This window comes from Pseudomonas sp. RGM2987, from assembly GCF_022952855.1.
GTDB lineage: Bacteria > Pseudomonadota > Gammaproteobacteria > Pseudomonadales > Pseudomonadaceae > Aquipseudomonas.
The window spans coordinates 1-56539 of record NZ_JALJDX010000194.1 but is presented as its reverse complement, the minus strand read 5'-3'; the positions used below and the strand labels follow the sequence as shown (position 1 = coordinate 56539).

Sequence of the window (56539 nt, the reverse complement as noted above, 5' to 3'; positions counted from 1 at the left end):
TGAAAATAAGTCTTGGGGTCGGCAATGATTCCCTGTGGGAGCGAGCCTGCTCGCGATGGCGGTAGCAGGGGCTAGCGCAGAAAGGCCTGTCGGTACTCGCCAGGCGTTGCGCTCAACGCCTGGCGAAATCGATGGGTAAAGTGGCTGGCGCTGGCAAAGCCACATGCCAGTGCCACCTCGCCCAGCGGCTGCGAAGTGCCACGCAACAAGTGCCGCGCACGTGCCAGGCGTCTTGCCAGGACATATTGATGAGGCGGCAGCCCGAAGCTTTCGCGGAACATCCGCGCGAAGTGATATTCGGACAGCGCGCACAAGGCGGCCAATTGCCCGAGGCTGATGGCGTCGGCGAGGTGGCTGTCGATGTAGTCCACCAGCAAGCGCCGCTGGTGTGCGGCCAGGCCGCCCTTGAGACGAAGCCCTTGGCGCTGGCCGACCTGACTGAGCAGCGCGTGGCTGAGCAAGTCGTGGGCCAGGCTGGTGGTGAGCAGGCGTTCACCGGGCTCGCTCCAGTTCAGCGCGATCAACTGGCGAAAGCGCTGTGCCTGTTGTGGATCGTCAAGAAAGGTTGCCTCGCGTAGTTGCACCTGGCGAGGCTCGCGATCCAGCAGGGTGACGCAACCGAGGGCGAATTGCTCCGGGCTGAAATACAAGTGGGCGAGGCGAATGTCACCGTTGATGACCCAGGCCGATTCATGCCCGGCCGGCAGGACGCAGAGCTTGCCGGGCGCGCCCGTGGTCTCGGGCCGCTCGCGACGAAACGTGCCGGTGCCGCCGGCGATGTAGCAGGACAGGGTATGGTGACTCGGCGCCTCGTAGTCCTGGGCGTCGTGATGATTGCTCCACAAAGCGGCCGCCATGCCATCGCCAAGCTCGGCGCTGTGCTCCAGCCGAGCATTGGGCGAACTGTTGAGGGCTTGAAAGACTTGCAGGGTTTGCAATGTAGGCATGATCGGTTCTCTCCGGCTCCAATCCTACTCTGTCACCCGGTTCGCGCCAGCCTGCCCATCGAGAAAACCGCAAGTTTACGCAAGCGCTACGCAGGCAACGGCGGGACACTGGACCTCAATGTCAGGAGCCGTCGTCATGAATCTCTCGTTGTACCTGCTTACCGTGCTCATCTGGGGCACCACCTGGATCGCGCTGAAACTGCAACTGGGCGTGGTCGCGATCCCGGTGTCGATTGTCTATCGCTTCGGCCTCGCGGCGCTGATTCTGTTTGTGCTGCTTCTGCTCAGCCGGCGCCTGCAGGTGATGAACCGCCGCGGCCATCTGATATGCGTCGCCCAGGGCTTGTGCCTGTTCTGCATCAACTTCATGTGTTTTCTGACCGCCAGTCAGTGGATTCCCAGCGGGCTGGTGGCCGTGGTGTTTTCCACCGCCACTCTGTGGAATGCCCTGAATGCCCGGTTTTTTTTCGGCCAACGGATAGCGCGCAATGTGCTGTTGGGTGGCGCCTTGGGGCTGCTGGGGCTGGCGCTGCTGTTCTGGCCGGAACTGGCCGGCCACAGTGCAAGTCCGCAAACCCTGCTCGGGTTGATGCTGGCGCTGCTGGGCACCCTGTGCTTTTCGGCGGGCAACATGCTTTCGAGTCTGCAACAGAAAGCCGGTCTCAAGCCGTTGACCACCAACGCCTGGGGCATGGCCTATGGCGCGACGATGCTAGCGATATGGTGTGCGTTCAACGGGATCCCGTTCGATATGGAATGGACCGCACGTTACATCGGTTCGCTGTTGTACCTGGTGATACCGGGTTCGGTCATCGGCTTTACCGCCTACCTGACGTTGGTAGGGCGCATGGGGCCGGAGCGGGCCGCGTATTGCACAGTCCTGTTCCCGGTAGTGGCGCTGAACGTCTCGGCATTTGTCGAGGGTTACCAGTGGACGGCACCGGCGTTGGCAGGGCTGGTACTGGTGATGCTGGGTAACGTGCTGGTGTTTCGCAAACCCCGGCCCTTGGTAGCGAAGGTTGTTCTGGGCGCGCGCTGATCCAAAGCCTGGGGTCGAATAACAATCCCGTGGCGAGGGAGCTTGCTCCCGCTGGGCTGCGCAGCAGACCCAAAAAACAGGGCCGCTTTGCGCTCCAGCGGGAGCAAGCTCCCTCGCCACGGGTTTGGTACCAAGCCTGGCGCGCGATTTATTCCCAGGCTTGCGGGTTTACCAGGTTCTGCGGGCGCTCGCCCAGCAGTGCGCTGCGCAGGTTATCCACAGCAAGATCGGCCATGGCGGTGCGGGTTTCGTGGGTGGCCGAGCCGATGTGGGGCAGGGTGACCGCGTTTTTCAGCTGGAATAATGGCGATTCGGCCAGTGGTTCCTTCTCATAGACATCCAGCCCGGCGCCGCGAATGCGGTTGTTCTGCAAGGCTTCGATCAGCGCCGGTTCGTCCACCACCGGGCCACGGGAGATGTTGACCAGGATAGCGCTGGGTTTCATCAGGGCCAGTTCACGCTGGCCGATCAGGTGATGGGTTTTCTCGCTCAGCGGCACGACCAGGCAGACAAAATCCGCTTCGGCCAGCAGTTGATCCAGCTCGCGAAATTGCGCGCCCAACTGGTTTTCCAGCTCGGTCTTGCGGCTGTTGCCGCTGTAGAGGATCGGCATGTTGAAACCCAGCCGGCCACGACGGGCGATGGCTGCGCCGATATTGCCCATGCCGACGATGCCCAGGGTCTTGCCATGCACATCGCTGCCAAACAGCTGCGGGCCGACGGTCGCCTGCCACTGCCCGGCCTTGGTCCAGGCGTCCAGTTCGGCGACGCGTCGGGCACTGCTCATCAGCAGGGCGAAGGCCAGGTCGGCGGTGCTCTCGGTGAGCACGTCAGGCGTGTTGGTGAGCAGGATCCGGCGTTCATTGAAATACGCCAGGTCGTAATTGTCGTAACCCACCGAGATGCTCGACACCACTTGCAGGTTCGCGGCGCCTTGCAACTGCTCGCGTCCCAGCTTGCGACCGACCCCGATCAGCCCGTGGGCGTGGGGCAGGGCTTCGTTGAACTGCGCGTTGATGTCGCCGTTCGCCGGGTTCGGAACGATCACCTCGAAGTCCTGTTGCAGGCGCTCGACGACCCGGGGCGTGATACGGCTGAAGGCAAGTACGGTTTTTTTCATCGTGCAAGGCTCGTCTGGCAGAGAATACCAAGCACGCTAACATTCCTGGCAAGGGTTAGGCGAGAGGGGATGTATCAATAGAGGGCAGCAGAGTAGCGTGGGAGCGGGCTTGCTCGCGAAAGAGGTCTTATTTCAAAGCTGGAGGCAGGCAGGTCCTGCGCCTTCGCGAGCAAGCCCGCTCCCACAAGGAATCGTGTCGACCGCCGATCATGGCGCTTGGGAGCTAGGCTGCTCGCAGGGAAATAAAGGCATAGTCGAGCGGTGTATCAGTGACGACCCGTGCCCCTCTGTTTATCACCTGCTGCGCCACGTCATCACCGGATACGTGGAACTGCCATTCGCTGGCTTGTTGCTCCAGCGGCTGCAACCGCACTTGGTCGAGGGCCATGGCGAACGCCGTCATGTCCGGCAGGTACGCCGTGAAACCGTCGCCCTTCAGCGCGGTGGCGCGAATGCCCAGCGCTGCGCAGACCCGGTCCTTGAGCACGATGTCGTCTCGATCGGCCTGGCGCGAGCGTTCGATCAGCGTCGCCAGTTCCTTGTCGACCAACTGACCGCCGACAATCAATTGCGGGCCGGTTTCCCAGGACTCCGGCGGGCAGTCCTTGGCGGCGGGATTGAGCGGGATGTGCGGGTTGATTTCCATCGGATAGATGCGACACACCAAGGGCCGGCGCTCGTAGATGCGGCACAGGTTTTCTTCATCCAGATTGCGGCAGCGACCGGCATTGTAGGCCGCGAAGGTAATTGCCACGCGCGCCTCGGCAGCCCCGCTGCGCACCAGTACCGAACGACGTTCGGCATGTTCGCGTTGCGTCGCCGCCAGGCCGAGGCCGTCAGGCAGGAAGGCTTCCACCAGGACTATGACCTGGCCGCCATCTGCCGACCACATGCGGGCTTCGTCGAGGGTCAAGGGTACGTGATGATCGGAGCAGCACTTGCCGCATCCTACGCAGGAAAACGTTGTATTCATTTAGCGCCCGGTCGCAAATTGGCTGAATAACGGCGACAGAAAGTCGCCGTTAAAACCGGACGAAGCAAGTTATGCGCCATTGGGGCGCATTTTTGTACAGCAGCCGGCTACGGCTGGACCCGGATCAGTGGCCCTGCTCGGCAACAGCCTTGGCCGCCGTGATCAGGCATTTGGTCAGCTCCGGCGAGGAAAACTTGGTGAGCACGCCGTTGGCGCCGGCCAGCCGGGCCTTTTCGCTGTTCATCGCGCTATCCAGCGAGGTGTGCAGCAGTACATAGAGGTGGGCGAAGTCCGGCGTCTCGCGCAGGGTCCGGGTCAGCGCGTAACCGTCCATCTCCGACATTTCGATGTCAGAAACGATCAGGTTGATCTGCTCGGCCGTGCCTTGCAGGTCCAGCAGGCATTCGATGGCTTCCTTGGCGCTGCGGGCGGTGTGGCATTGCAGGCCCAGGTTGCGCAGGGTGTACACCGATTGCTGCAGCGCGACCTGGCTGTCATCGACCACCAGGATCCGCGCATTGCCCAGCACTTCGGCGTCTTCCATGCTCAGCTCGGTGGGTGCGGTTTCGATCTGTGCGGGCGAGATGCCGTGGATGACTTTTTCGATGTCCAATACCTGCACCAGGGTGCCGTCCACCGAGGTCACTCCGGTGATGAACGCGCGCGTGCCGCCGGAGCCGTAAGGTGGCGGCTTGATGTCGGTGGTCAGGCAATGCACGATCTTGCTCACTGCCTGTACATGCAAGCCCTGCTTGGAGCGGCTGACGTCAGTGACGATCAGGCAGCCGCCGTCCGGATCTTCCAGGGGGCGCTCGCCGATGGCGCGGCTCAGGTCGATTACTGATAACGAAGTCCCGCGCAGCGTGGCGATGCCTTTGACGTGCGGATGAGACTCCGGCAGCTTGGTCAATGGCGGACAGGGGATGATTTCACTGACTTTGAGCAGGTTGATTGCCATCAGCTTGCCGCTGCGCAAGGTAAACAGCAGAAGCGAAAGTGAATCTGCGCGGGCTTTGTTGGAAGACATAAAAACCTTCTGTGGAAAAGGTGGGGCGAGCTTGAAGATCGCCAAAACAGCTTGTGATATTGGGTTATCGACTTGTCCGGGGCAGGCTTTAGGACGAATGCTGTCGATGGCATGGATTGCCGGGGTAGTTATCTGATGACCACCAAGCTGTTGTGGCGAGGGAGCTTGCTCCCGCTCGGCCGCGCAGCGGTCGCCAGAATTCGCAATCGCGCCACGGCTGATGGGAGCGCTGCGCACTTCAGCGGGAGCAAGCTCCCTCGCCACAAGAGCCAGGCGCGATTACTTGAGTCCCAACCGTTTCGCCATGCGCCCCAGGTTCGCCCGGTCCAGCCCCAGTTCCCGGGCGGCGCTGGCCCAGTTGTGCTGGTGACGCTCCAGGCACGCGCTGATCAGCCTGCGCTGGAAATTTTCCACGGCTTCGCGCAGGTCACCCGTGGCGTCCGGTATCACCGGGGGAGGGCTGGCGGATACCGGCGTGGTGTCCTCCTCAAGAGGCTGGGGCAAATCCAGGTCTTGGGCGCTGAGACTGAGGATTTTCGGGCGCACCGGGCAATTGCCCAAGGCTTTCAGGGCGCTGCGGCCGATCAGGTGCTCCAGTTCCCGCACGTTGCCCGGCCAATCGTAGGCCAGCAATGCAGCCTGGGCGTCGCTGGTCAGGCGTAGGCTGCCCAGGCCCATGCGCGAACGGTTCTGTTCGAGGAAGAAGCCACTGAGCAGCAACACATCCCGTCCCCGATCGCGCAGGGCGGGTACTTGCAACGGATAAACGCTCAACCGATGGTAGAAGTCAGCCCGATAGCGGCCGTTGCGCACCTCTTCGGCGAGGTCACGGTTGGTGGCCGCGATCAGACGCACGTCCACCCGATGCTCCTTGTCGGAGCCCAAGCGCTGCAATTGTCCGCTTTGAAGCACGCGCAGCAGCTTGGCCTGAACGGTCAGGGACAATTCACCGACTTCATCGAGGAACAGCGTGCCGCCGTCGGCCAGTTCGAACTTACCGCGTCGGTCATTCGTGGCGCCCGTGAAGGCACCCCGTACGTGGCCGAAGAGTTCGCTTTCCACCAGCGTGTCTGGCAGGGCAGCGCAATTGAGGCTGATGAGCGGCTGTCCGGCGCGTTTCGAGGCGGCGTGAATCGCCTGGGCGACCAATTCCTTGCCGACTCCGGTTTCGCCGGTGATCAACACCGTCAGGTCGCTACCGCCCACCAGCTTTATTTCTTCCACCAGACGCTTGTGGGCCTTGCTCTGGCCGACCATGTCGCGCTGCTGCTGACCGCTGGCCTGGCGATAGACCTCGGCACGACGGTGCTCGTCCTCGGCTTTCAGCGCGAGGCGCTCGATGCGTTCGGCGGCGCTGACTGTTGCGGCGGCGAGACTGGCGAAGGCTTGCAGGGCACCAAGGTCGATGGGTTCGAAGCGTTCCGGGTCCAGCGAATCAAGTGTCAGCAGACCCCAGGGTCGCTCATCGACGAACAAGGGGCAGCCCATGCAATCGTGGACTTTCAGATGTTCGTCGAGGCCATCGACCAGGCCGTCGTACGGATCGGGCAGGTCACTGTCGGCGGCGAAGCGCGTCGGCTGCGGGTTGGCCAGCAAGGCTTCGAAGCGTGGGTGCTCGCTGACCTGAAAGCGTCGGCCCAAGGTGTCGGTGCTCAAGCCATCCACCGCGAGCGGCACCAGGCAGTCGCCGTCCAGGCGCAACAGCGCCGCAGCGTCGCAGGGCAGCAGGGCGCGCAAGGCGCCGAGCAGCCGGCGATAACGCTCGCCTTCAGGCAGCTCGCGGGACAGATCGGCCACCAGCGGTAATAGGGAGGTGAGCAGGGAGGTTGCGGTCATAATGACTCCATGTAGTCGTAATGACTATAAGGTGGGTCGTGTCGAAATGACCAATCTATTTTTAACCTATTGATATTTAAATAAAAAATAAATGGCACGGAAACTGATAGGCATTAGGTATCCGTTAACACGCCAGGAGTTGCCTTTATGCTGAGTCGAGAAGACCGCGCCATTATCCGTTCCACCGTGCCATTGCTTGAAAGCGGCGGTGAAGCGCTGATCACTCACTTCTATCGCATGATGCTGTCGGAGTATCCCCAGGTTCGCCCGCTGTTCAACCAGGCTCACCAGGCCAGCGGCGATCAGCCCCGCGCCTTGGCCAACGGTGTATTGATGTACGCCCGGCACATCGACCAGCTCGACCAGTTGGGCGACCTGGTGGCGAAAATCGTCAACAAGCATGTCGCGTTGCAGATCCAGCCACAACATTACCCAATCGTTGGCGCCTGCCTGTTGCGAGCGATCGCCGAGGTGCTGGGGGAAGAAATTGCCACCCCTGAAGTGATTTCCGCGTGGGGCGCGGCTTATAACCAGCTGGCCGATATCCTCATCGGTGCCGAAGCCGGCCTATATGACCAGAAGGCCGCAGCGCCGGGCGGCTGGCGGGGCGAGCGTGAGTTCATCCTCACGGCCAAGGTGCGCGAAAGCGCCGAGATCACCTCGTTCTACTTCGAGCCGGCGGATCAAGGCCCGATCCTGCAGGCCGAGCCCGGCCAGTACATCGGCATGAAATTGATGCTGGACGGTGAGGAAGTGCGTCGCAACTATTCCTTGTCGGCCCTGGCGGATAACGGTCAATACCGCATCAGTGTCAAGCGCGAGCCGGGTGGGCGTGTGTCCAACTACCTGCATCATCATTTCCAGATCGGCAGCAGCCTCCAGTTGTTCCCGCCCTCCGGAGACTTTTACCTGACGGCCAGCGACAAGCCGCTGGTGCTGATCAGCGGCGGCGTCGGCATCACCCCGACCTTGGCGATGCTGCAAGCGGCGCTGCAAACCGAGCGGCCGGTGCATTTCATCCACTGTGCACGCAACGGGCGCGTTCATGCCTTCCGTGACTGGATCGACGACCTGGCCCAGCGACATCCGCAGCTCAAGCGTTTCTACAGCTACGACGAAGATGACGGGGTGAGCCCGGCGGCGGACAACGTGGGGCTGTTGAGCCAGGAGCAGTTGGCGCAATGGCTGCCCGAGCAACGCGACCTGGATGCCTACTTTCTTGGGCCGAAGGGTTTCATGGGAGCTGTGAAGAGCCACCTTAAAGCCCTGGGTGTACCGGAGCGGCAGAGTCGCTACGAATTCTTCGGCCCGGCGGCGGCGCTGGAATAAAGGTTGCGGCGAGCCTGGGTGAGCGGGGCGCCTTCATCGCGAGCGGGCTCGCTCCCACAGGGGATTTATGGTGATGCTAGTTTCCCAGCCAACCAGGAACCCTGTGGGAGCGAGCCCTGCTCGCGATGACAGCGGCATGCTCACCACACATGTCCCTACCCGAATTAATCCGCACTTAACCCTTCCCTTGTCTATTGCCTTCAAAGTTGCCGGCGTCCGCTCGTTCATTGTCATGGTCAGCGTGTAGACTTCGACCATCCGAGCGCGCGCCCGCATCGCAAGGCTGCGCGTCGATCATGTCTATAAAGGGAAACGCAATGAGTGAGCAAATGTCGCGGTTAGGTCGTGAGCGGCGCTATCTGGTGCTGCTGGGGCTGATCTGCCTGGCGCTGATCGGTGGGGCGCTGTACATGCAAGTGGTCCTCGGTGAAGCACCGTGCCCGCTTTGCATATTGCAGCGCTATGCATTGTTGCTGATCGCCCTGTTCGCCTTCATCGGGGCGGCCATGCGCACCCGTCGCAGCCTGACGATTTTCGAGGGGCTGGTGGTGCTCTGCGCGTTGGCCGGTGCCGGCGTGGCGGGGCATCACGTGTACACCCAATTCTTCCCGGCGGTCAGCTGCGGCATCGATGTGTTGCAGCCGATTGTCGATGACCTGCCGCTGGCGAAGATCTTTCCGCTGGGGTTCCAGGTGGACGGTTTTTGCTCCACGCCTTATCCGCCGATCCTGGGTTTGTCCCTGGCGCAGTGGGCACTGGTAGCCTTCGTGCTGACGGTCGTGCTGGTCCCGTTGCTGGTGTCGCGCAACCGCAAATCGCTTCGCTGAATCAGCTTGATGAAACGCCCTGGTTTCCTCGTTCGGAACCGGGGCGTTTTGCATTTCAGCCCCGAGCCGGTTTGGCCTTGATCCGGCGCAAGAATGGCCTGCGACAGTGTGCGACATGTTGTCACACATCTTGGCGCCTACAGCGTTTCTGACGTCGAATAAACACTTCTTCCTGTAACAAAAAATCGACTGTTTTTCCTTAAAAGCCAGCCGGCGCAGCAGACACTTTTAACAGCGAAGCGCTGGGGCGCCAACCCCCCGGAAAACGGGGGGCTTCCCGGAAAACTCTGCTTGATTGATCGACCCAGGCTGTCTGAATCGGGCGTAGTAGGCCTACGTTTTCTGGGGTTCTTGTTGAGAATTATTTTCGATAACATGCTGGCCTGTTGCAGTTTGCCGGGGGGATTATTGCCCTTTCGGATACAAATTATTTCGGGATAAGACATGGTCTACAGCGTCTCAGCTCACTACAATCGCCCGCACCGAATATCCGACCCGGCTCAGGCTTGAGCACGAGAGGTGGTCGAAGGGCGCCAGCGCCCCATGCGATCCCAGGTGTCGGTGCCTTCCAACTACCCGCACCAAACGGAATTGGGCTTGAACTAGGCCTTTGACCTACGAATAAGAACTCACTGCTGGCCCAGGATGTGTCGAACAGTGTCTGACGTTTGACGGGCAGCCCTTATTCAATCCAAGAAATGCCAACCCTTGGCAGGGTGAAGTGTTGGCGATCAAAACCCAACTGCATTGCGCAAGCTGCTTTAGAGGTCGTGAGATGAGTAAAAACAGGTACCCCCGATTACTAGGCTTGTTGCCGCTGCTCGGCACGTTGCTGCTGGGAGGCTGCAACATGACCTTGCTCGATCCCAAGGGCCAGGTTGGCCTGGATGAACGAAACCTGATCATCACCGCCACGCTGCTGATGTTGTTGGTCGTCGTGCCGGTTATCGTCATGACCTTCCTGTTCGCCTGGAAGTATCGCGCAACCAATACCCAGGCCACCTACACGCCGAAATGGTCGCATTCGACCAAGATCGAAGTGGCGGTGTGGACCATTCCGGTCCTGATCATCATTGCCCTGGGTTATGTCACCTATAAATCGACCCACGCGCTGGACCCTTACAAACCGCTGGAATCGGACGTCAAGCCGATCACCATCGAAGTGGTCGCCCTGGACTGGAAGTGGCTGTTCATCTATCCGGAACAAGGCATTGCCACGGTCAACAAGATCGTGTTCCCAGCGCATACACCGATCAACTTCAAGATCACTTCGGACGCCGTGATGAACTCGTTCTTCATCCCTGCTCTGGGCGGCCAGATCTACGCGATGGCGGGCATGCAGACCAAGCTGCATCTGATCGCCAACCAGAACGCTGAAATGGACGGTATTTCCGCCAACTACAGCGGCGCGGGTTTCACCGGTATGAAATTCAAAGCGATCGCAACGACCCAGGAAGATTTCGACGCCTGGGTCGGTGAAGTCAAAAAGGCACCTAAACAGCTTGAACAAGCTGAATACGCAGCCCTTGCCAAGCCGAGCCAGAACAACCCAGTCGAACTCTATTCCTCGGTCACGCCGAACCTGTTTCAGATCATCGTCGACAAGTACGAAGGCATGAAACCGGGCAAGCCAATGCACCACGAGAAGAAAGAGCACGAAGTGGCCGCGATGGAAGGGATGGACATGAGTTCGCATTCAGCTGCCGGGGCAGAGGAGTAAACGATGTTTGGTAAACTAAGTTGGGAAGCGATCCCGTTCCACGAGCCGATTGTCATGGTGACCCTTGCCATCATCGCACTCGGTGGCCTGGCGCTGTTCGCAGGTATCACGTACTTCAAGAAGTGGACCTACCTGTGGACCGAGTGGCTGACCTCGGTCGACCACAAGAAAATCGGCGTGATGTACATCATCGTCGCCATGGTCATGCTGCTGCGCGGTTTCGCCGATGCCATCATGATGCGCACCCAACTGGCCATGGCCACCGAGGGTTCGCCTGGCTACCTGCCGCCTGAACACTATGACCAGATCTTCACCGCCCACGGTGTGATCATGATCATCTTCATGGCGATGCCGTTCTTCACCGGCCTGATGAACCTTGCCGTGCCGCTGCAGATCGGTGCCCGTGACGTGGCCTTCCCGTTCCTGAACTCCCTGAGTTTCTGGCTGCTGGTGTCCGGCGTGGTGCTGATCAACCTGTCCCTGGGCGTTGGTGAGTTCGCCAAGACCGGCTGGGTTGCCTATCCGCCGCTGTCGGGCCTGCAATACAGTCCGGGCGTGGGGATGGATTACTATATCTGGGCGCTACAGCTATCCGGATTGGGGACGACGCTGACGGGGGTCAACTTCCTGGCCACCGTGGTAAAAATGCGTACCCCGGGCATGAAGCTGATGGACATGCCGATCTTCACCTGGACCTGCACCTGGGCCAACGTCCTGATCGTCGCTTCCTTCCCGATCCTGACCGCTACCCTGGCACTGCTGACGCTTGACCGTTACATGGATTTCCACATTTTCACCAATGAGCTGGGTGGAAATCCGATGATGTACGTCAACCTGTTCTGGGCCTGGGGTCACCCTGAGGTGTACATCCTGATCCTGCCGGCGTTCGGTATTTTCTCCGAAGTCATCTCGACCTTCACCGGCAAGAAACTGTTTGGCCACCACTCGATGATCTACGCTTCCGGCGCGATCTCGGTACTGGGCTTCATGGTCTGGCTGCACCACTTCTTCACCATGGGTTCGGGTGCCAGTGTCAACGCCTTCTTCGGCCTGGCGACGATGCTGATTTCCATCCCGACCGGGGTGAAGCTGTTCAACTGGCTGTTCACCATCTACCAGGGCCGCCTGCGCTTCACCAGTCAGGTGATGTGGACCCTGGGCTTCATGGTGACCTTCGCCATCGGCGGCATGACCGGCGTACTGCTGGCCATCCCGGGTGCGGACTTCGTGCTGCACAACAGCCTGTTCGTGATCGCGCACTTCCACAACGTGATCATCGGCGGCGCGGTATTCGGCTACATCGCAGGCTTCGCGTTCTACTTCCCGAAAGCGTTCGGCTTCAAGCTGCACGAGGGTTGGGGCAAGGCCGCGTTCTGGTTCTGGATCACTGGCTTCTTCGTCGCGTTCATGCCGCTCTATGCACTGGGCTTCATGGGCATGACCCGTCGCCTGAACGCCACCACCAACCCTGAGTGGGTGCCGTACCTGTACGTCGCCATGTTCGGTGCGGTGATGATCGCCGTCGGTATCGCCTGCCAGCTGATCCAGCTGTACGTCAGCGTACGTGACCGCAACAAGCCGGAAAACATGTGCGAACACGGTGACCCGTGGAATGCCCATACCCTGGAGTGGTCGACTTCTTCGCCGCCGCCGTTCTACAACTTTGCCGTGCTGCCGAAGGCAGATGTGATCGACCCGTTCACCGAAGCCAAGGAAAACGGTACCGCGTACCAGGCTCCGGCCAAGTACGAGCCGATCCACATGCCGAACAACACTGCGACCGGTGTGGTCATGGGCGCGCTGCTGACGGTGTTCGGTTTCGCCATGATCTGGCACATCTGGTGGCTGGCGATCGCCAGTCTGGTCGGCACCGTGGCGTATTTCGTGATCCATGCCGCCCGTGACGATCAGGGCTACATGGTGCCGGTGGATGTCATCGAGCGCATCGAAGCCGAGCAGCACAAACGTCTGGTCGCGGCCGGGAAGATCCCAGCCACCGCCACCCGTGTTGAAACCTCGTTGGAACAGGCTTAAACCATGTCGAACTTAGTGACCAATGTTGGACACGCCCATGGTCATGACCATGGGCACGATGACCATCACCACGACTCGGGCGAGATGACCGTATTCGGTTTCTGGCTCTACCTGATGACCGACTGCATTCTGTTTGCGTCGATCTTCGCGGCCTACGCGGTGCTGGTAAACAACGTCGCCGGTGGCCCGTCGGGCCACGACATCTTCGAGCTGCCGTACGTACTGGGCGAAACCGCCTTGCTGCTGTTCAGCTCGATCACCTACGGCTTCGCCATGCTGGCGTTGTTCAAGGGCAAGAAGAACCAGGTCCTGGGCTGGCTGGCCATGACCTTCCTGTTCGGTGCCGGCTTCATCGGCATGGAGATCAACGAGTTCCACATGTTGATCTCCGAAGGCTACGGTCCTAACCGCAGCGGCTTCCTGTCCGGGTTCTTCACCCTGGTCGGTACCCACGGTCTGCACGTGACCAGCGGCCTGATCTGGATGGCGATCATGATGTACCAGGTCCAGAAAAACGGCCTGACCGCCACCAACAAGACGCGCCTGAGCTGCCTGAGCCTGTTCTGGCACTTCCTGGACGTGGTGTGGATCTGCGTATTCACCGTTGTTTATCTGATGGGGACCCTGTAAATGGCTAACGCTCATTCCCATGATGGCCACGACGCCGGCCACGGCAGCGTCAAGTCCTACGCCATCGGTTTCATCCTGTCGGTAATCCTGACAGTCATCCCGTTCGGCCTGGTGATGTACCCGACGCTGCCAAAGAGCCTGACCCTGTGGATCATCCTGATCTTCGCCGTGGTCCAGGTCCTGGTCCACCTGGTGTACTTCCTGCACCTGGACCGCTCGGCCGCACAGCGTAACAACGTGGTCGCGTTTGTCTTTGCCGCGATCGTGATCGTCCTGTTGGTCGGCCTGTCGTTGTGGATCATGTTCAGCATCCACACCAACATGATGGCGCACTGAGGAAAGTCCGGATGTCCTTAAAGCACTTTATCCAAATCACCAAGCCGGGGATCATTTTCGGTAACGTGCTTTCTGTGGCAGGCGGATTTTTCCTGGCCTCGAAAGGGCATGTCGATCTGGCCATCTTCCTGGCGGCGATGATCGGCACGTCCCTGGTGGTAGCGTCCGGTTGCGTGTTCAACAACTGCATCGACCGTGACATCGACATCAAGATGGAACGCACCAAAAATCGTGCCCTGGTCCAGGGCCTGATCCCGGTGCAGCTGGCCCTGGCGTTCGCCACGGTGCTGGGTGTCGCTGGCGTCGCGTTGTTGTACCGGGTGGCTAATCCGCTGGCGGCGTTGTTCGCGGTCATCGGTTTCGTCATCTACGTCGGCCTCTACAGCCTGTACCTCAAGCGCAAGTCGGTCCATGGCACGCTGGTGGGCAGTCTGTCGGGGGCGATGCCGCCGGTGATCGGTTACGTCGCGGTCAGCAACAGCTTCGACATGGCCGCGCTGACGCTGCTGGTGATGTTCAGCCTGTGGCAGATGCCGCATTCCTATGCCATCGCGATCTTCCGCTTCAACGACTACCTGGCGGCCTCGATTCCGGTGTTGCCGGTCAAGCGTGGCATCCGGGTGGCCAAGAAGCACATCCTGCTCTACATCCTGGCCTTCCTCGTGGCGACCCTGATGCTGACCTTCAGCGGCTACGCCGGCATGAGCTACCTCGCCGTCGCCGCCGCCATGGGCATGTACTGGCTGTACATGGCCTGGACCGGCTACAAGGCAGTGGATGACACGGTCTGGGCACGCAAGCTGTTCGTGTTCTCGATCTTCACCATCACCGCCCTGAGCGTCATGATGTCCCTGGACTTCAAAGTGCCGAGTGAGCTGCTGCTGACTTACGCGCCTTAAGCGCCAGACGCCACACAAAAAGCCCCGCCTTCGAGAGAAGTGCGGGGCTTTTTTTTCGAGGTAAGGAATGGATTGCCTGTCATTCGTCGCAATACATTCCGGTTTGTTGAACTATAAGCAGTTTGCCTATAGTTTTTCCATGCGCACCCTATTTTTTGAAACGACGTCGTTCACCGCCACGGTTGGCCATTATCTGACTGATGATGAGTATCGCCTGCTTCAATCCTACATGCTGCGGCATCCAGAGGTCGGTGACCTCATGCCACGTACGGGCGGTTTTCGTAAGCTACGTTGGTTCGATGGGCGTCGTGGCAAAGGGAAGCGAGGCGGGCTGCGAGTCATTTACTATTGGCTCATGCAGGATCGTCAGTTCTGGATGTTCGCCATCTATGGCAAGGATGAATTGGAAAACCTGACTTCCGATCAAGAGAAGATGCTTAAGCGCGCCATAGAAGCAGAGTTGAAAGCCCGAGGTACCTTATGAAGAAGCGCGATGTATTTGCAGAGCTGATGCAAGGCGTCGAGGAGATGGCCGCCCATAGAGAGGGCAAAATCACTCTTCGCCAGATATCGATCGAAGACAAACCGGCTCCAGAGGTGTCGGCCCAAGAAATCGTAGCGCTGCGCGACAAGCTCCATATGTCTCAAGCCGTTTTCGCCAAGAGCATCAGGACCAGTCCTGGCACGCTTAGAAATTGGGAGCAAGAGAAGTCCAAGCCTAACGCCCAGGCGGCTCTGTTGATCAAGCTGGTCGAAAAGTTTCCAGACATGGTCGAGCGGCTCGGAGCCGTTTGAGCATCAACGCCCAAGAAAAAAAGCCCCGCCTTCGAGAGAAGAGCGGGGCTTTTTCATGGCCGGTTCCGGGCTGTAGATCCCCCTGTGGGAGCGGGCTTGCTCGCGAAAGCGGAGGGTCAGTCGACGAGGATGTTGAGGCTGCCGGCCCCTTCGCGAGCAAGCCCGCTCCCACAGTTTTTTTTCGAGGTGTTCACGAAATCGTGTCCTGTGGGAGCGAGCCTGCTCGCGATGGCGGTGGGTCAGCTTGCGTGGATGTTGAATGTACCGACGCAATCGCGAGCAGGCTCGCTCCCACAGAAGGTCTGCGTGGCACAAGGAGTCTTGTGCCTGATGAAGATCCAGTGTGGGCTTTACTGCTGGGCGATGCTGTAGCCGTCGAAGGCTTTCTGCTGTTGCAGGGCAGTGACGATGCTTTTGCGGGTGGCCTGGTGTTCGGTGCCGTCGTTGTCCAGGAAGGTTTCGCTTTCCAGCTCGGCTTCGTCGCCTTCGCCGACGAAGTTGAAGCCCAGGAATTCGAAGGCCTCGCGGTCGACGTTCGGTTTGGAACGTGGCGTGCGCAGGGGCAGGGTCACGCTGATGCCATCCTTGCTGATGACGAAGACCTCGGCGTCTTTCTTGGGGCGCGAGGCCTTGCCTTTGCCGCCGCTCGGGTTGCTGATGGCCTGGTGGGTCTGGTTCAGCACCTTCAGGGCCAGGCCATAGACCAGTTCCTGAAAGGCCGGGTCGTCCTTGTAGCTGGAGAGGATGCGGCTGATGGGGAAACGGCTGCTCAAGTCTTCCAGCGCCGCGAAGTCCGCGGCTTCGGCGTCCTTGAGTTGCTTGAGCTGGCCCATCAGTTCGTAGGCCTTGTCATCGTCGAACGCATCGTGGGCCTGGCGGATGGCGGTGCGCAGTTCGCGGATCTGATCGCTTTCGCGATTGGACTGGAACGCATCGAGGACCATCTCGCTGATGCTTTTGGCCTGGGGCAGATGCTGTGAAAGATTGATGGAGTTTTCGTATTCCGCTTTGCTCGACAGGGTGGCTACGGATTCAGCGGTGTTGGAATCGGACATTGAAATTTCACTACTTCTGTTAGCTGGATTAGCCGAAAGGCATTGAGCGTTTTTTTCGGTCGCCTAATCTATTGGACCCAAGCGGTGTTGTCACGGCCGGACCGGTGGGAGGTCGCCATTTATTGCCGGTGGTGGGCTCAATCGCGCAGCAGCTCCGTCAATCGCAACGCATCGCCCGTTGCGGCGCCGCTGGCGGTGTTGTCGAAGATGCACCAGGTCGGTGTGTCCGGTTCGGCCTTCAGGTCTTTGGCGAGTTGTTCCAGCCACGCGTCTTCGTAGGGGGAATAGTAAATCCGCGGCGAACCGTGCAAGCGGTAATACCGGATCCCGGGCCAGCCCGCGGGCCGCTCGCCTCCAGGCAAGGGTGAGGGGGCGGCGCCGACACGCCCGATGCACGCGTCTTGCAGCAGTGCCGTGGCCTGCGCCGTAAGCCACTCTGGATGCCGGGGTTCGAGCACCGCATGACCCTGGTAGCGATCGCGCAGGGCCGTGAAGAACGCCCCTGCCGCCCCTTCGTCGAAGGCCAACGATGGTGGTAGCTGGATCAACAGGCAGCCGAGCTTTTCTCCCAGCTGTGAGCACTGGCCCAGGAACTCATCCACCAGACCTGCGCAATCAAGCAGTCGTCGCTCATGGGTAATCTGCTTGGGCACCTTGACCGCAAACCGGAAGTCATCGGCGACGCTGTCCGCCCATTTGGCGTAAGTGGCGGGGCGGTGCGGGCGATAGAACGAGCTGTTGATTTCCACCGCTGGAAAGCAGGCGCTGTAGCGCTGCAAATGCGAGCCTACGGCAGGGAAGTCCGGCCAATGCGCCCGGGGCAGCGACCAACCGGCGCAGCCCAGGTAAAGGCGGGGGGTGGGGGATCGAGTTGGCAAATGTAGAATCCCGGTGGCAAGAGGTACAAGCTATGACCACCGCGACCGCCGCAAAGATGCATTCTTTTTTGTTCCTGGCCCGCCGCCCGGCTCATTCGCAAATCACGTTCTTGCCGGCCAGCTTGGAGCGATACAGCGCCTGGTCCGCCCGGTGCAGCAAGGCCGCCTGCTGCTCATCGTCCAAGCGTTGCACCACGCCAAAACTCATGGTGATCCGAAAGTCGCCCACCGGCAGCAGGTCGGACAGGCCCCGGCGGATGGTTTCCGCCAACAGGCGGGCGTCGGCCAGGGAGGTGTTGGGCAGGATCATGATGAATTCATCGCCGCCCCAGCGCACCAGTAGATCGCCGTCGCGCTCGCAACGCTTGACGCTTTGTACCACTTGCACCAGCGCGGCATCGCCGAAAGCATGGCCGTATCGATCGTTGATGTCCTTGAAGTCGTCGACATCCATGGCGATCAGACTCAATGGCTCGCGAAAGCGTTGCGCACGTTCGCAGGCCAGCGGCAGGGCCTGCTCCAAACGATAGCGATTGGCAACCCGGGTCAGGGCATCGGTTTCGGCAAGCCTGCGGTTCTCGTCGAGCTGGATCTGCAACTGGTGGTTGACCCGGGACAGCTCGCGGGTGCGCTCTTCGATGACCGCTTCCAGGGATTTGTTGCGCCGCTCCAGTTGCTCAAACAGACGTTTCTTGTCATCGATACTGCGGTGGGCACCGATCATTCGGGCCACCGTTGCGTCGGGATTTCGGGCGATCACATAGCCGCGATCCTCGATCCAGCTATAGGACCCATCACTCATGCGGCAGCGATATTCGGCCTGGTAGCGTTGGGTGCGTTGTTGCAGGTAGTCGTCGAACGATGCCATCACCCGGGGATAGTCATCCGGGTGGATCACGTTCTCCCAGGTCAGTACCGTGTTGTCCAGCGAGTGGGGCTGGTAGCCAAGCATCGTGTACCAGCCGGGGTTGCGGTAGACGAACCCGGTGTTGGCATTCCAGTCCCAGATGCCATCGCTGACCAGTTCCAGGATGGTGTGCAGCACGCCTTCGTCCAGATCCGAAAGGTCGAACCGCAGCGTATCCATGTTCGAGGCGTCTTCCATGGTCGTTCCCTCAATCCCAAATGCTCGCCGAGGTGCAAGAGTAGCTGAAGGGATGGCGCGTCACTAGCGTTGCCAGAGCGCTGCCATAGCACTGCAGAGGCTCAGGCAATCACTCGGCTGCGGTTTGCGACTTTCCCCATTTCTCCAGCGCAAACTCGACAAAACTGCGCAGCTTCGGCAAACGGTAGCGATCCTGCGCGTACAGCAGGTTCATCGGGCGATGGGGCAGTTGATAGTCCTGCAACAGCGCCACCAGGTGCCCATCCTTCAGATCCTGGGCCACCAGCGCGTCGGGCAGCATCACCACGCCCATGCCGGCCAGGGCGGCGCGGTGCAGGCCGGCGGAACTGTTGATCAGCATCGGGCCGTTCACCGGCACTTTGATTTCTCCGTCCGGACCGTTGATGGGCCAGTGCTCCTGGGCAAAGCGCCACTCGTCTGCCGCCGAATAGGCGAATGACAGGCAGTCGTGCTGTTGCAGGTCAGCGGGTTCTTGCGGCGTGCCCCGCCGTGCCAGGTACGCCTTGGAGGCGCAAATGGTGAGGGTGTAGTCCAGCAGGGGGCGGGCGATCATTTTCGGGTCGGGATGGCCGAGGCGGATGGCGACGTCGAACCCGTGGTCGAGCAGGTCCAGGCGTTGGTTGGTCAGTACCACATCGAGTTTGACCTGGGGAAACCGCTGGTTGAATTGCGCCAGCGCCGGCGCCAGGCGTTCGGTGCCGAAGGTCAATGGTGCGGTGATGCGCAGGGTGCCGGAGGGCACGTCTTGGGTTTGCTCGGCGAGGCGTTCGGAATCGGCCACCAGGCCAAGGACTTCCAGGCAGCGCTGGTAGTAAGCCGAACCGAATTCCGTCAAGCGCTGGCGACGGGTCGTACGGTTGATCAGGCGTACGCCAAGACGTTGCTCCAGTGCCCGCAGATGATTACCGACCATGGTGGTGGACATTTCGCACGCCTGCGCGGCCGCTGTCAGGCTTCCGGTGTCGACGACCCTTACGTACACGCTCATTGCCTGGAATAGGTCCATTATCAAGCCCAGCTTTAAAATGATTGAAGAAAAGCGGCGTTTATCCAGCATCGGTGGCTAACCATACTGGAAAAAATCACCCAATGGAGCTTGATGCCATGACCGCTGCCTGCCTGATGTCCACTTACCAACCTTTGGCGCTGAGCTTCACTCGTGGCTTGGGTACCCGCCTGTGGGACCAGGACGGCCGCGAGTACCTGGATGCGGTGGCGGGTGTGGCGGTCACGAATGTCGGCCACTCCCACCCCAGGCTGGTGGCGGCAATCAGCGAGCAGGCCGGCCTGTTGCTGCACACCTCCAACCTGTACAGCATCGATTGGCAGCAACGGTTGGCGCACAAACTCACCCAGCTGTCCGGACTGGAGCGGGTGTTTTTCAACAATTCCGGAGCCGAGGCCAACGAAACCGCGCTGAAACTGGCGCGCCTGCACGGCTGGCACAAGGGCGTCGAGCAGCCGTTGGTGGTGGTCATGGAAAATGCTTTTCACGGGCGCACACTGGGCACGATGTCGGCCAGTGACGGTCCCTCGGTACGGCTGGGTTTCAACCGGTTGCCGGGGGATTTCATCAAGGTGCCGTTCGGTGATCTCGCGGCTTTGGAGGACGTTCAGCGGGTTCACGGCGAACGTATTGTCGCGATCCTGATGGAACCGATCCAGGGCGAGAGCGGCGTGCAGCTCGCGCCGCCCGGCTACCTCAAGACCCTGCGTCAGCTGTGCACCCGCCGTGGCTGGTTGTTGATGCTCGACGAGATCCAGACCGGCATCGGCCGCACCGGCCAGTGGTTCGCGTTCCAGCACGAAGGCATCGTGCCGGATGTCATGACCCTCGCCAAAGGTTTGGGCAACGGCGTGCCCATCGGCGCCTGCCTGGCCCGGGGCAAGGCCGCCGAACTGTTTACGCCGGGTAGCCATGGCAGCACGTTCGGCGGTAATCCGCTGGCTTGCCGGGTTGGCTGCACGGTGCTGGACATCATCGAAGCGCAAGGCCTGGTGGACAATGCCCGGCGCCAGGGCGAACGCTTGCTCAGTCGGCTCCGGGCGGAGCTGGTGGACAATCCGAATGTGCTGGCGATTCGCGGCCAGGGCCTGATGATCGGCATCGAGCTCAGGCAGCCGGTTCGCGATCTTGCCCTTTGCGCGGCTCGGGACCACGGCCTGCTGATCAACGTCACCCGCAGCAAGGTCATCCGCCTGTTGCCGCCGCTGACGATCGACGAGCGGGAAGTGGAGATGATCGTCAGGGGCGTGAGCCGGGTTCTCGCCCAGCCATGAGTTCGATCCAGACCCAATAGACGAGGGCGGTGGCGCTGATCAGCGCGCCCAACAGGCACACCGCGACCCAGCCCCATTGGGCATAGACCTGGGTCGCGGCAGCCGCTCCGAGGGCACTGCCGATCGAGTAGAAGCACATGTACGCACCGACCAGACGACTTTGTGCATCAGGGCGGGCGGCAAGAATCAGGCTCTGGTTGGTCACATGGACGGCCTGAACGGCGAAGTCCAACACAATCACCCCGACGATCAATGCAATCAACGATGTCTGGGCGTACGCCGTTGGCCACCAGGACAACGTCAGCAAGGCCAGGGCGATGCCGGTGGTGCGTGGTCCCGATCCGCGATCAGCCCAGCGCCCGGCTTTTGAAGCGGCCAACGCGCCCGCGACGCCCGCCAGGCCGAATAAACCAATCTGGGTGTGGGACAACGACAGTGGCGGCGCACTGAGCGGCAGCACCATGGACGTCCACAACACGCTGAACGCGGCGAAGATCAACGCGGCCAGGACGCCCCTGACGCGCAACGTGCGCTCGGTAACGAACAGTTTGAACAGCGAACCGATGAGCGCCGGATAGGAGACATCAGCCTTGGGAATGTCGCTCGAAGGCACGCTTCTGGCGAGCACCCAGGCCAGCACCGCCATCATCCCCGCCGAAACGAAAAACACCGCGCGCCAGCCGGCCAGGTCTGCGATGACGCCCGATACCACCCGGGCCAGCAGAATCCCCAGCACCACGCCGCTGGTGACCGTCCCCACGGCTTGTCCACGCTGTTGCGGCAAAGCAAGGGCCGCCGTGTAGGCGACGACGATCTGCACCAGCACCGCCATCATCCCCACCATGACCATCGCGCCCAGTAACAGCGGCCATTGCCCGGCGCTGCCCGCGACTACGAGCGCTACGGCTGACAGCAGCGTCTGGCTGATCATCAGTTTCTTGCGATTGACCAGGTCCCCCAGCGCAACGATGAACACCAGGCCCAACGCGTAGCCAGCCTGGGTGGCGGTCACGACAAAACCCGCGAGGCCGGGGGCAACCTGCAGGCTTGGCGCGATGGAGTCGAGCAATGGCTGGACGAAATACACATTCGCCACTGCCAGCCCGCAGGTGATGGAAAACAGCAGCGTGAGCGAGCGGTTCAACACGGGGCGGGTGGCTGGCGGCGTCACGGGGACGGCGGATGACATGGGCGAATTCATGGAGGCTGCCTTTGCAGGAAACAGGTTTCATTTGAAAACCACTTACTTGAGTTTTAACTGGTCCGGTTTTAATCTGCAACCAGTTTTATCTTGGAAAGGCAGCGGCATGACGCAGCAAACATCTACTGGCAGCAATGAATGTCCTGTGGCTCGGGCCGCTGCGGTCATCGGTGATCGCTGGTCGTTGCTAATCATTCGCGACGCCTTCGATGAAGTACGCAGGTTCAGCGAGTTCCAGAAGAACCTCGGGTTGGCAAAGAACATCCTGGCTTCGCGGCTCAAGGCGTTGGTGGAGGTAGGCGTCTTTGAGACGAGGCCCGCTTCCGATGGCAGTGCCTACAAGGAATACGCGCTGACGCAAAAGGGCCGCGAAGTCTTTCCGATCGTTGTATCAATGCGTCAGTGGGGGGAGCGGCACTTGTTCAAGCCCGGGGAAACCCACTCTGTGTTGCTGGACAACGAGCACGATGAGCCGGTGGCGCTGCTTGAGGTCCGCTCGGCAGGGGGCAGGAAACTGGAGCCGGGCGACTGTCATCGGCGGCGGGTGATCAAGCCCTGAGCGGCGTGATTTCGGTTTGTAAGCAATAGGTAAACGTGACGCAGCGGCACGGAATTTTTGATCGTTGTCGCGTTCCAAACGCCAGCCAGAGTCGATTGCCTACGCCCTGGCCTTTCAGAATGAAAATACCAGGAGCATTTCCATGTTCACCTCGCGTCGCTTGATTGTTGTCGCTACCGCTGTGGCCCTGTTGTCCGGCTGCGCGTCGCCTAACCCTTATGACAACCAGGGACAGGCCTCCACGGATTCTTCCGGCATGAGCAAGACCGCCAAGTACGGTGGCCTCGGCGCGCTGGCAGGTGCGTTGGCCGGCGCGGCCATCGGTCACGATAACCGTGGCAAGGGCGCGCTGATCGGCGCGGCGGTCGTGGGTGCGTCCGCAGCGGGTTATGGCTATTACGCTGACCAGCAGGAGAAGAAGCTGCGGGCGAGCATGGCCAATACTGGCGTCGAAGTTCAGCGCCAGGGCGACCAGATCAAGCTGATCATGCCGGGCAACATCACCTTCGCCACCGACTCGGCGAACATCGCGTCGAGCTTCTACCAGCCACTGAACAACCTGGCGAACTCCCTCAAGGAGTTCAACCAGAACCAGATCGAGATCGTCGGTTATACCGACAGCACCGGCAGTCGCCAGCACAACATGGACCTGTCCCAGCGTCGCGCCCAGAGCGTGGCGACCTACCTGACGTCCCAAGGCGTGAGCGGCGCCAACCTGAGCGCCCGTGGCGCCGGCCCGGACAATCCGGTGGCGAGCAATGCCGACGTCAATGGCCGCGCGCAGAACCGCCGCGTCGAAGTCAACCTCAAGGCCATCCCGGGCCAGCAATACCAGGCCCCACCGCAGCAGGGCCAGACTTACCAGCAATACCCTTGATTGCCTGACGGCAACTGAAACAGGGTGCCATGGAAACATGGCCCCCTGTTTTTCATGCTTCTAAAGCCCGGCACCGAAGCCCTTTGTGGCGAGGGGATTTATCCCCGCTGGGCTGCGAAGCGGCCCCAAAAAACTATCAGGAAATGATTTCTCTCTGACACACCGAGTGCTCAGGTTTCAGGGCTGCTTCGCAACCCAGCGGGGATAAATCCCCTCGCCACAAAGGTGTGTTTCCCCGCCAATTGATGGTGCTCAGTTGGCCTCCTTCACCGCACTCAAAAACGCACACGTACGCTCCTGCTGCGGGTGCTCGAAGATTTGCGTCGGCGTGCCTTGTTCGTGGATCTGCCCCTTGTAGAAGAAGCACACCCGGTCGGCAAACTCCCGGGCGAAGCCCATCTGGTGCGTCACCATCAACATCGTCAGGTTGTGCTCGGCGCCCAGCTTGCGGATCACGCTGAGCACCTCACCGCACAATTCCGGGTCGAGGGCGGAGGTCACTTCGTCGAACAGCATCACCTTTGGCCGCATCGCCAGGGCCCGCGCAATCGCCACGCGCTGTTGCTGGCCGCCGGAAAGCTGCGAAGGATAGTGGTCGAGCTTGTTGCCCAACCCCACCAGCTCCAGCAGGTCCGCGGCGCGCTCCCGGGCTTCCTTGGGGGGCATGCCGAGCACTTGCACCGGCGCCTCGATCACGTTCTGCAGCGCGGTCATGTGGGGAAACAGGTTGAAGCTCTGGAACACCATGCCGATCTTGCCCCGCACCCGGCGGATATGGCGGTCGTTGGCCGGCACCAGCACACCGTTGCGGTTGGGCATGTGGGTCAGCGAATCATCTTCGATCAGGATCTGGCCTTCGTTGATGCCTTCCAGCGTCATCAACACCCGCAGCAGCGTCGACTTGCCGGAGCCGCTGGGGCCGATGATCGCAACCTTTTCACCGGGCGCGACGTCCAGGTTCAAGTGGTCCAGCACGGTGAAACTGCCATAGCTCTTGCTCACGTCCTGGAAACTCACGATCGGTCGGGACGGTGTCGGATCCTGCATGGCCGGGGCCTCCTGCGGCGACGCCAGCGCGTTGCGCCGGGACAAGTCGGTGGGCGAGGACAGAGGTAAAGTCATTAGCGTAGCTCCATGCGCGTTTCAAGGCGCCGTACCAGATAAGCCAAGGCAAGGCTCAGGGCCAGGAAGAACAGGCCGACCATGGTGATCGGTTCCAGGTAACGGAAATTCTCGGAACCGATGTTCTTGGCCTGCTGCATGATTTCCACCACAGTGATCGCCGACAGCACCGGAGTGTCCTTGAGCATCGCCACCAGGTAATTGCCCAGCGGCGGTACGATCGGCCGCAGGGCCTGGGGCAGGATGATGTTGCGGTAGGCGTCGTAGGGCGCGATGTTCAGCGCCGTCACCGCTTCCCACTGCGCCCGTGGCACCGCGTCGAGACCGCTTCTGTAGACCTCGGCGATGTAGCAGGCGTAGTGCAGGCCGATGCCGAGGATGCCGACTTGCATGGCTGTCAGGCTCAAGCCGTAATTGGGCAAGACGTAGTAGAGGAAATACACCTGGATCAGCAGCGGCGTGCTGCGGATGAACTCGATCACCACGGCGGTCGGCCATGACAGCCAGAGTTTCTGGCTGCGCCGACCGATCGCCAGGAACAGCCCCAGCACAATCGCGATGATAAAACCGACCAGCGTGATGCCCACGGTATTGAGGGATGCGCGCAGCAGGTCCGGCAGGATCTGCGCGGCGTAAGACCAGTCGAACAGAGTCATGACAGCCCTCCACGCATCCGGCCGCGACTAAGCCTGCGTTCGAGGTTGCGCATGCCGAAGTTGATGGCCTGGGCCAGGACGAAATACAGCACCAGCGCCAGGCTGAAGATCTCCAGGGTCTGGAAGGTTGCCTGGTCCAGTTGTCGCGCCCGGAAGCTCAAGTCGGACAAGGTGATCAGCGACACCAGCGAAGTGTTCTTGAGCAGTTCGATCAGCAGGTTGGTGCCCGGTGGAATGGCGGCCAGCAAGGCCTGGGGCAGGATGATCCGCTGGAAGCGCTTGACGCCGCTGAAGTTCAGCGCGGTGCAGGCTTCGTATTGCCCTTTGGCGACCGAGCTGATGGCGCCGCGCATCACCTCGGCCCCGTAGGCGCCGATGTGCAGGCCCAGGCCGACGATCGCCACGGCGTAGGGGCTCAGCTCGATATTGAACGGCGGCAATGGCAACACGAAGAACAGCCAGAACAACTGCACCAGCAGCGAGGTGCCGCGGAACACTTCGATGTAGGTGATCGAAAACCAGCGCAGCATCCGCCACGGTGACAGCCGCCCGAGCGCCGCGAGAATCGCTGCGACAATGGCCAGCAGCGAGCCGAAGAAGGTCACCTGCAACGTGACCCAGGCCCCTTGTATCAACAACGGAAGTAATTCGCCCATGGTTCAACCCGATATCCGATGAAGCAGGGAACAGGCACCACGCAATGGGCGTCATGCCTGTTTCGACGCGCCGGTGTCTACTGGGCGCAGAGTTCGGCCGCGGTCTTGCTGGTCACGTTGGACTTGTCGAAACCGAATGGCGCGACGGCCTTGAGGTGTTCCTCGGAGCCCAGCCATTGCTTCAGTTCGGCGTTGACCGCGTCGCGCAGGTCCTTGTCTTCGGGGCGGAAGGCAAGGGCGCCGTAGCCGATATGGGACGGATCGTCCTTGAACTCGGTCATCGCCTCGACCTTCTCACCGCCCTTGGCGGCCAGGCCTTTCATGGTCAGTTGAGTGCCGACAGCCGCGTCCGCGCGACCGGCGCGCACCGCTTGCAACTGGGCGGTGGTGTCCGGCACCTGGAGAATCTGCTCGTCCTTGACCCCCGAATCACGAGCGTAGGCCAGGTTCACCGTGCCGGCCATGATCGCCAGTTTCACGTCCGGCTGTTTGGCGATGTCTTCATAGCTGTGGAGTTTTTTGGGGTTGCCCTTGGCGACGAGCAAGGCATCCGGCAACTGGTATTGCGGGTCGGTGAACAACACTTGCTTGCAGCGCGCCGGGGTGATGTACATGCCGGCGGCAATCACGTCGAAGCGGCCTGCCCGCAGGCCGGGAATCAACGAACCCCATTCGGTGAGCACGCCGTTGACCTGCTTGATGCCCATCTTGGCGAAGATGATCTTGGCGATCTCCGGTGATTCGCCGGTCACGGTGCCGTCGGTTTCAGTGAAGGCGAACGGGGTTTCGTTGGCGTAGCCGATCCGGATGCTGCTGTTGCCTTTGACCGTGTCCAGGGTGCTCGCCTGGACGTTACCGATCAGGCCCAGCATGGCACAGGTCAACATGAGCCGACGCAGCGGCGCGCAGGTGTCGGGAAGAAAATTGCTCATCGATAAAATCTCCTGTTTCTTGTGGATCCGTCAGTCGACGGCTCTGTGGTAGGAGGCAGTGTGACAAGAGCAAAGCGTACAGGGGCTGATCCGGGCCGGACCTTGCAGGCGCGCCGGTACAGGTCGATCCGGCTTTTTTGTCAGGTAATGAACCTGCCTGGATGACGACCTTGGACCGAGCATACAAAAGCCTCGGCAATGATTGCATTGCACTAGGACAATTGCTTTGCCCGGATTCCCGCGGGATGCTGTGCACACCAGAGCACACGCGGGTTGCAGCGTCATGGATAAATGGAAATCAGCCTTGGACGCCGCCCGCAGCGGTGAGTCCAAATACAAGATCCTGGTGCAGGCCATCGTCGATGACATCGAACAGGGCACCCTGGCCAACGACCAGCGCCTGCCACCGCAACGGCAGGTGGCCGATGCCATGGGTATCAGTGTGCAGACCGTCACCAATGCCTACAAGGAGTTGGAACGCCAAGGCCTGGTGCGCTGTGAAGTGGGGCGCGGCAGCTTTGTCTCGCGGCGCATGAGCGATCGGGTCGCGACGTACATTCTCGACAGCCCCGAGCGGGCGCTGGTGGATTTTTCCAACGCACGGATCCTGCACACCCGCGAGCACGACCAGTTCTGGCGCGACACCTGCGCCGAGTTGAGCACCGAAGAAGACCAGCCGTGGATTCACGCTTTCCGTCCGATCGCCGGCTACGAATCCCATCGCGAAGCGGCCGCCCAGTGGATCGGTCGCCAGCAACTGAAGGTCGATCGCAACGATATCCTGATCACCAACGGCGCTGCCCACGGGATCTTCCTGGCCCTGGCTTCGCTGGCCGGGCCCGATGACGTGGTGCTATGCGAAGGGCTGACCGACCACGGGGTGATCGGCAATTCCCAGGTGCTGGGCTTCACCCTCAAAGGCCTGGAGATGGACCGCCATGGCATTGACCCGGAACATTTCGAAGACATGTGCAGCAACGAGCGCATCACCGCCCTGGTGTGCACGCCGAACCTCAACAACCCCACCACCAGCCTGATGCCCGATGCCCGTCGCCGGGAAATCGCCGGGATCGCCCGACGGTTTGGTGTGCATATCATCGAGGATGACGTGTATGGCCCGTTGCTGGACGAACGCCGCGCGCCGCCCATCAGCCATTACCTGCCGGAGCTGTCGTTCTATTGCACCAGCATGACCAAGTCGGTGCTCACCGGGTTGCGCACCGGTTATCTGGTGGTGCCCAAGCGCCTGGCGCTGCGCACCGAGAGCATCCTGCGGGTCAACAGCTGGATGGGCACGCCGATGGTCTCCGAGATCGCGGCCCGCTGGATCCGCGACGGGCGCGCCGACGCCCTGGTGCAGTTGCAACGCCGGCTGTTGGCCGGGCGCCAGGCGATGGTTAGCGAATACATGGGAGCGCATGTGCTGGGGCAACATCCCAACGCACTGAACACCTGGATCGGCATCCCGCCCCACTGGGAGGTGGACAGCCTGGTGCGCGCGTTGCGGCACAAACACATTGCCGTAACCTCCCCCGATCCGTTCACCGTCCGCGGCACCCCCAGACCCCGCGCAGTGCGCGTGTGCGTCGGCGCCGAATGCAGCGACGAGGAAATGCGCGATGCACTGATCGGCATGCGGGACATCTTCAACCAGTATCCGCAGATTCATGATTTCTGAAGCGCAGAATCCATGGACGACGCCGTTCCCCTGTGGGAGCGGGCTTGCTCGCGAAAGCGGTGGATCAGCTTGCACAAGTGTTGGATGTGATGCCGTCTTCGCGAGCAAGCCCGCTCCCACAGGGATTTGGGGTGATCAGCGAACCGTGGTGGATTAAATTGCCCTAGTACATTCATCATCACAATCCAGCCCTCTTAGACTGCGCCCAACACATCAACCCGGGACGCGGTCATGGCAGTGTTGCAGCTTCAGGATATCTACCTCGCTCGCCAGCGTATCGAGTCGCTGGTGCGGCGCACGCCCATGGAGCGTTCCCCCAGCCTGTCGCGGCTGATGGGCGTGGCGGTGTACCTGAAGCTGGAATCCCTGCAGATCACCGGCAGCTTCAAGCTGCGTGGGGCGAGCAATGCCGTGGCGCTGCTCAGTCCCGAGCAAAAAGCACTGGGTGTGGTGACCGCATCGACGGGTAATCATGGTCGGGCGCTGGCCCATGCCGCGTCGCAACAAGGGGTCAAGGCGATTGTTTGCCTGTCGAGCCTGGTGCCGGCCAACAAGGTCCAGGCGATCCGCGACCTGGGCGCCGAGGTGTGCATCGTTGGCCGATCCCAGGACGACGCCCAGCGTGAAGCCGAACGCATCGCCAGGGAGCAGGGAGCGACCTTTCTGCCGCCCTTCGATCACCCGGCGATCATCGCCGGCCAGGGCACCCTTGGCCTGGAAATCCTCGAGCAGCAACCGGACGTGGCCCAGGTCCTGGTGCCGTTGTCCGGCGGTGGCCTTTTCGCTGGCGTGGCCTTGGCGCTCAAAAGCGCCAACCCGGCCATCCAGGTCCATGGCATCAGCATGGCCCGTGGCGCAGCAATGCACGCCAGCCTCGCTGCCGGACATCCGGTGGACGTCGAAGAGCTGCCGACCCTGGCCGACTCCCTCGGCGGCGGTATCGGCCTGGACAACCGCTACACCTTCACCATGACCCGCCAACTGAGCGACGGCGTGCACCTGCTCTCGGAAGCCTCTATCGCCAATGCCCTGCGCCACGCCTACCACCAGGAGCGGCTAGTGCTCGAAGGGGCTGCGGCAGTGGGCATCGCGGCATTGCTCGATGGCCGGATCGAACCGCGCGGCCCCATCGTGCAGGTGGTCAGCGGGCGCAACGTCGACACCGAACAGCATGCCCGCGTGCTCGCCGGCGCTCATCAATAACCACTCACAACGGAGCCAGCCATGAGTGAAGTCACCCTATTGAGCGAAGCCGACCTGCGCAGTTGCGTGGCGCTCGACCTGCCCAGCATCGACGCCATCGAACAGGCCTTCGTGCTGCTGGCGACGGCGGCCGTGGCGATGCCGCCGATCCTGCGTTTGGACATTCCCGAACACAATGGCGAGGTGGATGTGAAGACCGCCTACCTGCCGGGCCTTGCGCGGTTCGCCATCAAGGTCAGTCCGGGTTTTTTCGACAACCCCAAGCTTGGCCTGCCCAGCCTCAACGGCATGATGATGTTGCTGTCGGCGCGCACCGGTTTGCTGGAGGCGCTGTTGCTCGACAACGGCTACCTCACCGCCGTGCGCACCGCAGCGGCCGGGGCGGTGGCGGCGCGTTGCCTGTCTCGCCAGCAGAGCCGCAGCGTGGCCTTGATCGGTGCGGGCGAGCAGGCGGCGTTGCAGCTTCAGGCCCTGCGCCTGGTGCGGCCCATCGACGAAGTACGGGTCTGGGCCCGCGATAAGCAAAAGGCCCAGGCCTTCAGCGCTGAGCTGTCCCACAGCACAGGGCTTTCGGTCACGGCGTGTCCCGACATCGAAGCCGCACTGGAAGGCGTCGACATCGCCATCACCTGCACGCCCAGCCGGGAGCCATTGATTGAAGCCCGGCATTTGCACCCGGGCCTGCACATCACTGCGATGGGCTCGGACGCCGAACACAAGAACGAGATTTCCCCCCAAGCCCTGGCGGCTGTCGATTGCTACGTCGCCGACCGCCTGAGCCAGACCCGCGTGCTCGGCGAACTGCACCACGCCCTGGCAGCGGGCACCGTTCGCGACGAATCCGCGCTATCGGAGTTGGGTCAGGTACTGGCCGGACAGCGGGCCGGGCGCACCGCTGAAACGCAAGTGACCCTGTGCGACCTCACCGGCACCGGCGCCCAGGACACCGCCATCGCCAACCTCGCCTTCAACCGGGCGCGGGCGGCGGGCAAGGGTTACCCGTTCGGCCGTTAAGCAGTTTCCATTCGTGCATCATTGAAAGAGGGCAGGTGGATGTCAGAGAGAGTCGTCAATCTTCCGTTTCAACGGGAGGAATACGCCCAGCGCCTGGCGAAGGTCCGCGCGGCCATGCAGGCCCAGGGCCTGGAACTGTTGCTGGTCACCGATCCGTCGAACATGGCCTGGCTCACCGGCTACGACGGTTGGTCGTTCTACGTGCACCAGTGTGTGTTGCTGGCGCTGGACGGCGAGCCGGTGTGGTTCGGTCGCGGCCAGGACGCCAACGGTGCCCGGCGCACGGTGTTCATGCAGGCCGACAACATCGTCGGCTACCCGGACATCTACGTGCAGTCCCGCGAGCGCCATCCCATGGACTACCTGTCCCGGGAAGTGATCATCGCCCGTGGCTGGGGTGCGCTGAGCATTGGCGTGGAGATGGATAACTACTACTTCAGCGCCGCCGCGTACCTGTCGCTGCAACGCCATTTGCCCCAGGCAAAACTGCTGGACGCCGCAGGCCTGGTGAACTGGCAACGGGCGGTCAAATCGCCGCAGGAAATCGCCTACATGCGCATCGCCGCGCGCATCGTCGAGAACATGCACGGGCGAATCCTTGAGCGGATCGAACCGGGCATGCGCAAGAACGAACTGGTGGCCGAGATCTACAGCAGCGGCATCCTTGGTGTCGATGGCCATGGCGGTGATTACCCGGCCATCGTGCCGCTGTTGCCCACCGGCGCGGACGCCAGCGCGCCGCACCTGACCTGGGACGATTCGCCGTTCGAGAAGGGCGCGGGTACCTTCTTTGAGATTGCCGGTTGCTACAAGCGCTATCACTGCCCGCTGTCGCGCACGATTTACCTGGGCAAACCACCCCGGCATTTTCTCGACGGTGAAAAAGCCGTGGTCGAAGGCATCGCCGCCGGGCTGGACGCGGCCAAGCCGGGGAACACCACGGGCGACATCGCCGTCGCGTTTTTCAAGGTGCTGGAGAAATTCGGTATCCACAAGGACAGCCGTTGCGGCTACCCCATCGGTATCAGCTATCCGCCGGACTGGGGCGAACGCACCATGAGCCTGCGCCCCGGTGACAGCAGTGTGTTGCAGCCTGGCATGACCTTCCACTTCATGCCGGGGTTGTGGATGGACGATTGGGGCCTGGAAATCACCGAAAGCATCCTGATTACCGAGACCGGCGTCGAGACGCTGTGCAACGTGCCTCGCCAACTGTTCGTGAAGGATTGAGCCATGAGTGACTTGCCCGCCAACCCCATCAGCGCGACGGTCGACTTTGCCCGCGATGGTGTACAGCACGGCTTTCTCAAGCTGCCGTATTCGCGGGACGACTCGGCCTGGGGCGCAGTGATGATTCCCATCACCGTGATCCAGCGCGGCAGCGGCCCGACAGCCCTGCTCAGCGGCGGCAATCACGGCGACGAATACGAAGGCCCGGTGGCCCTGAGCAAACTGGCGCAGCGCCTCACCGCCGAGGAGGTGAGCGGGCGGGTGATCATCGTGCCGTTCATGAACACCCCGGCGTTCCATGCCGGGCGCCGGACTTCGCCGATTGACAAGGGCAACCTCAATCGCAGTTTTCCCGGCAGGCCGGATGGCACCGTCACCGAGAAAATCGCCGACTACTTCAATCGCACGCTGCTGCCGCTGGCCGATATCGTCCTGGACATCCACTCCGGCGGCCGGACCCTGGACTTCCTGCCCTTCGCTGCCTGCCATGTGTTGCCGGACAAACAGCAGCAAGCCCGTTGCGAGGCCGGGATGCTCGCGTTCAATGCGCCGTACTGCATGCGCATGCTGGAACTGGACGCCGGGGCGATGTACGACACGGCGGCCGAGTCCCAGGGCAAGGTGTTCGTCACCACCGAATTGGGCGGCGGCGGCTCATCGACGGCCCGCAGCGTGGCGATTGCTGAGCGCGGGGTGCGCAACCTTTTGATCCATGCCGGGATCCTGCGTGGCGACATCCAGTTGCAGCCATCGCTGGTGCTCGACATGCCAGACGCCAGTTGTTTCATTGCCAGCGAACATGACGGCTTGTTGGAGATGTGCCGCGACCTGGGAGAGCACGTGACCTTGGGCGAGGTGGTCGCGCGCGTCTACGACGCCACCCGCAGCGGCGTCGCCCCGGTGCAATACCGCGCCGCCCGCAGCGGCCTGCTCGCGGCGCGACACTTTCCGGGGCTGGTGCAGTGTGGCGATACGTTGGCGGTGATCGCCGATGTGTTGGCGTGAGCCGGATGAAACACAAACCCTGTGGTGAGGGGATTTGTTTGTGGCGAGGGGTTTTATCCCCGTTCGAGTGCGAAGCACTCGCCGAAAAAAGCCGGGTTGCTGCGCAACCCATCGGGGATAAATCCCCTCGCCACAAATGATGTACGCCTTGAGTTTCTTTAACCACCCCGGAGCCTTCGGCCCATGCATAAACTCGATCGCTACGACCTCAAGATCCTGCAGATCCTCGCCGAAGACGGGCGGATCACCAAGTCGAGCCTGGCCGAGGCGATCAACCTCTCGGTGACGCCGACCTGGGAACGGGTCCGCAAGCTGGAAATGGCCGGGCTGATCAGCGGTTACCAGGCGCAGATCGACTGGGGCGCGGTGTTCAAGCGCCAACAAGTGCTGGTGGAAATCACCCTGGCCCGGCACACCGCCCAGGACATGCGCCGCTTCGAACAGCGCATGACCGTCGCGCCGCAAGTCGCGTTCTGCTACGCCACCGGCGGCGGGGTGGACTACCTGGCGATGATCCAGGCGCCGGACGTCGACCACTACCAGCGTTTTATCGACCAACTGCTGCTCGAGGACCTCGGCATCGAGCGCTACTTCACCTACATCGTGACCAAGACCATCAAGACCGCCGCAACCTTGCCGGTGGAATTGACACAGGAAAACTGAGCACCGCAGAAACCGCATTTTTCCGCCCGTGATTCAGAAAAAAACCAGGGTTTGTTCCCCCGCAAACACCCGATTATCCAGGCGTCGCGGCCCTAGCATGGCTTCACGCACACGGTCTGGAGTGAACGTCATGACTTATCAGCATCCCCTGTTGTTCAAAGCGCTCTGCTACATCGACGGCCATTGGGTCCACAGCGACAGCGGCCAGAGCATTGCCGTCCACAACCCGGCCACACGGACGGTCATCGGCCATGTGCCGATGCTCGATCAACCGCAGATCGTCGCGGCGGTGGAAGCGGCCCATCGGGCCTTTGCGCCATGGCGTGAACGGAGCCTGGACGAGCGCGGCGCCATCCTGCGGCGCTGGGCCGCGTTGATGCTTGAACACCGCGAAGACCTGGCGCGCATCCTCAGCCTGGAGCAGGGCAAGCCGCTGGCCGAATCCCGTGGCGAAATCGCCTATGCCGCGAGTTTCATTCCTTGGTTCGCCGAGGAGGCTCGGCGCCTGTATGGCCAGAACATCCCCAGCCACATCGCTAATGCCCATCTGGGCACGGTCAAGGAACCGGTCGGCGTCTGCGCGCTGCTGACCCCCTGGAACTTCCCCTCGGCGATGATCACCCGCAAGGCCGCCGCCGCATTGGCGGCGGGCTGCACGGTGGTGGTCAAGCCGGCCCATGAGACGCCGTACTCGGCGTTGGCCCTGGCGCAATTGGCCGAGGAAGCGGGCTTCCCCGCGGGGGTGTTCAACGTGGTGCTGGGCGAGCCGCAGATGACCATGGAAACCCTGGTCAAGGACCGCCGCGTGCGCTCAGTGAGCTTCACCGGCTCGACTCGGGTCGGCAAGCTGGTGCTGCAAGCGGCGGCCCATGATGTGAAAAAAGTCGCGCTGGAGTTGGGCGGCAATGCGCCGTTCATTGTTTGCGCCGATGCCGACCTGGCGCTGGCGGTGAAAGTCGCGGTGCAGGCGAAATTCCAGACGTCGGGTCAGGATTGCTGCGCGGCCAACCGGATCCTGGTGCAGCGCCCGGTCTACCAGGCGTTCCTCAGCCGCTTCGCCGAAGCGGTGCGAGCCCTGCGGGTCGGGCCGGCCCTGGTGGATCAGCAGGAACAGGACGTGGACGTCGGCCCACTGATGCATCAGGGCGCATTCGATGTCACCGCCGACCGCGTGGCCGACGCCCTGGCCCTCGGCGCGCAACGGCTGGTGGGCGGCGAGGCCCATGCCTTGGGCGGGTTGTTCTACCAGCCGACGGTGCTGGCCGATGTCACCCCGCAGATGCGCATCTACCGTGAAGAAAACTTCGCGCCCATCGCCGGGGTCATGCCGTTCGACACCCTCGATGAAGCCATCGAACTGGCCAACGACACCGAATACGGCCTGGCCGCCTACATTTGTTCCAACCGTCTGGACGTCATTTATCCACTGATCCGTCGCCTCGACCACGCCATGGTCGCGGTCAATGGCGTCAAGTTCACCGGCCATCCGATCCCCTTCGGTGGCATGAAAGCCTCGGGCCTCGGCCGCGAGGGTGGCAGCGAGGGCTTCGAGCCCTTCGTCGAAACCAAATACTTTTGCCTGCACCACCAAGGCCAGTTCCCAGGAGAGTCCGCATGAGCCAAGAATTGAATACGCTGTTCGAACAAGACCGTGCGCATTTCATGCACCCCTCGACCCACGCTCACGATCATGCCAGCGGTGCGCTCAAGGGCCGGATCATCAAGAGCGCATCCGGCATCCGCATTCGCGATCATGAAGGCCGCGATTTTATCGATGCGTTTGCCGGCCTTTATTGCGTGAACATCGGCTATGGCCGCACCGAGGTGGCCGACGCCATCTACAAGCAGGCCAAGGAGCTGGCCTACTACCACACCTACGTCGGCCACTCGAGCGAGGCGATCATCGAGCTGTCCAGCCGCATCATGGACTGGGCACCGGCGGGGATGAAGAAGGTCTATTACGGCCTGTCCGGCTCCGATGCCAACGAAACCCAGGTCAAGCTGGTGCGTTACTACAACAACGTGCTGGGCCGGCCACAGAAGAAGAAAATCATCTCCCGCGACCGGGGTTACCATGGCTCGGGCATCATGACCGGCAGCCTGACCGGGCTGGCGACCTTTCACCAGCATTTCGACCTGCCCGTCGAAGGGGTCAAGCACACCGTCTGTCCGCATTGGTATCGCAAGGCGCCGGCGGGCATGGATGAAGCGTCTTTCGTGCGGTACTGCGCCGACGAGCTGGAGAAAATGATCCTCGCCGAAGGCCCGGATACAGTGGCGGCGTTCATTGGCGAGCCGCTCATGGGCACCGGTGGCATCATCGTTCCGCCAGCCGGTTACTGGGATGCAATCCAGGCCGTGTTGCAAAAATATGACGTGCTCTTGATCGCTGATGAGGTGGTTTGCGCCTTTGGTCGGCTGGGCTCGAAAATGGGCAGCCAGCGATACGGCATGAAGCCGGACCTGATCACCACCGCCAAGGGCCTGACCAGTGCCTATGCGCCGTTGTCGGCGGTGATCATCGGCGAAAAGGTGTGGAGCGTGATCGAAAAAGCCTCCCAGGCCGAAGGCGCCATGGGGCATGGCTGGACCTATTCGGGGCACCCGATCTGCGCGGCGGCGGCACTGGCCAATCTCGACATTCTCGAACGGGAAAACCTCACGGCCAACGCCGAGGACGTCGGGGGATACCTCAATCGTCGGCTGCGTGAAACCCTCGAAGGCCATCCGCTGGTGGGCGAAGTGCGCGGGGATGGCATGCTGGCGGCGGTGGAGTTCATGGCCGATCGCGAGCGGCGCACGGCTTTCGATCCGGCACTGAAAGTCGGCCCCAAGGTCTCGGCCGCCTGCCTGGAACGCGGCATGATCGCCCGCGCCATGCCCCACGGCGACATCCTGGGCTTCGCCCCGCCCCTGATCCTGACCCGCGAAGACGCCGACCTGATCGTCGATATCACCAAGGGGGCTGTCGATCAGGTGGCGGCGCAAGTGTTGGGCTAGAGCCCAATTCCCTGTGGGAGCGAGCCTGCTCGCGATTGTGGTGGGTCAGCTTGCATGGATGCCGGATGTACCGCCGTCATCGCGAGCAAGCTCGCTCCCACAATTGTTCCTGGGTGTTCACGAAAATGATGTCCATCCCCAATCCACTGTGGGAGCGGGCTTGCTGGCGAAAGCGGTATATCTGGCACCTGGATGCTGAATGTGCCGACGCCTTCGCGAGCAAGCCCGCTCCCACAGGGTCAAGGTGGGTGTACAGGGCTGAAACTGCGGACAAAAAAAGCCCGCCTGATCCAGTGATCAGGCGGGCTTTTCAGGTGTTGCCGGGAATTACTTTTTCAAACCGTAATGCTCATCAAGCATGCCGGGCGAATTAGGGGCCTTTGGCGCGTAGTCCCGGGGTGGTTCCTGCACCTCTTTTGGCGGGGTCAGGCGTTCCCGTGGGGCCTGGCCTGCGTCGGCGTGCAGGGCGGCCAGCAGACGTTGGCGGGTCTGCTCGTCCAGGGCCAGGCGATTGGCGCCCTCGGACAGATGATCCTGGACATCCTGATAGCTCTGGGTGAGTTTTTTCACCAGGGCCGCGGTGCTGTTGAAGTGGGTGACCACTTCATTCTGATAACTGTCGAAACGTTCCTGAATGTCGTCCAGCTGGCGTTGCGTGCTGTTAGGCACCGCGTTGGGCAGCAGTCGGGCAAGCAGGAATCCAATGGCGACACCCGCGACCAGGGCAAGAGTCGGCAACAACCAAACTAAGAGCGAGTGTTCCACGAGTCCTTCCTCTATAAACGGCTTTGCTTTACGTTAACGGCTCGGACCTGCGCTGTATACCGCGAAGAACATCGCAATCATGCCAGGCACAGACTTTTAGCTAGACGAGTCGACCCTATTCGGGGTCACGGAGTTCACCCCTTGCTTATGCGCGAAACCCCTGTAGTCATCGATGGCCCGGTCGGCCAACTGGAAGCCTTGTACCTGGACAGCGAGGCCCCTCGTGGCCTGGCGCTGATCTGCCACCCCAACCCGGTACAGGGTGGGACCATGCTCAACAAAGTGGTCTCGACCCTGCAACGCACCGCCCGCGATGCCGGCCTGGTTACGTTGCGTTTCAATTATCGGGGCGTGGGTGCCAGTGCCGGCAGCCATGACATGGGCAGCGGCGAAGTGGACGATGCCCAGGCCGCCGCCACGTGGTTGCTGGAGAAATACCCGCAATTGCCCCTGACCCTGTTCGGTTTTTCCTTCGGTGGGTTCGTCGCCGCCAGCCTTGGTGGGCGCCTTGAAGCCCAAGGCCAGGCGCTCAAGCAGCTGTTCATGGTAGCCCCGGCGGTGATGCGCCTGAACGAGCAGTCACCCTTGCCAATGGGCGGTGAGTTGACGGTGATCCAGCCGGAAAACGACGAAGTGGTCGACCCCAAGCTCGTCTACGAATGGTCCGCCACGCTCCAACGCCCCCATGAGCTGCTGAAAGTGGCAGAATGCGGACACTTTTTTCATGGCAAGCTGACCGATCTCAAGGATCTGATCCTGCCGCGCCTCTCGAATTGACAGCAGTCTGACAAGCGATAACCCATGACGACTCGTACCCGTATCCTGACCGGCATCACCACCACCGGCACCCCGCACCTGGGCAACTACGCCGGCGCCATCCGTCCGGCGATCGTCGCCAGCCGCGACAGCAACGCCGATTCGTTCTACTTCCTGGCCGATTACCACGCCCTGATCAAATGCGATGACCCGCTGCGCATCCAGCGTTCGCGCTTGGAAATCGCTGCCACCTGGCTGGCCGGTGGCCTGGACGTGGACCGCGTGACGTTCTATCGCCAATCCGACATTCCCGAGATCCCCGAGCTGACCTGGCTGCTGACCTGCGTCGCCGCCAAGGGCCTGCTCAACCGCGCCCACGCCTACAAGGCCTCGGTGGACAAGAACGTCGAGACCGGCGAAGACCCGGACGCCGGCATCACCATGGGCCTGTACAGCTACCCGGTGTTGATGGCCGCCGACATCCTGATGTTCAACGCCCACAAGGTGCCGGTCGGCCGCGACCAGATCCAGCACGTGGAAATGGCCCGCGACATCGGCCAGCGCTTCAACCACCTGTTCGGCCAGGGCAAGGAGTTCTTCACCATGCCCGAGGCGCTGATCGAAGAAAGCGTCGCCACGTTGCCGGGCCTCGATGGTCGCAAGATGTCCAAGAGCTACGACAACACCATCCCGTTGTTCAGCAGCGCCAAGGACATGAAGGACGCGATCTCGCGCATCGTCACCGACTCCCGTGCGCCGGGCGAAGCCAAGGATCCGGACAATTCGCACCTGTTCACGCTGTTCCAGGCCTTCGCCACCCCGGCGCAGTCCGCCGAGTTCCGCAGCGAATTGCTGCAGGGCCTGGGTTGGGGCGAGGCCAAGAACCGCCTGTTCCAGTTGCTCGACAACGAGCTGGGTGAATCACGCGAGCGTTATCACCAGCTCATCGAGCGTCCGGCGGACCTGGAAGACCTCTTGCAACTGGGCGCGAAAAAAGCCCGGGCCGTGGCGACGCCGTTCCTCAACGAACTGCGCGAAGCCGTTGGCCTGCGCTCGTTCGTCAGCCAGGTTCAGGTAGCCGCCAGCACCAAAAAGAAAGCCGCCAAGGCGGCCCGCTTCGTCAGCTTCCGCGAAGACGATGGTAGCTTCCGTTTCCGTCTGCTGGCCGCCGATGGCGAGCAATTGTTGCTGTCGCGCAATTTTGCCGATGGCAAGACCGCAGGCCAGGTCACCAAACAACTGCAAGCCGGCCAGCCATTGGACGTGCGCAGCGAGGCGCTGAGTTTCAGCGTCTGGCTCGATGGCGAAAGCGTGGCGGACAGCCCGACCTTCGCCGACAGCGCTGCCCGAGACGCGGCCATCGATGCGTTGCGCGTTGCCCTGACGCCCGCCCAGGACTGATCCAGCGCGTCATCCGATCATCGGCCCGCCTATGGGCCGATTGCCATTCCTCTGGGCCGTCGCTACAGTGTCGGCCCGTTTTTGTTGCCTTGCTAACGAATATGACGCCCCTAGAACGATATCAAGCTGATCTGAAACGCCCGGAGTTCTTCCACGACGCAGCCCAGGAAACGGCCGTGCGCCATTTGCAGCGCCTGTACGACGACCTGATCGCCGCGTCGAACAACAAGCCGGGGCTGTTGGGCAAACTGTTCGGCAAGAAAGACCAGGCGCCGGTCAAGGGCCTGTATTTCTGGGGCGGCGTGGGCCGTGGCAAGACCTATCTGGTGGACACCTTCTTCGAGGCGCTGCCGTTCAAGGAAAAGACCCGGACGCACTTCCACCGTTTCATGAAACGCGTGCACGAGGAAATGAAGACCCTGGGTGGCGAGAAGAACCCGCTGACCATCATCGCCAAGCGTTTCGCCAGCGAGACCCGGGTCATCTGCTTCGATGAGTTCTTCGTGTCCGACATCACCGACGCGATGATCCTCGGCACCTTGATGGAAGAGCTGTTCAAGAACGGCGTGACCCTGGTCGCCACCTCGAACATCGTCCCGGACGGCTTGTACAAGGACGGCCTGCAACGCGCGCGCTTCCTGCCGGCCATCGCGCTGATCAAGCAGCACACCGATATCGTCAACGTCGACAGCGGCGTCGACTATCGCCTGCGTCACCTCGAGCAAGCGGAGCTGTTCCACTTTCCCCTGGATGCCGCCGCCGAAGAGAGCCTGCGCAAGAGCTTCCGCGCCCTGACGCCGGAGTGCACCCAGGCCGTGGAAAACGACGTGCTGATCATCGAGAACCGTGAAATCCGCGCGATCCGTACTTGCGACGACGTGGCCTGGTTCGACTTCCGCGAACTGTGCGACGGCCCGCGCAGCCAGAACGACTACATCGAACTGGGCAAGATCTTCCATGCCGTGCTACTCAGTGGCGTCGAGCAGATGAGCGTCACCACCGACGACATCGCCCGGCGCTTCATCAACATGGTCGACGAATTCTACGACCGTAACGTGAAGCTGATCATCTCGGCCGAAGTCGAACTCAAGGACCTCTACACCGGCGGTCGCCTGACGTTCGAATTCCAGCGGACCCTGAGCCGGTTGCTGGAAATGCAATCCCACGAGTTTCTGTCGCGGGCGCATAAGCCTTAGGGATTCGGAACACAAAAAAGGCCTGCGATTGCAGGCCTTTTTTATGCGTTAAAGATTGTGCAGATAACGGCCCAAATCGTCCTGTTTCTGGCACCCCACCAACAGCCATAACAGAATCCTGGCTTTGCGCGGGCAGATAAACCCCGCCATCGATGCGCCCCGGCGTACGAGGTCCATCTCGCTGCCCTTGAATCCGTAGGTAGACCGAGCCGTAGAGCCGCTGCCGCAACGCGTCGCAATAACCACGGGAATTTTCTGGGCAATGGCTTCGATTGCTTCAGTCCAGGACGCACACACGTGTCCAGCGCCGAAACCGGCGATCACCAAGCCGTCGTAGCCGAGCTTGAGAATATTCTCCAGCAGCAGGCTGTCGGCAGACAACGACGCCTCCAGCAGGGCGATGGCATGTGTGGTCTGTTGCGGCACGGGAAGGATGTTGCGCTGGGTGGGCGGGCGCAGGTAGCGAACCGAGTCTTCCAACAGATGGCCGACGGGGCCGACGACCGGCGAGGAAAAGGCCTGCAAGGCCATTGAGTCGGTCTTGCGGACGGCATGCGCTGCATGGATCTGCCCGTTCATGACCACCTGGACGCCGCGCCGCCGGCTGTCCGGTGCCAGCGCCACCCGACATGCGTCCAGCAGGTTTGCCGGCCCGTCGGCGCCAGCCTGGGCGGCCGAGCGCATGGCGCCGGTGAGCACCAGCGGTGCGTCGTGATCCCACAGATAATCCAATAGCGTGGCGGTTTCTTCGAGGGTGTCCGTGCCCTGGGTGATGACTACGCCCACGGCGCCGTACTGGATCTGCAGGTTGGCCCAGGAAAGCACGCTGAGCAATGACTCGAAATTCAATGACGCGCTGGGCAACAGCCCTAATGTCTCGACGCTGACCTGTGCCAGGGTCTTCAGCTCCGGTATCGAGGCGAGCAGGGTCTCGCCGCTGACAGTCGGGATCACCCCGGCGCCGACGGTTTTGACCTGCATGCTCACGGTGCCGCCGAGTGATGCGACGGCCAGTTTGGGTAGGTCCATGTTTACCTCTTTGCAGGTAGTGGAAGCGGGCTGCACCCGGTTGGAAAGGGGGCAGCCGCTGGGCCCGGCGCTCAGTCGATGAGGAAGTGTCCGATAAACGAAATTATGAGCAGGGTGCTGATCGCCATGGACAGGACATTAGCGACGAAAGGGTGCATGTCGTTGGGTATCCACTTGGCAATGGCGCACGCCAGCGGTGGAGCAATCAATGCCCCGAGCAGCGCGCTGACGGTGATGACCTGCCAGCTGCCGCCGTAGGTCAGAATCGCTGCCGGTACGACGGACACCAACGGTATATAGGTGGGATACCAGCCCCGTTGTATCCATTGGCGCCGCCAGACCACCACCCCTATCGCGGAAGTCAGTGCCTGGGCCACGATCAGTTGGGGCAGCAAACCCGAGCCATACGCCGGGCTCATCGGGTTCAGGGTGTAAGCCAGCAAGGCGCCCAGGATCAGGCCTAGACTCGCCCATTCGTTGCCATGGAAGGGAGCCTCCGAAAAGTCCGCCAACACCCGGCGCAGACTCCAGATGACACCGTAATCGGGTGTCTTGAGGGGAGCAGGCAGAGGTTCGGGAGACTTTGCGACCGCTTCGGACTTCACAAGGCCTGGCAATTGGCGGCAGAGGAGAAACGCGATGACACTGGCCACGGCCATGCCTGAGACATTACCGATCACGGCTGGCAAACCCAGTGGGTTGCAGACGTAGTTGACGATCAACAGGCATGACGGGGTGACGAGCAATGCGCCCAGGATTGCGCCATTGAGCGTGACCTTCCAGCCTGCGCCAAACATCAGCACCATCGCCGCCGGCAGTGAAACGAAGGCCGCGAACGTGGGTTGCCATTGGTCGGCCGAAACGGTCCAGCCCCACAGCAGGTTGCTCAGCAGAAGACCGAGCAATGAACTGGTGACCACCCACGGCCACAAGCCGCTGCCATAGCAGATGCTGAAGCCTTGCCAGGCCTTACCCATCCGGCTGGCCCGGTAGGCCAGGTAGCCACCGGCCAGTAGCCCGAGGGAGGCGAACTCATGCTTGTAGAACGCCACCTCGCTGATATCCCCCAGTACCCAGCGTAACCAGGCTCCTGGATGGGGGAGGCTCGACACCATGTGGCTGTAGTCGGGCCAGTGGGCGGTCCAGGTGGGGTGATAAGTGGATGACAGCCAGTAAATCAACAGCGCCGTGCCCAGCAGGAGGAGGATGATTGCGCTGTCCAGCGGCGATCGGGCAGCCGGTCGATGCTGAGGGCGTTTTTCGTTTGTGGTATCCATGGTCTCGCTCCCTTATCAACGTGGCAGACAAGGGTGCTGGGTGTAACCGAGCATCGCGTCGTAGAGATCGGCGCGACGATCACGATGCAGATCGTTCAAGCTGTTCCAGATGGGCGCACTACGGGCGCTGGTCAGGTCAATGTCGGCAAACAGCACCTCCTGCTCATCGGCGGATGCGACCGCACCAATCGGCCAACCGTTGGTGCCGGCGATCAGCGAGCAGCCCAGGTAACGTGCGCCGCGCTCTTCACCGATTCGGCTAGCCGCGGCAATGAACACGTTGTTGACGTGGGCAGCGGTGATTGTCAGGTAAGACGCCATGCATTTCCCTGCTTCATCGAACAGCGGCGGTGGTGTCCAGACCCAGTTATTCAGGCTGCAGATGATGTCCGCGCCCTGCTGGCTGAGGATTCGTGGCACTTCGGGGAACCAGATGTCCCAACAGATCAGCAGTCCGATGCGGCCGATGGGGGTGTCAAAAACCGGAAAACCCATGTCGCCGGGTGTGAACCAGAGTTTCTCCTGGTTCCATAGATGCGCCTTGCGATAGCGACCAATGAAGCCGTCCGGCCCCACCAGAACACCCGTGTTGAAGAGCCGTACACCGTCGCGCTCGGTCAGCCCGGCCACCAGATAAATCTTGTGCTCGCGGGCAAAGTCCATCCATATCTGCACGCTGGGTCCGTCGGGAACGGGCTCCGCATGGTCGAAAGCATCTTGCCGGCTCTTGAAGAAATAACCTGTGCTGGACAGCTCGGGCAGGACGATGAGGTTCGCTCCGCCGCGCACCGCCTCAAGGGCCAGCTCAATGCCCCGACGCAGGTTGTCGCCATGGTTCTCCATGCCGACTTGCGGATCAAATTGCACGACTGCTACACGAACGGGACTCGTTGGTTCGCTCATTCCGTAAACCTCTTGTTTGTTATTATTCGCGCTGTTTAAGGCGTATTCATAAGAGGTGAAGCGGGGGCGGGTTGTAAGTCAGCCGTTTCTGCTTAGGCTGTAGGGCATCTCCGAAGATGACCGGCTGGAGGGGTGGCCAGGGGGCGGTGAGGGCAGAGCCGATGCACATCGTGCTCGGCTCCAGAGCTTGGGGAGCGTCAGGTTGCGACCTGATAGTGCGGATACTCCCCCATGGAAAAACCACCGTTGAATCGTGCAGCGGTTTTATCGCAGATATGAATCACCGCATCGACGGCGCCACGAAAACAAGGCTCCGTCCAGCCTGCATCGACAGAAAACGATTCGCCACAAAGATACAGGCCCGAAACATGGCCGAAGTCCCGGTTGTACTTCATCAGGCCCACGGCGTCATAGTAGGTGCCGGGCCGGTAAAGCTTTGCGCAGCCCAGCGCATTTTTATCGGTTACCCAGCGCTGAACCACGGCTCGATCCAGAGCGATATAAGGAGAAATTCTTTCCTGGATATTGGCGCAGTTCATGAGTATCCGATCCAGCTCCTTTGCACACCGGGTCACCAGCTCCTTATCGCTGAAGGCGGCGAGCTTGGTGGCATCGTCTTCCCAGGTGTAGCTCAGGAGAATGCAGTCATAGCTGTAGCTATCGTTGTAACGGTAGGTGTAGACGTCATGGATGAAGCTGTCGGTGACGATCGCTTGGGGGATTCTGGTGTTGTTCGAGAGGAAGGTTTTTTTCAATGGCGCAAAGACTTTGCAACTGGTTTCCCAGTGCGCGGTTTTATAGGCACTGATTGTCTCGAACGGCAGCATTCGCGGGGTAAAATTTTCAAGCGCTATGCGCGTCTCGATCAGCCAGGAGGGCAGGGTCATGATGACCGAGTCGAAGTCCAGAAAGCGTTCCCGTGTTTGCTCAGGTTGGCTGTGCTTCCAGTTGAAGTGGACGCGTATCTTCTGATTGGTCAGTTTTTCCAGTTTGGTTACCGAGGCGTCCGTGAGCAAGCCATCGTTTCTTTCCAGGCAGTGCTCGTATAAGGACTTCGCGGTTTCTTCGGGCTTCATGAACAGCAGGCACTCGCTTAATGCGGCGAGGCCGAGGTAACGGGGCCTGTCAAAACTCAAGCCCATCGAGTCAACGACTGTTTCTCCCTGTAGGTAGGGCGACGGTAGTGGCTCGCCTGATGAATTCACCCGCCCATGGATAAGTTGCAGTTGGCTGCTGAATCCGAAGATGGCGGTCCGTAGGGGGTAGAGCGAGCAGACGTCGTAAAAGGCGCCCCAACTACCGTCGCCTATGCCGATGGCGTAGAAAATCGCCGATTCTTGCGCCGACATGCCCATCCCGCCGAAGTCTCCGGGCGAGTCTGGGTCCCAGGCTTTCAATGCGGGCATGCGCACCAAGTCGCGAAACGAAACGCTCTCGTACTTCGCGACAATGGCAGCCCAGACGATTTCCCAATCCTCAGTGGCGTAAACTTCGGCGACGTGGCGGGTCATGCGGTCGGCAAAGGCCTTCCACTTGGCGTAGACCTTTTGCAATTCTTCACCGGGAGGCGGTGTGTGCCCGTCTTCGTTTTTCCAGATCAGCATGCTCGGGTGCCCGCCCTCCATGCTGCCTTCCCTCAGATAGATACCTGTCGACCTGACCGCTGCGCTTCCGGGGTTGGCGAAGTCTGAAAACAACAGTTCAAACGTCTTGGTGTAGTAAACCATCAACGATCGCCCACTGGTGGGTGGTTCGTCAGCTCTGTTGAAGAAGGGCATGCGCATCGCACCCATTTCAAACGGCGTATGGTTCACCGTCGATTTGCGGCTGCCCGGCACCGTCAGGTGCCTGCCGCCTATGCGTGTGGTTTGTTCGATGAGGGTGACCTGGGCGAATCCACACCGATGAAGCTCCCTGGCGGCAGTCAAGCCAGTGATTCCGGCGCCAATGACGCAGATTTTGTGTTGTGGGTCCGTTGCGCGGGCGATGCCGTTGGCCTGTTCGACGAGTGCCCGGTAGTCGAAGCACAGGTCCGGTGGGTTTGGAAAGCGAGCCGCCCACTGCTTTTTGATCGAGCGCTTGGTCCGGGAGGCGTCGGTGGCAACGGTTGCTGGGTAGTTATAACTTGATCCTATAGTCACTGCGGTTCGTCCCTGATGGTGTTTGCAGGAAGCGATGTTGCAGCGTTACCGGAGCGATGTATGTGAGCAAAATCGGCCGCCCTGATGTTCCCGATTCCGCTTTTTGCGTAGGAAAGTACAAATACAGCACCTGCTTCCTGGCACGAGCTTCAATGCGAAACCGAGCAGGCTCGCTCTCGCATTGAAATAGGATTGTCTGCTGTACTTACGCCGCCCGCTGAAACTGCTGCCGATACTGGTTCGGCGACAGGTCGGTATGTTGCCGGAACAGTCGTGCGAAAAAGCTCGCATCGTCGTAGCCGACTTCGTAGCTGATGGTCTTGATGCTCTTGCGGCTGCCGGACAGCAGGCCCTTGGCGGTTTCGATGCGCAAGCGTTGCAGGTAGTGCAGCGGCTTGTCGCCGGTGGCGGTCTGGAAGCGGCGCATGAAGTTGCGGATACTCATGCCGTGCTCCCGGGCGACGTCCTCGAAGCGGAATTTGTCGGCGAAGTGTTCCTCAAGCCAGTGCTGGATCTGCAGGATGATCACATCCTGGTGCAGCTTCTGTCCGCCGAAGCCTATCCTTCCCGGTGAATAACTGCGTTGCACCTCATACAGGATATCCCGCGCCACGGCTTGGGCGATGTTGGCGCCGCAGAAGCGTTCGATGAGGTAGATGTAGAGGTCGCAGGCCGAGGTCGTGCCGCCGGCGCAGAACAGGTTGTCGGCGTCGGTCAGGTGCTTGTCCTGGTTCAGATGGACTTGCGGGAAGCGCTCCTTGAAGGCGTTGAAAAAACGCCAGTAAGTCGTCGCCTCTTTGCCGTCGAGCAGGCCGGCTTCGGCCAGCCAGAATACCCCGGTGGCTTCGCCGCAGAGGACGGCGCCGCGCGCGTGTTGTTCGCGCAGCCAGGGCAGGATCTGCGGATAGCGTTGGCACAGCGCATGGAAGTCATCCCAGAAGGCCGGGAGGATGATGACGTCGGTATCTTCCAGGCCACCGTCCACTGGCATGACCACATCGCTGAAGCTGTTGACCGGCTTGCCGTCGGGGCTCACGAGGCGGATTTCGAAACCCGGTGTCAGACCTTGGCCCAGTTGTTTGCCATAGCGCAGGCTGGCCAGGTGGAAAAAATCCTTGGCTTGCATGAGGGTGAAAGCGAATACCCGGTCGATCGCCAGGATGCTGACGCGCCGCAAGGGCGTGGAGACGTGCATGGACATAATTAATCTTGTTTTTATAGGGGAAAGTGGTCAATAGACGGCTGGATCGTCTTATTTTTTGTCGGATGTGTCCAGTGTCCTGTCGTACATCGTGGGCTTAGGCTCTGTGGGGTAACACGCCCAACCCTGACCCAAGGTGCGCCATGATCCCTAGAACACTGTTCAGTCCCGAGCACGAATTATTTCGCCAGAGCGTACGAACTTTCCTTGAAAAAGAAGCCGTGCCGTACCACAGCCAGTGGGAAAAGCAGGGCCATGTCGATCGCCAGCTCTGGAACAAGGCGGGGGAGGCGGGAATGTTGTGCTCCCATCTGCCGGAGGCTTATGGCGGGCTGGAGGCCGATTTTCTCTACAGCACCGTGGTGATCGAGGAAATCGGGCGCCTGGGACTGACCGGCATCGGCTTCTCGTTGCATTCCGATATCGTCGCGCCGTACATCCTGCACTACGGCAGCGAGGCGCTGAAACACAAGTACCTGCCCAAGCTGGTCTCCGGGGAGATGGTCACGGCCATCGCCATGACCGAGCCGGGCGCCGGTTCCGATTTGCAAGGCGTGAAGACCACCGCGGTGCTGGACGGTGACGACTATGTCATCAACGGCTCGAAAACCTTCATCACCAACGGTTTCCTGGCCGACCTGGTGATCGTGGTGGCCAAGACCGATCCCAAGGCCGGCGCCAAGGGCACCAGCCTGTTTCTGGTGGAAGCGGGCACGCCAGGCTTCGAGAAAGGCAAGCGCCTGGAGAAAGTCGGCATGAAAGCGCAGGACACCTCGGAATTGTTCTTCCAGGACGTCCGCGTGCCAAAGGAGAACCTGCTCGGGCAGGCTGGAATGGGCTTCGCCTATTTGATGCAGGAGCTGCCCCAGGAGCGCCTGACCGTCGCCATCGGAGGCCTGGCCTCGGCCGAAGCGGCGTTGCAATGGACCCTGGACTACACGCGCGACCGCAAGGCGTTCGGCAAGTCGATCGCGGACTTCCAGAACACCCGTTTCAAGCTGGCGGAAATGGCCACCGAGATCCAGATCGGCCGGGTCTTCATCGACCGCTGCCTGGAGCTGCACCTGCAGGGCAAGCTGGATGTGCCCACCGCGGCAATGGCCAAATACTGGGGCACCGACCTGCAGTGCAAGGTGCTCGACGAATGCGTGCAACTGCACGGCGGCTACGGCTTCATGTGGGAATACCCGATTGCGCGAGCGTGGGCGGATGCGCGGGTGCAGCGGATCTATGCCGGGACCAATGAGATCATGAAGGAGATTATTGCGCGGTCGCTTTGATTTTCGGTGAGCTCGGGATCGCTTTCGCGAGCAAGCCCGCTCCCACAGGGGTTTGTGTCTGAACACTCTTTTGTGATCGACGCAGGACTCCTGTGGGAGCGGGCTTGCTCGCGAAGGCTTTTTACCAGGCGATCAAGGCGCCGGGTTCGGATGATCCTTGTGGATCGCCTCGATCCCCGCCAGGACCTCATCCGACAGCTTCAGGCCGAAGCTTTCGATGTTGCTGTCCAGCTGCTCCAGGGTCGTGGCGCCGATGATGTTGCTGGTCACGAACGGCTGCTGGGTGACGAACGCCAGGGCCATCTGCGCCGGGTCCAGGCCATGTTCGCGGGCCAGTGCCACGTAGCGGCTGCACGCCGCTTCCGATTGCGGGTTGAAGTAACGCATGAAGCGGCTGTACAGCGTCAGCCGGCCCTTGGCCGGGCGGGCGCCACCTTCATATTTGCCCGACAGGAAACCGAACGCCAGGGGCGAGTAAGCCAGCAGGCCGCACTGTTCACGAATGGCGATTTCCGACAGACCGACCTCGAAGCTGCGGTTGAGCAGGTTGTAGGGGTTCTGGATCGACACCGCCCGCGGCCAGCCACGGGCTTCGGCCAGGGCGAGGAGTTTCATGGTGCCCCACGGCGTTTCGTTGGACAGGCCGATGTGGCGGATCTTGCCGGCGCGGACCTGTTCGTCCAGGGCTTCGAGGGTTTCCTCCAGCGGGGTGAAATCCTCGTCGGCCTTGTGTTGGTAGCCCAGTTGGCCAAAGAAATTGGTGCTGCGCTCTGGCCAGTGCAACTGGTAAAGATCGATCCAGTCGGTCTGCAGGCGCTTGAGGCTGGCGTCCACGGCTTCGACGATGTGGCGGCGGTTGTGCTTGAGGTTTTTGTCGCGGATGTAGTCGATGGTGTTGCCGGGGCCGGCGATCTTGCTCGCCAGGATCCAGTCGGCACGGTCGCCACGGCTCTTGAAATAATTGCCGATGTAGCGTTCGGTGGTGGCGTAGGTCTCGGCCTTCGGCGGCACCGGGTACATCTCTGCGGTGTCGATGAAATTGATGCCGGCACCCTTGGCGCGTTCAATCTGGGCGAAAGCCTCGGCCTCGCTGTTCTGCTCACCCCAGGTCATGGTTCCGAGGCACAGGGCGCTCACATTCAGATCGGTACGGCCTAGCTGGCGATAGTCCATCGTGGAGCTCCTTGGGCAAAACAATCATAAAAGCAGGTTGAAATATTTTTCGCAATCTGCATAATTGCGCACCTCTTTCTGCAGTGGAAGTGATGCGCCGCCGCCGAAGAATCTTGCCGTTGAACGGACGCGCCGACCCGAGCCCCCGAAAGCGTCTGTATCCGGCTGCCTTTGACTTGTCAAAGTACGCACTATTCAGTAAGATCCGCCGTCTAATTTACAGGGCGGCCCCTGAGGCTATAAAGAATGAAAACTTTTACTGCTAAACCGGAAACAGTAAAGCGCGACTGGTTTGTCGTCGACGCTGCTGGTCAGACCCTGGGTCGTCTGGCCACCGAAATCGCGAGCCGTCTGCGTGGCAAGCACAAGCCTGAGTACACCCCTCACGTTGACACCGGTGACTACATCGTCGTGATCAACGCTGAGCAAGTACGTGTTACTGGCGCTAAAACCACTGACAAAATGTACTACTCCCACTCCGGTTTTCCTGGCGGCATCAAGTCGATCAACTTTGAAAAGCTGATCGCCAAAGCCCCTGAGCGCGTGATCGAGACCGCGGTTAAAGGCATGCTGCCTAAGAACCCGCTGGGTCGCGACATGTATCGTAAGCTGAAGGTTTATGCGGGCGCTGCTCACCCTCATACTGCTCAGCAGCCCCAAGAACTGAAGTTTTAACGGAATAGTTCATTATGTCGGCGACTCAAAATTACGGCACTGGCCGTCGCAAGACTGCAACCGCACGCGTTTTCCTGCGTCCGGGCACTGGTAACATCTCCATCAACAACCGCTCCCTGGATAACTTCTTCGGTCGCGAAACTGCCCGCATGGTAGTTCGTCAGCCGCTGGAACTGACCGAGACCGTCGAAAAATTCGACATCTACGTCACCGTTATCGGTGGTGGTGTAAGTGGCCAGGCTGGCGCAATCCGCCACGGTATCACTCGCGCCCTGATGGACTACGACGAAACCCTGCGTAGCGCCCTGCGCAAAGCTGGCTTCGTGACTCGCGACGCTCGCGAAGTTGAACGTAAGAAAGTCGGTCTGCGTAAAGCGCGTAAGCGTCCGCAGTACTCGAAGCGTTAATTTCGCTTCCGCTTTCAAAAAACGCCCAGTTCCTCACGGAGCCGGGCGTTTTTTTATGGGCGAAATAAATGCTCTGTGACAACTTGCCACATTCGTAGAGCCCCTATACTACAAGGCCTGGCGGTTTGGCCGCTTGGTAATTACCTTGTCAGAATTGGGGGTTTTCATTACCATTCGGCAAAATTTTTATAAGTTCAGATTTTTACTTAGTAGACGCCTGATCTAACAGGCCACAAAGCTGATGGGAGAGGACTGAATGAGCAATGACGGCGTGAATGCAGGCCGGCGTCGCTTCCTGGTAGCAGCCACATCCGTGGTGGGTGCTGCAGGGGCGGTGGGGGCTGCGGTCCCGTTCGTGGGGTCATGGTTTCCCAGTGCCAAGGCGAAAGCTGCAGGTGCACCGGTGAAAGTGAATGTCAGCAAGATCGAGCCAGGCCAGCAGATGATTGCTGAGTGGCGCGGCCAGCCGGTGTTCATCGTCCGCCGTACAGAGGAAATCCTGGGGAATCTGAAAAAGATCGAGGGCCAGCTGTCCGACCCTTCCTCCAAGAACTCGACCCAACCGGAATACGTCAATCCTGAAACGCGATCGATCAAGCCGGAGATCCTGCTGCTGATCGGGATCTGCACGCACCTGGGTTGCTCGCCAACGTTCCGTCCTGAAGTGGCCCCTGCCGACCTGGGCAAGGATTGGGTCGGTGGCTATTTCTGCCCTTGCCACGGCTCCCACTACGACCTGGCCGGTCGCGTCTACAAGTCGCAGCCTGCACCGCTGAACCTGCCAGTTCCCCCGCATTCCTATGAGACCGATGACCTCATTGTCATTGGCGTCGACACGGAGAAAGCGTGATGAGCAAGCTAATGGATTGGGTTGATGCGCGCTTTCCCGCGACCAAGATGTGGGAAGACCATCTCAGCAAATATTACGCTCCGAAAAACTTCAACTTCTTCTACTTCTTTGGCTCCCTGGCCCTGCTCGTTCTGGTCAACCAGATCGTCACCGGTGTCTGGCTGACCATGAGCTACACCCCTTCGGCGGAAGAAGCGTTTGCCTCCGTCGAATACATCATGCGCGACGTCGAGTACGGTTCGATCCTGCGCCTGCTGCACTCCACCGGCGCCTCGGCGTTCTTCATCGTGGTCTACCTGCATATGTTCCGTGGCCTGCTCTACGGTTCGTACCAGAAACCGCGCGAGCTGGTGTGGGTGTTCGGCATGCTGATCTACCTGGCGCTGATGGCCGAAGCCTTCATGGGCTACCTGCTGCCATGGGGCCAGATGTCCTACTGGGGCGCCCAGGTGATCATCTCGCTGTTCGGTGCGATTCCAGTCATCGGCAACGACCTGACCCAGTGGATCCGTGGTGACTACCTGATCTCCGGTATCACCCTGAACCGCTTCTTTGCCCTGCACGTGGTGGCCCTGCCGATCGTGATTCTCGGTCTGGTGGTGCTGCACATCCTGGCGCTGCACGAAGTCGGTTCGAACAACCCCGATGGCGTGGACATCAAGAAACACAAGGACGAGAACGGCGTACCGCTGGATGGCATCGCTTTCCACCCGTACTACACCGTGAAAGACATCGTCGGTGTGGTGGTCTTCCTGTTCATCTTCTGCTCCATCGTGTTCTTCTTCCCCGAGATGGGCGGCTACTTCCTCGAGAAGCCGAACTTCGAACAGGCGAACGCGTTCAAGACTCCTGAACACATTGCCCCGGTCTGGTACTTCACGCCGTTCTACGCGATTTTGCGGGCGATTCCGGACAAGCTGCTGGGCGTTATCGCCATGGGTGCAGCCATCGCCGTGCTGTTCGTCCTGCCGTGGCTGGACCGCAGCCCCGTCAAGTCGATGCGCTACAAAGGCTGGCTGAGCAAGATCTGGCTGGTGGTGTTCTGCATCTCGTTCGTGATCCTGGGCGTGCTGGGCGTATTGGCGCCGACCCCGGAGCGTACGCTGCTCTCGCAGGTGTGCACCTTCCTGTACTTCGCCTACTTCATTCTGATGCCGTTCTACACCAGGCTCGAGAAGACCAAACCGGTTCCGGAAAGGGTGACTGGCTGATGAAAAAGCTATTTGCTGTACTGATTCTTGCTGCTATGCCTGTACTGTCCTTCGCGGCCGAACACGGTGGCCCAGAGCTGGAAAAGGTCGACATCGACGTTTCCGACAAGGCTGCCATGCAGGACGGCGCGCGGACCTTCGCCAACTACTGCATGGGTTGCCACAGTGCCAAGTTCCAGCGCTACGAGCGCGTGGCCGATGACCTGGGCATTCCCCATGACCTGATGCTCGAGAAGCTGGTGTTCACCGGGGCCAAGCTGGGCGACCACATGACCATCGGCATGCAGCCGGCGGACGCCAAGACCTGGTTCGGCGCTGCGCCGCCCGACCTGACCCTGGTTGCACGTGTCCGCGGTACCGACTGGCTCTACGGTTACCTGCGTTCGTTCTACGAAGATCCTGCGCGTCCTTGGGGTGTGAACAACAAGGTCTTCCCGAACGTCGGCATGCCTAACGTCCTGGCCGGCCTGCAGGGTCGTCAGGTGGTAGGCTGCAAGCAGGTCCAGATTGTCGAGCACGGTAAAAAGCAATATGACCCGCTGACCGGCACCGCGTTGACTCACGAAGCCTGCGACCAGTTGACCATTGTGCCGAATACCGGCAGCCTGACGCCGGAGCAGTTCGACGAGAAGGTCAAGAACCTGGTGACCTTCCTGGCCTACTCGGCCAACCCGGTGAAGCTGGAGCATCAGCGCATCGGTACGTATGTATTGCTGTACCTGGCGTTCTTCTTCGTATTCGCTTATCTGCTCAAGCGTGAATACTGGAAAGACGTGCATTGATAAAGCTGTAAGCCGTTGCTGTTAATCGTGCGCGCCCAAGGGCGTCTCTGAAGGTGTAACGAGCCTGGTCGGCCAGGTGTTACGGGAGACGCCCTCTGGGCGCGCTCGCTTTTCCGTTTTTCGATAATTTCAACAAGCGAGGAGGATCGCCATGGGCGTGACCAATCGGTTGGCCTGTTACTCCGACCCCGCCGACCACTATTCCCACCGGGTACGCATCGTACTGGCAGAGAAGGGTGTCAGCGCCGAGATCATTTACGTCGAAGCCGGCCGTCAGCCGCCGAAGCTGATCGAGGTGAACCCTTACGGCAGTTTGCCCACATTGGTCGATCGCGACCTGGCCCTGTGGGAATCGACCGTGGTGATGGAATACCTGGATGAGCGTTATCCGCATCCACCCCTGCTGCCGGTGTACCCTGTCGCACGTGCCAACAGTCGTCTGCTGATGCATCGCATCCAGCGCGACTGGTGTGGCTTGGTGGACCTGATCCTGGATCCACGGACCAAGGAACCGGCGCGGGTGGTGGCGCGCAAAGAGCTGCGCGAAAGCCTGACGGGCGTGTCGCCGCTGTTCATCGACAAGCCGTTTTTCCTCAGTGAGGAACAAAGTCTGGTGGATTGCTGCCTATTGCCCATACTCTGGCGTTTGCCGATTCTGGGTATCGAACTGCCGCGGCCCGCCAAGCCGCTGCTTGATTATATGGAGCGCCAATTTGCGCGTGAGGCTTTCCAGGCGAGTCTGTCTGGTGTCGAACGCGACATGCGCTGAGGCTTAAGGAGCCGCTATGAACTCCAGTCGACCTTATCTGGTCCGCGCGCTCTACGAGTGGATTGTGGACAACGATTGCACCCCGCACATGCTGGTCAACGCCGAGTATCCATCGGTGCAGGTGCCGCAGGGCTTTGCCAATGACGGGCAGATTGTCCTGAACGTTTCGCCGGCTGCCGTGCGTCATTTGCACATGGACAACGATGCCGTCAGCTTCGAAGGCCGCTTCGGTGGCGTGCCACACACGCTGTACGTGCCTATTGCTTCGATCCTGGGGATTTATGCCCGGGAGAATGGCCAGGGTATGGTGTTTGAGCTTGAGGCGCCGTTGGATGGCGAGGAAGAGTTCGAGGCGGATGATGAACTGCCGCCACCGGATGATGAGCCGCCGCGGCCTAGTGGGCGGCCCAGTCTTAAGGTGGTGAAGTAGGGATTGATGTACATATCCGTTTCTTCGGTAACGGCCACCTATGGTTCCGCTCTTACAGCGGGTCACTTTTGAAAAGGCGCCAAAAGTAACCAAAAGCGCCTCGCCCCACCACTGGGCACCTCGCTTACGCTCGGTGTTCCCTCACTCCGGCATTGCTCCGTGGGCCCGCCGCGAAGGGCCATCCATGGCCCAGCGCGGCTATCCCGGCATCCATGCCGGGATGCCCACTACGCAATGCCTGCGTTCGGCCCTTGTGGTTAATGGGGCGCCCAAGATCAAAAGCCAAAGCCAAAGCCAAAGCCAAAGCCAAAGCGAGGCGGTCTAACGGCCGACCTATCTCCTCCGGTTGTACCCCAATCTCATTGTGGGAGCGAGCCTGCTCGCGATGGCGGCCTAACAGCCGGCCTGACTTTTGCGGCTGTATCTGAATCCACCTTTGGGAGCAAAGCTTGCTCGCGAAGCGGTCTAATGGCCGACCTATCTCCTGCGGTTGTACCCCGATCTCATTGTGGGAGCGAGCTTGCCCGCGATGGCGGCCTGGCAGCCGACGCATCTCTCAGGGCTGTCCCCAGTGAAGCGAATGCCATGACCGAGCAAAACCCTGGATTGCGACATCCAACCCCTGTGGCGAGGGAGCTTGCTCCCGCTGGGCGGCAAAGCCGTCCCAAAACCAACAACGCATTCCCCCAGGTAAACCACCTGAACCCGCCCCACGACGGCTACGCCGCCGAGCGGGAGCAAGCTCCCTCGCCACTGGGGGTAGTCCTGTGCCTTCAGATAAATGTTCAGCCTGACCATTTTTCCCCCGCAACCCCACATATCCTTGCGCCTTTGCCTACAACTACGCCAGAATCCGCCCGCTTGTGCGCCTTGTCCCCGGGTTTTATTGTCTTTCCTGCCACTGCCCATCAGTGGTCGGGTTTAGTAGCCCAGGAAATACACGACGGTTGCACGAGTCTCATCAGTCGGGCATTTGCCTGCACTCGATGGTGGCTGTGCGCATGGCGCCTTCGGGCGCGCCGGGCTTTGTGTATTTCACCGGTCTACTAACTTGCGCACAGCCGCCACCATTTCGTTTAGTAGCGATGCGGTTGCGGCCCTACTGAAGGAAATATTCAATGATCAAAATAACTCCGAATCCCCCAGAAGCAGGCTCCACCGCACAATCCGCAAAATCCAAAGCCAAGCAGCAAGACGAAGCCACGAAACGCGTGCTTGATCACTACTTGCTGCCGAAGCCGGATAAATCCCAAGACGCGCCAAAACCGGGCCAGGTATTCACCGTCGTGAAAGGCCTCGATAACGAATGCCTGCTCGCCAACCTCAGCGAAACCCTGGCCTCGGCGGACGCTATGGTCGACGAACTCGCATTCGACCTGGAAGGCTCGCGGCGTAGTCTGGCGCTTGGCATTCAGCAGTTGATCGAACTGAGTTCATTACTGGCGAATCAGGTGCTGGATAACGTCGACCCGCGATAGCCATTAAAAGCCAAGTAAGTTAGCACTCAGCACCCGGCCCTCTGTGGGAGATTCTATGGTTTGGTGGAAGCCCTCAAGCCGCTTTTGGTTGGTATTCGCTTTGCCCTTTCAGCAGAGCGAATACGATCCGGGCAAGCTTGCGAGCCAACATCACTAGCGCCTGGGTAG

At 60.9% G+C, this 56539-nt stretch carries 54 protein-coding genes and 2 pseudogenes; 33 read left to right on the top strand and 23 right to left on the bottom strand.

Features of this window, described 5'->3' with window-relative positions; all coding sequences use genetic code 11:
• Positions 1-71: 71 nt before the first annotated feature.
• Positions 72-947 carry an AraC family transcriptional regulator gene (locus tag RGM2987_RS13975; protein ID WP_245142124.1) on the bottom strand — a complete coding sequence of 292 codons (876 nt, stop codon included), beginning with the start codon at positions 945-947 and terminating at the stop codon, positions 72-74.
• Positions 948-1083: 136 nt separating this feature from the next.
• Between RGM2987_RS13975 and RGM2987_RS13970 the strand changes: the two genes are divergently transcribed.
• A complete protein-coding gene (locus RGM2987_RS13970; protein WP_245142122.1) occupies positions 1084-1986 on the top strand; it encodes a DMT family transporter in 903 nt (300 codons plus the stop codon).
• A gap of 148 nt (positions 1987-2134) precedes the next feature.
• Here the strand turns inward: RGM2987_RS13970 and RGM2987_RS13965 are convergent, their stop codons facing one another.
• The 4 genes from RGM2987_RS13965 to norR all read right to left on the bottom strand — a co-directional run bounded on the left by RGM2987_RS13965 (position 2135) and on the right by norR (position 6942).
• On the bottom strand, positions 2135-3106 hold the full coding sequence (locus tag RGM2987_RS13965) for a D-glycerate dehydrogenase (RefSeq protein WP_245142120.1): 972 nt from the start codon (positions 3104-3106) through the stop codon (positions 2135-2137).
• Between the two features lie 223 nt (positions 3107-3329).
• Positions 3330-4079 carry a YkgJ family cysteine cluster protein gene (locus RGM2987_RS13960; RefSeq protein ID WP_245142117.1) on the bottom strand — a complete coding sequence of 250 codons (750 nt, stop codon included), beginning with the start codon at positions 4077-4079 and terminating at the stop codon, positions 3330-3332.
• Positions 4080-4203: 124 nt separating this feature from the next.
• Positions 4204-5106, bottom strand: coding sequence for a chemotaxis protein (locus RGM2987_RS13955; RefSeq protein ID WP_245142114.1), 903 nt, complete (start codon positions 5104-5106; stop codon positions 4204-4206).
• Positions 5107-5385: 279 nt separating this feature from the next.
• Complete coding sequence (gene norR / locus RGM2987_RS13950; protein WP_245142111.1) at positions 5386-6942, bottom strand: nitric oxide reductase transcriptional regulator NorR; 1557 nt, start codon at positions 6940-6942, stop codon at positions 5386-5388.
• Positions 6943-7089: 147 nt separating this feature from the next.
• On the opposite strand from norR, the gene hmpA reads away from it, so the two are divergent.
• Together hmpA and RGM2987_RS13940 are read left to right on the top strand one after the other, a co-directional pair.
• Positions 7090-8271, top strand: coding sequence for an NO-inducible flavohemoprotein (gene hmpA / locus RGM2987_RS13945; RefSeq protein ID WP_245142108.1), 1182 nt, complete (start codon positions 7090-7092; stop codon positions 8269-8271).
• Between the two features lie 317 nt (positions 8272-8588).
• Complete coding sequence (locus RGM2987_RS13940) at positions 8589-9098, top strand: disulfide bond formation protein B (protein ID WP_245142105.1); 510 nt, start codon at positions 8589-8591, stop codon at positions 9096-9098.
• 459 nt (positions 9099-9557) lie between these two features.
• Here the strand turns inward: RGM2987_RS13940 and RGM2987_RS27590 are convergent.
• Positions 9558-9846: pseudogene (locus RGM2987_RS27590) on the bottom strand (hypothetical protein).
• 27 nt (positions 9847-9873) lie between these two features.
• Here RGM2987_RS27590 and cyoA point away from each other — a divergent pair.
• From cyoA to RGM2987_RS13905, 7 genes are all read left to right on the top strand, one after another.
• Positions 9874-10818, top strand: a complete 945-nt coding sequence (gene cyoA, locus RGM2987_RS13935) for a ubiquinol oxidase subunit II (RefSeq protein ID WP_245142103.1) — start codon at positions 9874-9876, stop codon at positions 10816-10818.
• Positions 10819-10821: 3 nt separating this feature from the next.
• Positions 10822-12852 (top strand): cytochrome o ubiquinol oxidase subunit I, encoded by a 2031-nt coding sequence (gene cyoB, locus RGM2987_RS13930; protein WP_245142101.1) that lies wholly within the window; start codon positions 10822-10824, stop codon positions 12850-12852.
• Between the two features lie 3 nt (positions 12853-12855).
• Complete coding sequence (locus RGM2987_RS13925; protein ID WP_042728257.1) at positions 12856-13482, top strand: cytochrome o ubiquinol oxidase subunit III; 627 nt, start codon at positions 12856-12858, stop codon at positions 13480-13482.
• Positions 13483-13818, top strand: a complete 336-nt coding sequence (gene cyoD, locus RGM2987_RS13920) for a cytochrome o ubiquinol oxidase subunit IV (protein WP_025211927.1) — start codon at positions 13483-13485, stop codon at positions 13816-13818. It abuts the gene before it with no gap.
• Between the two features lie 11 nt (positions 13819-13829).
• Entirely contained in the window at positions 13830-14717 is an 888-nt protein-coding gene (gene cyoE, locus RGM2987_RS13915; protein ID WP_025211928.1) for a heme o synthase, read from the top strand.
• 139 nt (positions 14718-14856) lie between these two features.
• Entirely contained in the window at positions 14857-15201 is a 345-nt protein-coding gene (locus RGM2987_RS13910) for a toxin (RefSeq protein ID WP_245142135.1), read from the top strand.
• Complete coding sequence (locus RGM2987_RS13905; RefSeq protein WP_245142097.1) at positions 15198-15512, top strand: helix-turn-helix domain-containing protein; 315 nt, start codon at positions 15198-15200, stop codon at positions 15510-15512. The genes RGM2987_RS13910 and RGM2987_RS13905 overlap by 4 nt, the downstream gene beginning before the upstream one ends.
• Positions 15513-15862: 350 nt before the next feature.
• Here the strand turns inward: RGM2987_RS13905 and RGM2987_RS13900 are convergent, their stop codons facing one another.
• The 4 genes from RGM2987_RS13900 to RGM2987_RS13885 all read right to left on the bottom strand — a co-directional run bounded on the left by RGM2987_RS13900 (position 15863) and on the right by RGM2987_RS13885 (position 19577).
• Positions 15863-16567: a hypothetical protein gene (locus RGM2987_RS13900; protein ID WP_245142095.1), complete on the bottom strand. Its 705-nt coding sequence runs from the start codon at positions 16565-16567 to the stop codon at positions 15863-15865.
• A gap of 137 nt (positions 16568-16704) precedes the next feature.
• Positions 16705-17445, bottom strand: coding sequence for a DUF72 domain-containing protein (locus tag RGM2987_RS13895; RefSeq protein ID WP_245142093.1), 741 nt, complete (start codon positions 17443-17445; stop codon positions 16705-16707).
• Between the two features lie 91 nt (positions 17446-17536).
• Positions 17537-18550, bottom strand: a complete 1014-nt coding sequence (locus tag RGM2987_RS13890; protein WP_245142090.1) for a sensor domain-containing diguanylate cyclase — start codon at positions 18548-18550, stop codon at positions 17537-17539.
• 109 nt (positions 18551-18659) lie between these two features.
• A complete protein-coding gene (locus RGM2987_RS13885) occupies positions 18660-19577 on the bottom strand; it encodes a LysR family transcriptional regulator (RefSeq protein ID WP_245142087.1) in 918 nt (305 codons plus the stop codon).
• A 98-nt stretch (positions 19578-19675) separates the two neighbouring features.
• Here RGM2987_RS13885 and RGM2987_RS13880 point away from each other — a divergent pair, with 98 nt between their 5' ends.
• Complete coding sequence (locus RGM2987_RS13880; protein WP_245142084.1) at positions 19676-20851, top strand: acetylornithine transaminase; 1176 nt, start codon at positions 19676-19678, stop codon at positions 20849-20851.
• On the opposite strand, the gene RGM2987_RS13875 is transcribed toward RGM2987_RS13880, so the two are convergent.
• Entirely contained in the window at positions 20817-22040 is a 1224-nt protein-coding gene (locus RGM2987_RS13875; protein ID WP_245142081.1) for an MFS transporter, read from the bottom strand. The two genes, RGM2987_RS13880 and RGM2987_RS13875, sit on opposite strands and share 35 nt — an antisense overlap.
• Before the next feature lie 118 nt (positions 22041-22158).
• Here RGM2987_RS13875 and RGM2987_RS13870 point away from each other — a divergent pair, with 118 nt between their 5' ends.
• Together RGM2987_RS13870 and RGM2987_RS13865 are read left to right on the top strand one after the other, a co-directional pair.
• The gene (locus tag RGM2987_RS13870) at positions 22159-22611 is read left to right on the top strand and encodes a helix-turn-helix domain-containing protein (protein WP_245142132.1); all 453 of its coding nucleotides are present in this window, start codon (positions 22159-22161) and stop codon (positions 22609-22611) included.
• Between the two features lie 142 nt (positions 22612-22753).
• On the top strand, positions 22754-23488 hold the full coding sequence (locus tag RGM2987_RS13865) for an OmpA family protein (protein WP_245142078.1): 735 nt from the start codon (positions 22754-22756) through the stop codon (positions 23486-23488).
• Positions 23489-23740: 252 nt separating this feature from the next.
• Here RGM2987_RS13865 and ehuA read toward each other — a convergent pair whose 3' ends face one another.
• The 4 genes from ehuA to ehuB form a co-directional block, all read right to left on the bottom strand.
• Positions 23741-24535 (bottom strand): ectoine/hydroxyectoine ABC transporter ATP-binding protein EhuA, encoded by a 795-nt coding sequence (gene ehuA / locus RGM2987_RS13860; RefSeq protein WP_245142130.1) that lies wholly within the window; start codon positions 24533-24535, stop codon positions 23741-23743.
• A gap of 74 nt (positions 24536-24609) precedes the next feature.
• Entirely contained in the window at positions 24610-25266 is a 657-nt protein-coding gene (gene ehuD, locus RGM2987_RS13855; protein WP_245142076.1) for an ectoine/hydroxyectoine ABC transporter permease subunit EhuD, read from the bottom strand.
• On the bottom strand, positions 25263-25922 hold the full coding sequence (gene ehuC / locus RGM2987_RS13850; RefSeq protein ID WP_245142073.1) for an ectoine/hydroxyectoine ABC transporter permease subunit EhuC: 660 nt from the start codon (positions 25920-25922) through the stop codon (positions 25263-25265). Before ehuC ends, ehuD begins: the two co-directional genes overlap by 4 nt.
• Positions 25923-25999: 77 nt before the next feature.
• Positions 26000-26854, bottom strand: a complete 855-nt coding sequence (gene ehuB / locus RGM2987_RS13845) for an ectoine/hydroxyectoine ABC transporter substrate-binding protein EhuB (RefSeq protein WP_245142071.1) — start codon at positions 26852-26854, stop codon at positions 26000-26002.
• A 283-nt stretch (positions 26855-27137) separates the two neighbouring features.
• On the opposite strand from ehuB, the gene RGM2987_RS13840 reads away from it, so the two are divergent.
• The 8 genes from RGM2987_RS13840 (at position 27138) to RGM2987_RS13805 (ending at position 36647) form a co-directional block, all read left to right on the top strand.
• On the top strand, positions 27138-28532 hold the full coding sequence (locus RGM2987_RS13840; protein ID WP_245142068.1) for a PLP-dependent aminotransferase family protein: 1395 nt from the start codon (positions 27138-27140) through the stop codon (positions 28530-28532).
• 231 nt (positions 28533-28763) lie between these two features.
• Positions 28764-29735, top strand: a complete 972-nt coding sequence (gene eutB, locus RGM2987_RS13835; protein WP_245142066.1) for a hydroxyectoine utilization dehydratase EutB — start codon at positions 28764-28766, stop codon at positions 29733-29735.
• A gap of 21 nt (positions 29736-29756) precedes the next feature.
• Positions 29757-30749, top strand: a complete 993-nt coding sequence (locus RGM2987_RS13830; RefSeq protein ID WP_245142063.1) for a cyclodeaminase — start codon at positions 29757-29759, stop codon at positions 30747-30749.
• Between the two features lie 39 nt (positions 30750-30788).
• Positions 30789-31979 carry an ectoine hydrolase DoeA gene (gene doeA, locus RGM2987_RS13825; RefSeq protein WP_245142061.1) on the top strand — a complete coding sequence of 397 codons (1191 nt, stop codon included), beginning with the start codon at positions 30789-30791 and terminating at the stop codon, positions 31977-31979.
• A 3-nt stretch (positions 31980-31982) separates the two neighbouring features.
• Positions 31983-32984 carry a N(2)-acetyl-L-2,4-diaminobutanoate deacetylase DoeB gene (gene doeB / locus RGM2987_RS13820; RefSeq protein WP_245142058.1) on the top strand — a complete coding sequence of 334 codons (1002 nt, stop codon included), beginning with the start codon at positions 31983-31985 and terminating at the stop codon, positions 32982-32984.
• A 183-nt stretch (positions 32985-33167) separates the two neighbouring features.
• Positions 33168-33647 carry an Lrp/AsnC family transcriptional regulator gene (locus tag RGM2987_RS13815; protein ID WP_245142056.1) on the top strand — a complete coding sequence of 160 codons (480 nt, stop codon included), beginning with the start codon at positions 33168-33170 and terminating at the stop codon, positions 33645-33647.
• 130 nt (positions 33648-33777) lie between these two features.
• Positions 33778-35265, top strand: a complete 1488-nt coding sequence (locus tag RGM2987_RS13810) for an NAD-dependent succinate-semialdehyde dehydrogenase (RefSeq protein ID WP_245142053.1) — start codon at positions 33778-33780, stop codon at positions 35263-35265.
• Positions 35262-36647: an aspartate aminotransferase family protein gene (locus RGM2987_RS13805; RefSeq protein WP_245142050.1), complete on the top strand. Its 1386-nt coding sequence runs from the start codon at positions 35262-35264 to the stop codon at positions 36645-36647. Before RGM2987_RS13810 ends, RGM2987_RS13805 begins: the two co-directional genes overlap by 4 nt.
• 327 nt (positions 36648-36974) lie before the next feature.
• Here the strand turns inward: RGM2987_RS13805 and RGM2987_RS13800 are convergent, their stop codons facing one another.
• On the bottom strand, positions 36975-37412 hold the full coding sequence (locus RGM2987_RS13800) for a DUF1043 family protein (protein ID WP_245142048.1): 438 nt from the start codon (positions 37410-37412) through the stop codon (positions 36975-36977).
• Between the two features lie 147 nt (positions 37413-37559).
• Between RGM2987_RS13800 and RGM2987_RS13795 the strand changes: the two genes are divergently transcribed.
• The 3 genes from RGM2987_RS13795 to zapE all read left to right on the top strand — a co-directional run bounded on the left by RGM2987_RS13795 (position 37560) and on the right by zapE (position 40765).
• Positions 37560-38189: an alpha/beta fold hydrolase gene (locus RGM2987_RS13795; RefSeq protein ID WP_245142046.1), complete on the top strand. Its 630-nt coding sequence runs from the start codon at positions 37560-37562 to the stop codon at positions 38187-38189.
• Positions 38190-38213: 24 nt separating this feature from the next.
• A complete protein-coding gene (locus tag RGM2987_RS13790; protein WP_245142044.1) occupies positions 38214-39569 on the top strand; it encodes a tryptophan--tRNA ligase in 1356 nt (451 codons plus the stop codon).
• A gap of 101 nt (positions 39570-39670) precedes the next feature.
• Entirely contained in the window at positions 39671-40765 is a 1095-nt protein-coding gene (gene zapE / locus RGM2987_RS13785; protein WP_245142042.1) for a cell division protein ZapE, read from the top strand.
• Between the two features lie 48 nt (positions 40766-40813).
• Here zapE and RGM2987_RS13780 read toward each other — a convergent pair whose 3' ends face one another.
• The 5 genes from RGM2987_RS13780 to RGM2987_RS13760 form a co-directional block, all read right to left on the bottom strand.
• Positions 40814-41794, bottom strand: coding sequence for an asparaginase (locus tag RGM2987_RS13780; RefSeq protein ID WP_245142040.1), 981 nt, complete (start codon positions 41792-41794; stop codon positions 40814-40816).
• Between the two features lie 71 nt (positions 41795-41865).
• On the bottom strand, positions 41866-43071 hold the full coding sequence (locus tag RGM2987_RS13775; RefSeq protein ID WP_245142038.1) for a hypothetical protein: 1206 nt from the start codon (positions 43069-43071) through the stop codon (positions 41866-41868).
• Between the two features lie 15 nt (positions 43072-43086).
• Positions 43087-43974, bottom strand: coding sequence for a nitrilase family protein (locus tag RGM2987_RS13770; protein ID WP_245142036.1), 888 nt, complete (start codon positions 43972-43974; stop codon positions 43087-43089).
• A gap of 197 nt (positions 43975-44171) precedes the next feature.
• A complete protein-coding gene (locus RGM2987_RS13765) occupies positions 44172-46115 on the bottom strand; it encodes an FAD-dependent oxidoreductase (RefSeq protein ID WP_245142033.1) in 1944 nt (647 codons plus the stop codon).
• A 205-nt stretch (positions 46116-46320) separates the two neighbouring features.
• On the bottom strand, positions 46321-47217 hold the full coding sequence (locus RGM2987_RS13760; RefSeq protein ID WP_245142127.1) for a GlxA family transcriptional regulator: 897 nt from the start codon (positions 47215-47217) through the stop codon (positions 46321-46323).
• 242 nt (positions 47218-47459) lie between these two features.
• On the opposite strand from RGM2987_RS13760, the gene RGM2987_RS13755 reads away from it, so the two are divergent.
• Positions 47460-48596, top strand: coding sequence for an acyl-CoA dehydrogenase family protein (locus RGM2987_RS13755; protein WP_245142030.1), 1137 nt, complete (start codon positions 47460-47462; stop codon positions 48594-48596).
• A gap of 132 nt (positions 48597-48728) precedes the next feature.
• Here the strand turns inward: RGM2987_RS13755 and RGM2987_RS13750 are convergent, their stop codons facing one another.
• Positions 48729-49769, bottom strand: coding sequence for an NADP(H)-dependent aldo-keto reductase (locus RGM2987_RS13750; protein WP_245142028.1), 1041 nt, complete (start codon positions 49767-49769; stop codon positions 48729-48731).
• 246 nt (positions 49770-50015) lie between these two features.
• Here RGM2987_RS13750 and rplM point away from each other — a divergent pair, with 246 nt between their 5' ends.
• From rplM to RGM2987_RS13710, 8 genes are all read left to right on the top strand, one after another.
• Positions 50016-50444 (top strand): 50S ribosomal protein L13, encoded by a 429-nt coding sequence (gene rplM / locus RGM2987_RS13745; protein ID WP_003205365.1) that lies wholly within the window; start codon positions 50016-50018, stop codon positions 50442-50444.
• Positions 50445-50458: 14 nt separating this feature from the next.
• On the top strand, positions 50459-50851 hold the full coding sequence (rpsI, locus tag RGM2987_RS13740; protein WP_003228056.1) for a 30S ribosomal protein S9: 393 nt from the start codon (positions 50459-50461) through the stop codon (positions 50849-50851).
• A gap of 256 nt (positions 50852-51107) precedes the next feature.
• Complete coding sequence (gene petA, locus RGM2987_RS13735) at positions 51108-51701, top strand: ubiquinol-cytochrome c reductase iron-sulfur subunit (RefSeq protein WP_245142024.1); 594 nt, start codon at positions 51108-51110, stop codon at positions 51699-51701.
• Complete coding sequence (locus RGM2987_RS13730; protein WP_042732149.1) at positions 51701-52912, top strand: cytochrome bc complex cytochrome b subunit; 1212 nt, start codon at positions 51701-51703, stop codon at positions 52910-52912. The genes petA and RGM2987_RS13730 overlap by 1 nt, the downstream gene beginning before the upstream one ends.
• On the top strand, positions 52912-53694 hold the full coding sequence (locus RGM2987_RS13725) for a cytochrome c1 (protein WP_245142022.1): 783 nt from the start codon (positions 52912-52914) through the stop codon (positions 53692-53694). Before RGM2987_RS13730 ends, RGM2987_RS13725 begins: the two co-directional genes overlap by 1 nt.
• A gap of 151 nt (positions 53695-53845) precedes the next feature.
• Positions 53846-54463, top strand: coding sequence for a glutathione S-transferase N-terminal domain-containing protein (locus tag RGM2987_RS13720; RefSeq protein WP_245142020.1), 618 nt, complete (start codon positions 53846-53848; stop codon positions 54461-54463).
• Between the two features lie 16 nt (positions 54464-54479).
• Positions 54480-54893 carry a ClpXP protease specificity-enhancing factor gene (locus RGM2987_RS13715; protein ID WP_245142017.1) on the top strand — a complete coding sequence of 138 codons (414 nt, stop codon included), beginning with the start codon at positions 54480-54482 and terminating at the stop codon, positions 54891-54893.
• A gap of 1118 nt (positions 54894-56011) precedes the next feature.
• Complete coding sequence (locus RGM2987_RS13710; protein ID WP_245142015.1) at positions 56012-56371, top strand: DUF6124 family protein; 360 nt, start codon at positions 56012-56014, stop codon at positions 56369-56371.
• 73 nt (positions 56372-56444) lie between these two features.
• On the opposite strand, the pseudogene RGM2987_RS13705 reads toward RGM2987_RS13710, so the two are convergent.
• Positions 56445-56539 (bottom strand): annotated as a pseudogene (locus tag RGM2987_RS13705) (IS110 family transposase); the annotation flags it as partial.

Bases quoted from the DNA above. Each gene is read 5' to 3' on its own strand.
- RGM2987_RS13975 (WP_245142124.1), bottom strand. From the start codon at position 947: ATGCCTACATTGCAAACCCTGCAAGTCTTTCAAGCCCTCAACAGTTCG.
- RGM2987_RS13970 (WP_245142122.1), top strand. From the start codon at position 1,084: ATGAATCTCTCGTTGTACCTGCTTACCGTGCTCATCTGGGGCACCACC.
- RGM2987_RS13965 (WP_245142120.1), bottom strand. From the start codon at position 3,106: ATGAAAAAAACCGTACTTGCCTTCAGCCGTATCACGCCCCGGGTCGTC.
- RGM2987_RS13960 (WP_245142117.1), bottom strand. From the start codon at position 4,079: ATGAATACAACGTTTTCCTGCGTAGGATGCGGCAAGTGCTGCTCCGAT.
- RGM2987_RS13955 (WP_245142114.1), bottom strand. From the start codon at position 5,106: ATGTCTTCCAACAAAGCCCGCGCAGATTCACTTTCGCTTCTGCTGTTT.
- norR (WP_245142111.1), bottom strand. From the start codon at position 6,942: ATGACCGCAACCTCCCTGCTCACCTCCCTATTACCGCTGGTGGCCGAT.
- hmpA (WP_245142108.1), top strand. From the start codon at position 7,090: ATGCTGAGTCGAGAAGACCGCGCCATTATCCGTTCCACCGTGCCATTG.
- RGM2987_RS13940 (WP_245142105.1), top strand. From the start codon at position 8,589: ATGAGTGAGCAAATGTCGCGGTTAGGTCGTGAGCGGCGCTATCTGGTG.
- cyoA (WP_245142103.1), top strand. From the start codon at position 9,874: ATGAGTAAAAACAGGTACCCCCGATTACTAGGCTTGTTGCCGCTGCTC.
- cyoB (WP_245142101.1), top strand. From the start codon at position 10,822: ATGTTTGGTAAACTAAGTTGGGAAGCGATCCCGTTCCACGAGCCGATT.
- RGM2987_RS13925 (WP_042728257.1), top strand. From the start codon at position 12,856: ATGTCGAACTTAGTGACCAATGTTGGACACGCCCATGGTCATGACCAT.
- cyoD (WP_025211927.1), top strand. From the start codon at position 13,483: ATGGCTAACGCTCATTCCCATGATGGCCACGACGCCGGCCACGGCAGC.
- cyoE (WP_025211928.1), top strand. From the start codon at position 13,830: ATGTCCTTAAAGCACTTTATCCAAATCACCAAGCCGGGGATCATTTTC.
- RGM2987_RS13910 (WP_245142135.1), top strand. From the start codon at position 14,857: ATGCGCACCCTATTTTTTGAAACGACGTCGTTCACCGCCACGGTTGGC.
- RGM2987_RS13905 (WP_245142097.1), top strand. From the start codon at position 15,198: ATGAAGAAGCGCGATGTATTTGCAGAGCTGATGCAAGGCGTCGAGGAG.
- RGM2987_RS13900 (WP_245142095.1), bottom strand. From the start codon at position 16,567: ATGTCCGATTCCAACACCGCTGAATCCGTAGCCACCCTGTCGAGCAAA.
- RGM2987_RS13890 (WP_245142090.1), bottom strand. From the start codon at position 18,550: ATGGAAGACGCCTCGAACATGGATACGCTGCGGTTCGACCTTTCGGAT.
- RGM2987_RS13885 (WP_245142087.1), bottom strand. From the start codon at position 19,577: ATGGACCTATTCCAGGCAATGAGCGTGTACGTAAGGGTCGTCGACACC.
- RGM2987_RS13880 (WP_245142084.1), top strand. From the start codon at position 19,676: ATGACCGCTGCCTGCCTGATGTCCACTTACCAACCTTTGGCGCTGAGC.
- RGM2987_RS13875 (WP_245142081.1), bottom strand. From the start codon at position 22,040: ATGTCATCCGCCGTCCCCGTGACGCCGCCAGCCACCCGCCCCGTGTTG.
- RGM2987_RS13870 (WP_245142132.1), top strand. From the start codon at position 22,159: ATGACGCAGCAAACATCTACTGGCAGCAATGAATGTCCTGTGGCTCGG.
- RGM2987_RS13865 (WP_245142078.1), top strand. From the start codon at position 22,754: ATGTTCACCTCGCGTCGCTTGATTGTTGTCGCTACCGCTGTGGCCCTG.
- ehuA (WP_245142130.1), bottom strand. From the start codon at position 24,535: ATGCAGGATCCGACACCGTCCCGACCGATCGTGAGTTTCCAGGACGTG.
- ehuD (WP_245142076.1), bottom strand. From the start codon at position 25,266: ATGACTCTGTTCGACTGGTCTTACGCCGCGCAGATCCTGCCGGACCTG.
- ehuC (WP_245142073.1), bottom strand. From the start codon at position 25,922: ATGGGCGAATTACTTCCGTTGTTGATACAAGGGGCCTGGGTCACGTTG.
- ehuB (WP_245142071.1), bottom strand. From the start codon at position 26,854: ATGAGCAATTTTCTTCCCGACACCTGCGCGCCGCTGCGTCGGCTCATG.
- RGM2987_RS13840 (WP_245142068.1), top strand. From the start codon at position 27,138: ATGGATAAATGGAAATCAGCCTTGGACGCCGCCCGCAGCGGTGAGTCC.
- eutB (WP_245142066.1), top strand. From the start codon at position 28,764: ATGGCAGTGTTGCAGCTTCAGGATATCTACCTCGCTCGCCAGCGTATC.
- RGM2987_RS13830 (WP_245142063.1), top strand. From the start codon at position 29,757: ATGAGTGAAGTCACCCTATTGAGCGAAGCCGACCTGCGCAGTTGCGTG.
- doeA (WP_245142061.1), top strand. From the start codon at position 30,789: ATGTCAGAGAGAGTCGTCAATCTTCCGTTTCAACGGGAGGAATACGCC.
- doeB (WP_245142058.1), top strand. From the start codon at position 31,983: ATGAGTGACTTGCCCGCCAACCCCATCAGCGCGACGGTCGACTTTGCC.
- RGM2987_RS13815 (WP_245142056.1), top strand. From the start codon at position 33,168: ATGCATAAACTCGATCGCTACGACCTCAAGATCCTGCAGATCCTCGCC.
- RGM2987_RS13810 (WP_245142053.1), top strand. From the start codon at position 33,778: ATGACTTATCAGCATCCCCTGTTGTTCAAAGCGCTCTGCTACATCGAC.
- RGM2987_RS13805 (WP_245142050.1), top strand. From the start codon at position 35,262: ATGAGCCAAGAATTGAATACGCTGTTCGAACAAGACCGTGCGCATTTC.
- RGM2987_RS13795 (WP_245142046.1), top strand. From the start codon at position 37,560: ATGCGCGAAACCCCTGTAGTCATCGATGGCCCGGTCGGCCAACTGGAA.
- RGM2987_RS13790 (WP_245142044.1), top strand. From the start codon at position 38,214: ATGACGACTCGTACCCGTATCCTGACCGGCATCACCACCACCGGCACC.
- zapE (WP_245142042.1), top strand. From the start codon at position 39,671: ATGACGCCCCTAGAACGATATCAAGCTGATCTGAAACGCCCGGAGTTC.
- RGM2987_RS13780 (WP_245142040.1), bottom strand. From the start codon at position 41,794: ATGGACCTACCCAAACTGGCCGTCGCATCACTCGGCGGCACCGTGAGC.
- RGM2987_RS13775 (WP_245142038.1), bottom strand. From the start codon at position 43,071: ATGGATACCACAAACGAAAAACGCCCTCAGCATCGACCGGCTGCCCGA.
- RGM2987_RS13770 (WP_245142036.1), bottom strand. From the start codon at position 43,974: ATGAGCGAACCAACGAGTCCCGTTCGTGTAGCAGTCGTGCAATTTGAT.
- RGM2987_RS13755 (WP_245142030.1), top strand. From the start codon at position 47,460: ATGATCCCTAGAACACTGTTCAGTCCCGAGCACGAATTATTTCGCCAG.
- RGM2987_RS13750 (WP_245142028.1), bottom strand. From the start codon at position 49,769: ATGGACTATCGCCAGCTAGGCCGTACCGATCTGAATGTGAGCGCCCTG.
- rplM (WP_003205365.1), top strand. From the start codon at position 50,016: ATGAAAACTTTTACTGCTAAACCGGAAACAGTAAAGCGCGACTGGTTT.
- rpsI (WP_003228056.1), top strand. From the start codon at position 50,459: ATGTCGGCGACTCAAAATTACGGCACTGGCCGTCGCAAGACTGCAACC.
- petA (WP_245142024.1), top strand. From the start codon at position 51,108: ATGAGCAATGACGGCGTGAATGCAGGCCGGCGTCGCTTCCTGGTAGCA.
- RGM2987_RS13730 (WP_042732149.1), top strand. From the start codon at position 51,701: ATGAGCAAGCTAATGGATTGGGTTGATGCGCGCTTTCCCGCGACCAAG.
- RGM2987_RS13725 (WP_245142022.1), top strand. From the start codon at position 52,912: ATGAAAAAGCTATTTGCTGTACTGATTCTTGCTGCTATGCCTGTACTG.
- RGM2987_RS13720 (WP_245142020.1), top strand. From the start codon at position 53,846: ATGGGCGTGACCAATCGGTTGGCCTGTTACTCCGACCCCGCCGACCAC.
- RGM2987_RS13715 (WP_245142017.1), top strand. From the start codon at position 54,480: ATGAACTCCAGTCGACCTTATCTGGTCCGCGCGCTCTACGAGTGGATT.
- RGM2987_RS13710 (WP_245142015.1), top strand. From the start codon at position 56,012: ATGATCAAAATAACTCCGAATCCCCCAGAAGCAGGCTCCACCGCACAA.